The 53,735-nt window shown below is 60.0% G+C and carries 51 protein-coding genes and 1 pseudogene (1 of these 52 only partly in view); 9 read left to right on the top strand and 43 right to left on the bottom strand.

Annotated elements, in window-relative coordinates; all coding sequences use genetic code 11:
* The 28 genes from nifB to AB9K37_RS05430 all read right to left on the bottom strand — a co-directional run.
* Window positions 1-1,324, bottom strand: the 5' portion of a protein-coding gene (gene nifB, locus AB9K37_RS05295) for a nitrogenase cofactor biosynthesis protein NifB (RefSeq protein WP_369835887.1). The gene continues 164 nt to the left of window position 1, outside the view; the window shows 1,324 of its 1,488 coding nt (coding positions 1-1,324); it begins with the start codon at window positions 1,322-1,324; the stop codon falls past the left edge of the window.
* Between the two features lie 206 nt (window positions 1,325-1,530).
* Entirely contained in the window at window positions 1,531-3,306 is a 1,776-nt protein-coding gene (gene nifA, locus AB9K37_RS05300; RefSeq protein WP_369835888.1) for a nif-specific transcriptional activator NifA, read from the bottom strand.
* A gap of 229 nt (window positions 3,307-3,535) precedes the next feature.
* Window positions 3,536-4,828, bottom strand: a complete 1,293-nt coding sequence (gene rpoN / locus AB9K37_RS05305; protein WP_369835889.1) for an RNA polymerase factor sigma-54 — start codon at window positions 4,826-4,828, stop codon at window positions 3,536-3,538.
* 93 nt (window positions 4,829-4,921) lie between these two features.
* Complete coding sequence (locus AB9K37_RS05310; protein WP_369835890.1) at window positions 4,922-5,620, bottom strand: ATP-binding cassette domain-containing protein; 699 nt, start codon at window positions 5,618-5,620, stop codon at window positions 4,922-4,924.
* Complete coding sequence (modB, locus tag AB9K37_RS05315) at window positions 5,617-6,312, bottom strand: molybdate ABC transporter permease subunit (protein ID WP_369835891.1); 696 nt, start codon at window positions 6,310-6,312, stop codon at window positions 5,617-5,619. The genes AB9K37_RS05310 and modB overlap by 4 nt, the downstream gene beginning before the upstream one ends.
* Window positions 6,312-7,061 carry a molybdate ABC transporter substrate-binding protein gene (modA, locus tag AB9K37_RS05320; protein WP_369835892.1) on the bottom strand — a complete coding sequence of 250 codons (750 nt, stop codon included), beginning with the start codon at window positions 7,059-7,061 and terminating at the stop codon, window positions 6,312-6,314. The genes modB and modA overlap by 1 nt, the downstream gene beginning before the upstream one ends.
* A complete protein-coding gene (gene nifW / locus AB9K37_RS05325; RefSeq protein WP_369835893.1) occupies window positions 7,058-7,405 on the bottom strand; it encodes a nitrogenase stabilizing/protective protein NifW in 348 nt (115 codons plus the stop codon). Before nifW ends, modA begins: the two co-directional genes overlap by 4 nt.
* Window positions 7,406-7,431: 26 nt before the next feature.
* Window positions 7,432-8,160 carry a serine O-acetyltransferase gene (gene cysE, locus AB9K37_RS05330; RefSeq protein WP_369835894.1) on the bottom strand — a complete coding sequence of 243 codons (729 nt, stop codon included), beginning with the start codon at window positions 8,158-8,160 and terminating at the stop codon, window positions 7,432-7,434.
* Complete coding sequence (gene nifV, locus AB9K37_RS05335; RefSeq protein WP_369835895.1) at window positions 8,157-9,338, bottom strand: homocitrate synthase; 1,182 nt, start codon at window positions 9,336-9,338, stop codon at window positions 8,157-8,159. Before nifV ends, cysE begins: the two co-directional genes overlap by 4 nt.
* 10 nt (window positions 9,339-9,348) lie before the next feature.
* Complete coding sequence (gene nifS, locus AB9K37_RS05340) at window positions 9,349-10,551, bottom strand: cysteine desulfurase NifS (protein ID WP_369835896.1); 1,203 nt, start codon at window positions 10,549-10,551, stop codon at window positions 9,349-9,351.
* A 13-nt stretch (window positions 10,552-10,564) separates the two neighbouring features.
* On the bottom strand, window positions 10,565-11,590 hold the full coding sequence (gene nifU / locus AB9K37_RS05345) for a Fe-S cluster assembly protein NifU (RefSeq protein ID WP_369835897.1): 1,026 nt from the start codon (window positions 11,588-11,590) through the stop codon (window positions 10,565-10,567).
* Between the two features lie 15 nt (window positions 11,591-11,605).
* A complete protein-coding gene (locus AB9K37_RS05350; protein ID WP_369835898.1) occupies window positions 11,606-11,926 on the bottom strand; it encodes an iron-sulfur cluster assembly accessory protein in 321 nt (106 codons plus the stop codon).
* Window positions 11,927-12,088: 162 nt separating this feature from the next.
* Complete coding sequence (locus AB9K37_RS05355; RefSeq protein ID WP_369835899.1) at window positions 12,089-12,538, bottom strand: hypothetical protein; 450 nt, start codon at window positions 12,536-12,538, stop codon at window positions 12,089-12,091.
* Window positions 12,525-13,076 carry a nitrogen fixation protein NifQ gene (locus AB9K37_RS05360; protein WP_369835900.1) on the bottom strand — a complete coding sequence of 184 codons (552 nt, stop codon included), beginning with the start codon at window positions 13,074-13,076 and terminating at the stop codon, window positions 12,525-12,527. The genes AB9K37_RS05355 and AB9K37_RS05360 overlap by 14 nt, the downstream gene beginning before the upstream one ends.
* Window positions 13,060-13,365, bottom strand: coding sequence for a ferredoxin III, nif-specific (gene fdxB / locus AB9K37_RS05365; protein WP_369835901.1), 306 nt, complete (start codon window positions 13,363-13,365; stop codon window positions 13,060-13,062). The genes AB9K37_RS05360 and fdxB overlap by 17 nt, the downstream gene beginning before the upstream one ends.
* Before the next feature lie 4 nt (window positions 13,366-13,369).
* A complete protein-coding gene (locus AB9K37_RS05370; protein WP_369835902.1) occupies window positions 13,370-13,579 on the bottom strand; it encodes a CCE_0567 family metalloprotein in 210 nt (69 codons plus the stop codon).
* A 147-nt stretch (window positions 13,580-13,726) separates the two neighbouring features.
* Window positions 13,727-14,200 (bottom strand): NifX-associated nitrogen fixation protein, encoded by a 474-nt coding sequence (locus AB9K37_RS05375; RefSeq protein WP_369835903.1) that lies wholly within the window; start codon window positions 14,198-14,200, stop codon window positions 13,727-13,729.
* On the bottom strand, window positions 14,200-14,682 hold the full coding sequence (nifX, locus tag AB9K37_RS05380) for a nitrogen fixation protein NifX (RefSeq protein WP_369835904.1): 483 nt from the start codon (window positions 14,680-14,682) through the stop codon (window positions 14,200-14,202). The genes AB9K37_RS05375 and nifX overlap by 1 nt, the downstream gene beginning before the upstream one ends.
* Entirely contained in the window at window positions 14,657-16,042 is a 1,386-nt protein-coding gene (gene nifN / locus AB9K37_RS05385; RefSeq protein ID WP_369835905.1) for a nitrogenase iron-molybdenum cofactor biosynthesis protein NifN, read from the bottom strand. Before nifN ends, nifX begins: the two co-directional genes overlap by 26 nt.
* Window position 16,043: 1 nt before the next feature.
* Window positions 16,044-17,603 (bottom strand): nitrogenase iron-molybdenum cofactor biosynthesis protein NifE, encoded by a 1,560-nt coding sequence (gene nifE / locus AB9K37_RS05390; RefSeq protein WP_369835906.1) that lies wholly within the window; start codon window positions 17,601-17,603, stop codon window positions 16,044-16,046.
* A 93-nt stretch (window positions 17,604-17,696) separates the two neighbouring features.
* Window positions 17,697-18,851: an NnrS family protein gene (locus AB9K37_RS05395; protein WP_369835907.1), complete on the bottom strand. Its 1,155-nt coding sequence runs from the start codon at window positions 18,849-18,851 to the stop codon at window positions 17,697-17,699.
* Window positions 18,852-18,958: 107 nt separating this feature from the next.
* The gene (nifK, locus tag AB9K37_RS05400; RefSeq protein ID WP_369835908.1) at window positions 18,959-20,497 is read right to left on the bottom strand and encodes a nitrogenase molybdenum-iron protein subunit beta; all 1,539 of its coding nucleotides are present in this window, start codon (window positions 20,495-20,497) and stop codon (window positions 18,959-18,961) included.
* Between the two features lie 131 nt (window positions 20,498-20,628).
* Window positions 20,629-22,134 carry a nitrogenase molybdenum-iron protein alpha chain gene (nifD, locus tag AB9K37_RS05405; protein WP_369835909.1) on the bottom strand — a complete coding sequence of 502 codons (1,506 nt, stop codon included), beginning with the start codon at window positions 22,132-22,134 and terminating at the stop codon, window positions 20,629-20,631.
* A 78-nt stretch (window positions 22,135-22,212) separates the two neighbouring features.
* Window positions 22,213-23,100, bottom strand: a complete 888-nt coding sequence (nifH, locus tag AB9K37_RS05410) for a nitrogenase iron protein (protein WP_369835910.1) — start codon at window positions 23,098-23,100, stop codon at window positions 22,213-22,215.
* A 274-nt stretch (window positions 23,101-23,374) separates the two neighbouring features.
* Window positions 23,375-24,466, bottom strand: coding sequence for an FAD:protein FMN transferase (locus AB9K37_RS05415; RefSeq protein ID WP_369835911.1), 1,092 nt, complete (start codon window positions 24,464-24,466; stop codon window positions 23,375-23,377).
* Complete coding sequence (locus AB9K37_RS05420) at window positions 24,463-24,942, bottom strand: SoxR reducing system RseC family protein (RefSeq protein ID WP_369835912.1); 480 nt, start codon at window positions 24,940-24,942, stop codon at window positions 24,463-24,465. Before AB9K37_RS05420 ends, AB9K37_RS05415 begins: the two co-directional genes overlap by 4 nt.
* Window positions 24,943-24,946: 4 nt before the next feature.
* Window positions 24,947-25,144 carry a 4Fe-4S binding protein gene (locus tag AB9K37_RS05425; RefSeq protein WP_369835913.1) on the bottom strand — a complete coding sequence of 66 codons (198 nt, stop codon included), beginning with the start codon at window positions 25,142-25,144 and terminating at the stop codon, window positions 24,947-24,949.
* A gap of 60 nt (window positions 25,145-25,204) precedes the next feature.
* The gene (locus tag AB9K37_RS05430; protein ID WP_369835914.1) at window positions 25,205-25,549 is read right to left on the bottom strand and encodes a 2Fe-2S iron-sulfur cluster-binding protein; all 345 of its coding nucleotides are present in this window, start codon (window positions 25,547-25,549) and stop codon (window positions 25,205-25,207) included.
* 282 nt (window positions 25,550-25,831) lie between these two features.
* Here AB9K37_RS05430 and rsxA point away from each other — a divergent pair, with 282 nt between their 5' ends.
* Genes rsxA through AB9K37_RS05470 form a run of 8 tightly spaced genes read left to right on the top strand, consistent with a single transcriptional unit; the run spans window position 25,832 to window position 32,200 of the window.
* Window positions 25,832-26,413 (top strand): electron transport complex subunit RsxA, encoded by a 582-nt coding sequence (gene rsxA, locus AB9K37_RS05435; RefSeq protein ID WP_369835915.1) that lies wholly within the window; start codon window positions 25,832-25,834, stop codon window positions 26,411-26,413.
* Between the two features lie 16 nt (window positions 26,414-26,429).
* On the top strand, window positions 26,430-26,990 hold the full coding sequence (locus AB9K37_RS05440; RefSeq protein ID WP_369835916.1) for an RnfABCDGE type electron transport complex subunit B: 561 nt from the start codon (window positions 26,430-26,432) through the stop codon (window positions 26,988-26,990).
* The gene (gene rsxC, locus AB9K37_RS05445) at window positions 26,987-28,504 is read left to right on the top strand and encodes an electron transport complex subunit RsxC (RefSeq protein ID WP_369835917.1); all 1,518 of its coding nucleotides are present in this window, start codon (window positions 26,987-26,989) and stop codon (window positions 28,502-28,504) included. The genes AB9K37_RS05440 and rsxC overlap by 4 nt, the downstream gene beginning before the upstream one ends.
* Window positions 28,501-29,571, top strand: coding sequence for an RnfABCDGE type electron transport complex subunit D (locus AB9K37_RS05450; RefSeq protein ID WP_369835918.1), 1,071 nt, complete (start codon window positions 28,501-28,503; stop codon window positions 29,569-29,571). The genes rsxC and AB9K37_RS05450 overlap by 4 nt, the downstream gene beginning before the upstream one ends.
* A complete protein-coding gene (rsxG, locus tag AB9K37_RS05455; RefSeq protein WP_369835919.1) occupies window positions 29,568-30,215 on the top strand; it encodes an electron transport complex subunit RsxG in 648 nt (215 codons plus the stop codon). Before AB9K37_RS05450 ends, rsxG begins: the two co-directional genes overlap by 4 nt.
* Complete coding sequence (locus AB9K37_RS05460; RefSeq protein WP_369835920.1) at window positions 30,212-30,937, top strand: electron transport complex subunit E; 726 nt, start codon at window positions 30,212-30,214, stop codon at window positions 30,935-30,937. Before rsxG ends, AB9K37_RS05460 begins: the two co-directional genes overlap by 4 nt.
* Window positions 30,934-31,191 carry an RnfH family protein gene (locus tag AB9K37_RS05465; protein ID WP_369835921.1) on the top strand — a complete coding sequence of 86 codons (258 nt, stop codon included), beginning with the start codon at window positions 30,934-30,936 and terminating at the stop codon, window positions 31,189-31,191. Before AB9K37_RS05460 ends, AB9K37_RS05465 begins: the two co-directional genes overlap by 4 nt.
* Window positions 31,192-31,219: 28 nt before the next feature.
* Entirely contained in the window at window positions 31,220-32,200 is a 981-nt protein-coding gene (locus AB9K37_RS05470) for an FAD-dependent oxidoreductase (protein ID WP_369835922.1), read from the top strand.
* A gap of 85 nt (window positions 32,201-32,285) precedes the next feature.
* Here the strand turns inward: AB9K37_RS05470 and AB9K37_RS05475 are convergent, their stop codons facing one another.
* The 6 genes from AB9K37_RS05475 to AB9K37_RS05500 form a co-directional block, all read right to left on the bottom strand.
* A complete protein-coding gene (locus AB9K37_RS05475; protein ID WP_369835923.1) occupies window positions 32,286-33,284 on the bottom strand; it encodes an aldo/keto reductase in 999 nt (332 codons plus the stop codon).
* 70 nt (window positions 33,285-33,354) lie between these two features.
* On the bottom strand, window positions 33,355-34,566 hold the full coding sequence (locus AB9K37_RS05480) for an MFS transporter (RefSeq protein WP_369835924.1): 1,212 nt from the start codon (window positions 34,564-34,566) through the stop codon (window positions 33,355-33,357).
* A gap of 64 nt (window positions 34,567-34,630) precedes the next feature.
* A complete protein-coding gene (locus AB9K37_RS05485) occupies window positions 34,631-35,425 on the bottom strand; it encodes a hypothetical protein (protein WP_369835925.1) in 795 nt (264 codons plus the stop codon).
* A 151-nt stretch (window positions 35,426-35,576) separates the two neighbouring features.
* Entirely contained in the window at window positions 35,577-36,947 is a 1,371-nt protein-coding gene (locus AB9K37_RS05490; RefSeq protein ID WP_369835926.1) for an aspartate aminotransferase family protein, read from the bottom strand.
* A 13-nt stretch (window positions 36,948-36,960) separates the two neighbouring features.
* Complete coding sequence (locus AB9K37_RS05495) at window positions 36,961-38,418, bottom strand: NAD-dependent succinate-semialdehyde dehydrogenase (protein ID WP_369835927.1); 1,458 nt, start codon at window positions 38,416-38,418, stop codon at window positions 36,961-36,963.
* Between the two features lie 115 nt (window positions 38,419-38,533).
* Entirely contained in the window at window positions 38,534-39,016 is a 483-nt protein-coding gene (locus AB9K37_RS05500; protein WP_369835928.1) for an Lrp/AsnC family transcriptional regulator, read from the bottom strand.
* A 287-nt stretch (window positions 39,017-39,303) separates the two neighbouring features.
* On the opposite strand from AB9K37_RS05500, the gene doeA reads away from it, so the two are divergent.
* The gene (doeA, locus tag AB9K37_RS05505) at window positions 39,304-40,500 is read left to right on the top strand and encodes an ectoine hydrolase DoeA (protein ID WP_369835929.1); all 1,197 of its coding nucleotides are present in this window, start codon (window positions 39,304-39,306) and stop codon (window positions 40,498-40,500) included.
* A gap of 27 nt (window positions 40,501-40,527) precedes the next feature.
* Here doeA and AB9K37_RS05510 read toward each other — a convergent pair whose 3' ends face one another.
* From AB9K37_RS05510 to AB9K37_RS05550, 9 genes and pseudogenes are all read right to left on the bottom strand, one after another.
* Window positions 40,528-41,637, bottom strand: a complete 1,110-nt coding sequence (locus AB9K37_RS05510; RefSeq protein ID WP_369835930.1) for a serine protease — start codon at window positions 41,635-41,637, stop codon at window positions 40,528-40,530.
* On the bottom strand, window positions 41,634-43,814 hold the full coding sequence (locus tag AB9K37_RS05515) for a S8 family serine peptidase (RefSeq protein WP_369835931.1): 2,181 nt from the start codon (window positions 43,812-43,814) through the stop codon (window positions 41,634-41,636). Before AB9K37_RS05515 ends, AB9K37_RS05510 begins: the two co-directional genes overlap by 4 nt.
* Before the next feature lie 26 nt (window positions 43,815-43,840).
* A complete protein-coding gene (locus tag AB9K37_RS05520; RefSeq protein ID WP_369835932.1) occupies window positions 43,841-45,061 on the bottom strand; it encodes a pre-peptidase C-terminal domain-containing protein in 1,221 nt (406 codons plus the stop codon).
* A 30-nt stretch (window positions 45,062-45,091) separates the two neighbouring features.
* Window positions 45,092-46,756, bottom strand: coding sequence for an amidohydrolase family protein (locus tag AB9K37_RS05525; RefSeq protein WP_369835933.1), 1,665 nt, complete (start codon window positions 46,754-46,756; stop codon window positions 45,092-45,094).
* Between the two features lie 69 nt (window positions 46,757-46,825).
* On the bottom strand, window positions 46,826-48,631 hold the full coding sequence (locus AB9K37_RS05530) for a heme peroxidase family protein (protein WP_369835934.1): 1,806 nt from the start codon (window positions 48,629-48,631) through the stop codon (window positions 46,826-46,828).
* A gap of 379 nt (window positions 48,632-49,010) precedes the next feature.
* Window positions 49,011-50,297: an amidohydrolase family protein gene (locus AB9K37_RS05535; protein WP_369835935.1), complete on the bottom strand. Its 1,287-nt coding sequence runs from the start codon at window positions 50,295-50,297 to the stop codon at window positions 49,011-49,013.
* The gene (locus AB9K37_RS05540; RefSeq protein WP_369835936.1) at window positions 50,297-51,241 is read right to left on the bottom strand and encodes an ABC transporter permease; all 945 of its coding nucleotides are present in this window, start codon (window positions 51,239-51,241) and stop codon (window positions 50,297-50,299) included. Before AB9K37_RS05540 ends, AB9K37_RS05535 begins: the two co-directional genes overlap by 1 nt.
* Entirely contained in the window at window positions 51,241-52,290 is a 1,050-nt protein-coding gene (locus tag AB9K37_RS05545; protein WP_369835937.1) for an ABC transporter permease, read from the bottom strand. Before AB9K37_RS05545 ends, AB9K37_RS05540 begins: the two co-directional genes overlap by 1 nt.
* Window positions 52,280-53,596, bottom strand: a pseudogene (locus AB9K37_RS05550) (ABC transporter ATP-binding protein); the annotation flags it as partial. The gene AB9K37_RS05545 and the pseudogene AB9K37_RS05550, both read right to left, overlap by 11 nt.
* Window positions 53,597-53,735 lie beyond the last annotated feature (139 nt).

The following is a 53,735-nucleotide window of genomic DNA, read 5'->3' on the forward strand; positions in this document are numbered from 1 at the left end:
CGATCCCCTCGAGGGTTTTGATCACCAGTTCCAGCTTGTCTTCTTCGCCATAGCCGCCCACGCAATAATTGTCACAACGGCGGTGGGTAACAAAGCGGACGCCCTCTGCGTCGACCTCGAAAATCTGGAACTCGGTCGCATGGCCGAAGTGTTGGTTTATACGACCGCCTCCTTTGGTGGCCACAGCGACCAAAAGCGCCTCTGCTTCGTCCGCCACAGCAGCATCGGTTTCCGCCTTGGCCACGGCGGCGGCGTTCCGGCGGTCTTCGCGTTCTTTGGCAACCCATTCGCGATAGGTCTCGCGCTTTTCGGGATCGTAGGTGACCTCATCGGGGACCAGATCCATTGTGAATTCCTGACCCCGATCCTCGCCCAAGAGACCAACCGCATCCGCACGGCATTGGCGGCAATGCTTCATCAGGTTTGCGCCGCCCGCACAGGCATCCTGCAATTTCTTCAGTTCCGCAGCGGTCGGGCCGCGCTGGCCCTCAAGGCCAAAGACCGTCCCGTGCTCGGGCGCGGAAATCAGCGGCATGATGTTGTGCAAGAAGGCCCCGCGCTTCTTCACCTCTTTATTCACCTCGAGCAGGTGTTCGTCGTTGATCCCGGGGATCATGACAGAGTTGACCTTCACTAGGATGCCCCGCTCGTGCAGCATATCCAGCGATTGCATCTGGCGCTCGTGCAGGATCTGGCTGGCCTCTAGGCCCATGCGGCGTTTGTGTTCGTAGAAAATCCAAGGATAGATCTTTGTGCCGACCTCGGGGTCGATCATGTTGATCGTCAGGGTCACGTGGTCGATGTTCATATCCAGCAGGTCATCAACATGATCGGGCAGCGCCAGACCGTTGGTCGACAGGCACAGCTTGATATCGGGCAACGTTTCCGCCACGCGCTGAAAGGTCTCTTTGGTCTTGCGCCAATCATAAGCGCTATCCCCCGGCCCCGCGATCCCCAACACCGACAGTTGCGGAATCTCGTTGGCCACCGCAATGACTTTACGCGCGGCCTGCTCGGGGTTCAGGCGCTCTGAAACCACACCGGGACGGCTTTCGTTCGCGCAGTCGTATTTGCGGTTACAGTAGTTGCACTGGATGTTGCAGGCGGGCGCAACGGCTACGTGCATCCGAGCGAAATAATGGTGGGCCTCTTCGGAGTAACATGGGTGGTCTTTCACCTTTGCCCACGTCGCCGGATCCATGTCTTCGGGCGCATCGGACGATCCACAACTGGACGAAGAACACCCTTCGGACTCGAGTGCCTTGGTCAGGCTGTCCTTTGATCCGACCGAAAGGCCGTTAAGTGAAATCACATTGGCGGTCATGGCGTTTCCTCGCTGTTGCGTCACTGGTCCTGTCTGTCTGAATGGATACAGCAACGAAGAGGCCAAGCAGCTAAGCCCATGAATTCTCTTCTTTTGTCGTGTTCTTTGTCCGGTGTGTGACAATGCATCTGCAGCATAGGGACAAAAGCAAACGCGCGGGACCACAGGGCCGCCGCGCGTTTAGGTCTGGGGTCGTCTCTCTGGCTTTAGATTTTACGGACCTCAACATCGTACTTCTGCAAAGCATAGGCGATCTGGCGGGGTGTCATCCCCAGTAGCCGTGCGGCCTTGGCCTTGACCCAGCCTGCCTCTTCCATGGCGGCAATCAGCTCCTCGCGTTCAGTATTGGCGGTTTTTTTACGTACGAGGCCGCTGGTCTCGCGCTCTGGCGCGTCTTCTACCTCGGGCTCATCGTCTATGGGCTGGCGCCGAACACTGGGGGTCAGAACGCGGCCGACCGCGAGCCCACCAATGGGCGAGGCTCCCTCCTGCAAACGCCAGAGTTCAGCGGAAAGGCACGATCCCATATTACAAGCCAATTCGCGCCCCAGAACCACCGCACCATCGGACAGTGCCGCCGCACGGTTCACACAGTTTTCAAGCTCTCGCACATTGCCCGGAAACTTGCATTTGCAAATCGTTTCAAAGGCATTCGGGGCAAAGCGAACTTCGGTCCCATTCGTTTGGTTGAACCGATCCAGAAACAGTTGCGCCAAGGGGCGGATGTCCGAGGGACGTTCTCTGAGCGGCGGCAGTACAATCGGGACCACGCAGATACGGAAGTAAAGATCGGCGCGGAACAGCCCCCGCGCGACGGCATCCTCCAAATCACGGTTCGTGGCGGCGACAATGCGGGTATCAACCTTGATGGTTTTGGTGCCGCCGACCCGCTCGAACTCGCCCTCCTGCAAAACGCGCAGGAGTTTGGTCTGAAAGGTCGGGCTGATCTCGCCGATCTCGTCCAGAAACAGCGTACCCCCATCCGCCAACTCGAAACGCCCTTTTTTCAGAGTGTTGGCACCGGTAAAGGCACCCTTCTCGTGGCCAAAAAGTTCCGACTCCAGCAGGGTTTCCGACAAAGCTGCGCAGTTTACGCGAACAAATGGGCCTTTGCTGCGGTTGGACTGGCTGTGCACGGCGCGGGCGAATAGTTCTTTGCCTGTCCCGCTTTCACCGCGCAGCAGCACTGGCGTACGGGTTGCGGCCACGCGTTTCACCTGCGCGATCACATCGGCAATGGCGGGACTGTCGCCGACAATCCCTTCGACTTTTACGCGCACCGGCTTGTCCCCGCGCTGCTCGCTCATGCTCTGCAACAAGCGACGGGTGTCGGCTTGGGCGCGCTCACGATCCCTGGCAATCACACGGCGAAAGCGCAAGGCTTGTTCCAGAAGCGACGCAACCATGGTTAGCACACGCACATCTAGATCCGATTGCCCTGCCCGTGGACTGTCATGGCTGCGAAATGCTGCCAGTACCCCCAGAACAAAGTGGCTCTGATCGGGATCGCGCAGGGGCACGGCAATCATGGTCTGTCCAGTTCCGCGCAATCGGGGCGGCACGGCATCGGCACCGAACTCTTCTTCCAGATCAAAGGACACCAGCGGCACCCCTGACTTGAACATCAGCCGCGCGACTTTGGTTGGAAAAACCTCTGATGGCTCAGTCCCGACAGTCATCGGAAACGTGGTGGCGGCGATGACATAAGGATTTGTTTCCCGTGGCGCTTTTTCACCATCGGACCTTCGCTCGGATAAAAGAGCCAGAACACCGTGTTTCAGGTCCAGAAATGATGACAGAACATTCAAAATTTCCGGCACGACCTCGATCGGATCGGGGGCCGTGGCAAAGGTCTTGGCTATCGCATAGATCGCATCCAGCGCCATGCTATTCGTGGCACTGCGCGCGATATCTGCTGGCTTTGAGGCGCCGTCACCGGTCAATGGGACGGCGTCTTCGGGCTTGCTGTGCAAATCAATCATCCTCGAAGCGTCCTATCTGGCAGCTCCTCCCATTGAATTACGACGTCCGTAGCCTTCCTCCAAAGGCCGCCACGAGGGCAGACATCGCAAATCCAGATTAGCAGAGGCCCATTCCAAGAAGGGACGTTGTTGCGTAAAAACCCCAATTTTTATTGGACGAAACCGAGATCGCCCGTTCGCTGTGCAGTCCGCACACAGGGAAACGACATTCTTGTTGGGTGGGGCGGTTTCAGGCCTCGGCAGCGATGGCTTTGCGGCGTCGGTCGTAAGACGACCCGAGTCCCAAAGCGACTCGGTATTTGGCGACAGTGCGACGTGCGATCCGAAGACCGGACTCGCGGGCCAGCCTCACGATCTGGTCGTCGCTCAGCGGATTTGAGCGGTCCTCTGCCCCGATCACCTCTTGGACAAAATTGAGCGCACGGTCGCGCGACACAGCGGCTCCGCCTCCCGTTGCTTTGACAGCACGTGCAAAGAAGGCGCGTAACGGCAGCGCGCGCGTGGGCGTCTGGATCATCCGGCCCGACAGTGCTCTGCTGACGGTCGAGGCATGAAGGCCAACCTCGGCCGCAACATCCTCTAGGCTGAGCGGCTCCAGATAGGCAGAACCTCCGTCCAGAAAGGCGCCTTGCCGCGCCACCAAAACAGCGGCAGAGCGCAGCAATGTATCCCCCCGCCGCTCCAACGCCTGCGCCAGTTCGCGCGCTTCGTTCAATGCTCTACGACGATCGGCGGCGGCATCCTCGTCCAATGTGCCGTCTTCCGTGCGTTCATCCCGAATCGTGATCGTGGCAGAGGTCGCTCGGTTTAACTCGACCACCCACCCTTGGTCCGTCTTGGTGGCAATCAGATCTGGGGGAAAGACGGGCGTGGGGGTGTGGTCAAACGCCATGCCTGGTTTTGGTGAAAACGCCCGCAGTTGCGCCACAATTTCTGGTAGGTCATGAAGGTCGCAATCGCACAGATCGGCCAGTTCGGCGTGGCGATTCTGGGTAAGCAGGTCCAGATTGTCGATCAGCGTCTCCAGTTCCCACGTCAGCACATCGGCTTCGCGGGCCTGAATCCGCATACAATCTGCCAGATCGCGGGCAAACAGTCCCGCAGGTTCAAAGTCCTGCAAAACCTTCAGGATGCTTTCTGCCCGCACCAAGGGGACCCCAGCCTGCAAAGCGACAGTTTCAACGGTTTGTCCCAGCCAACCTGACGGCTCCAGCGCTTCGGCAAAGCGTAGGGCGATCATGTGGTCTGCTGGCGCAGAGAAGGCCTGCTCGATCTGGTCAGCGACATGCGACATCAAACTCGGGCGCTCCGAGGCGACACTCGCGAGGGCGTCAAAATCTTCGGCCCCACGCGCGGCCAGCGCACTGGGAGGAGCATATTCGACATAGGGGTTGGCCTGCGCCCGCTCGGCCAGATAGTCGGACAAGTCGCTTGAGGACATGCCCAGAATGGCCAATGACTGCAGCATCTGCCGACCCATCTGCATCGTCTGGCGTTGCGAGAGCGTCTGAGCAAATTCCATGAGTCCTACCCTATCATGCGGCCTTGTTTTCTTGGGCATCCTGCGGGTCGGCCGCTGCAAAGATTTCGCAGGATGCTAGGAAATCCAGCAAATTTAGATAGCGCAGGTCACCTTGCCGACTGCGGCCAGCGCCGGTCCAACGCCATACGCTTCGCCTTCGGTGACGGACCGCACCTGTCCGTCCTGAAGGGTCACGACCTGATGGCACAGGCGACGGATCTCTTCGGGAGCGTGGCTGATATAGATCATCGGGATCTGCGTCTGACGCTGGACCCGCGCGATCAAATCCAGAGTCCGTGCCTTTAGAGCGGGGTCGAGCGCCGAGACGGGTTCGTCCAGCAGCAAAAGTTCAGGTTCCGCCATCAGGGATCGTGCAATAGCGACGCGCTGGCGTTCGCCGCCCGACAAACGCAGCGGGCGTGCATTCAGTAGATGGTCCAAATCAAGCGCTTCGATAACCTCGTGCCAGAAAGCCGTCCCTCGGTTCTGAGAGCCATAGGCCAGATTGCGTTCAACCGACATGTGCGGAAACAAGAGGCCATCCTGAAACACCACCCCGATCCGGCGCTGTGCAGGCGGCACGTTCAGCCCAAGCGTGCTGTTAAACAAGGGACGGCCCGACAGGGTAATGCAGCCCTGTCGTGGCTTCAGGTGCCCCGCAAGGCAAGAGAACAACGTCGATTTCCCCGATCCCGAACGCCCGATCAGCCCCGTGATCCCGGCCGCAGGGAGCGACAGGTTCACGTTCAGATGGAAGTGCCCTTGGCGGTGGTTCAAGCGTAGATCAATCATGTGGGCACCTCTTGCAGGTTGGTGCGGCGTGCAATGGCTTCGGACGCGAGCAGTGCGCCACCTGCTAAAACGAGCGATAGGATGCACAGGCGCAAGGCCGCTGCGTCCCCGCCGGGGCTTTGGGTCACAGTGAACAGGGCCAAGGGTAGTGTCTGCGTTTTGCCGGGAATGTTGCCCGCCAACGTGATGGTCGCGCCGAACTCTCCAACCGCGCGAGCAAATGCCAAGGTCAGCCCCGTCAGAATACCCGGCGCCATGAGCGGCAGAGTCACGGTGATGAACACCCGCACTTCTGATGCACCTAAGCTGCGTGCTGCGCGAGCCAGCCGAGGATCTATTGCTTCGGCGGACTGGCGGATCGCCCGAACCATAAGGGGAAAGCCAACCACTGCACATGCAACCACCACAGCGCCTTCGCTGAACGCAATGCGGAGCCCAAGCAGTTCATAGAGTGGCCCACCGATCAGCCCTTTTCGCCCGAGCAGCAAGAGCAGTAGATATCCCAGCACCACGGGCGGCAGCACCAAAGGCAAATGGACAAAAGCATTCAGAAGTCCATGACCAGGGAAGCGTTTCACCCCCAGCACCCAACCGAGCCCAATCGCAAAGGGTAAGGCCCAAAGCACAGCAAGGGACGACGCCCGCAAAGACAATATAAGTGCCGACATTTCGGTGGGGCTAAGGGCGAACATCACATGCCCTCCGGTCCGGTCACAAAACCATAGTCAGCCAGGACGTCCTGCCCCTCGGGCGACATGAGATAGGCTGTCAGGGTTTTGGCCCCGACTGCGTCTTCGCCTTGGGCAACTGGTGCGATCAGATAGCGGATGGGCGGGTGGCTGTCCTTTGGCAAGCGTGCGACAATGGTGACCCCATCGTCCAAAGCAGTATCACTGGAATAGACGAGCCCATAGGCGGCTTCTTCGGTTGAGACTGCCGTCAAGGTCGCCAAGGTGTTGCGAACAGGAACGAACCCGTCTTGGATACCCTCCCATACTCCAAGGGCCTGAAGAGAAGCTCTGCCATAGGCCCCAACGGGGGCGCTTTCAGGGTCGGCCATCACGAAATTCTCGCCTCCCAGCGCTGCGGGCAATTCGGCAGGTGCGATGGGGGCCGCCCCTTTTGGCCCGATGAGGACCAGCGCGTTCGACATTAATTCCAGCACTGCGTCTTCTTGCACGAGCCCTGCGTCCGTCAAGTAGGCCATCCATTTTGGGTTTGCCGAGATGAACAAATCAGCCGGTGCGCCCTGTTCAATCTGGCGGGCCAACCCACCCGAGGCGCCGTAGCTGGTGACCGCTGCAATGCCCGACTGGCTGATCGCCGCGTCCACCGCCCCGCTGGTGGAGGCCGCCGCCAGAAGCGTCGGCTCTGCCATAGCCGGAGCCGTGAGCAATGAGCAGATCGCGACCGCGACGCGCAGCATCACCCAGCGCATCATTCAGCCGCCAGTTTCAGGGTATCGATGCCAACGAATTTCGCCTTCAGTTTGGCTTCTTCGTCTTTGAAAACCTTGAAAACTTTTTCTTTCAGCGGGGTGCTCGCGACGAAATCGCCATAGGCTTTGGCCAAAAGCGCCCGCGCCTCTAGGAACAGGGCATCTTCGTTTTTGCCTGCCGCATCCAGATCGCGCAGGTATGTGCCAAACCGCTTCATGATGTGCAAGCGGGAGACGTTGACGATATCCTGCTCGAAAGGCAGCAGCAGGTAGGTAAAGATATCTTCAGCCGAAGACAGTTTGCCGATGTGGTCCAAAACGCCGTTCTCTTCGAAATCCTTGGGCATGGTCTTAACTCCTGTTGCGTGTGAAATCAGTGAGGCCGTCGATCCTGATGGACCGAGCAGCCGTCGGGCTTGGTGGTGGGGGCGCTGCGGTCCAGCGCCGCGCCAGTCCGGTCGCGGGCGGCCAGTCGCGCCTCGAGAAAAGCAATACGGTCCGTCATCTGTGCCAAAGCACGGCCCACGGGATCGGGGATCAAATGATGGTTCAAATCGACCCTATAGGTCTGGTTTAGCGGGCGGTCGGTTTGCACGATCCGCGCAGGGATGCCGACGACTGTGGTTTCGGCGGGAACCTCCTCGACCACGACCGAGTTTGCACCGACGCGGGCCCCTGCCCTCACGGTGATCGGCCCCAGAATTTTCGCGCCAGCGCCGACCATCACCCCGTCTTCTAGCGTTGGGTGACGCTTGCCCGGCGACCAAGACACCCCACCAAGGGTGACGCCGTGATAGAGCGTTACATCGCGACCCACTTCGGCGGTTTCACCAATCACCACACCAGCGCCGTGGTCGATAAAGAAACCAGCGGCGATTTTTGCCCCCGGATGGATGTCGATCCCCGTCGCCGCACGGGCCAGATAAGACAGCAGCCGCGCAGCGAACTTCCAGTTGGCTTTCCAAAGCCTGTGGGCAATCCGGTGGGCCACAATCGCGTGCAGGCCCGGATAGGTCAGCGCGGTTTCGATCCGTCCTCGAGCCGCTGGGTCGCGGTCTCTGATGGCAGCAAAATCACTCGCAACGAGCCGGCGAAAGGTCATACCCGTTGCTCCTCTGGGCTATTGGCCAGCACGCGGGTGAGACGGGCAACCATACGTGCCAGATCTTCTGGTGTGGCGCTCCGTTTCACTTTGATTGCGTGACGGCGGAGCAAGGGGCGCAGTCGTTCGACGATATCGTCTGTGGCGGGCAGACCTGCGGCTTCCAGAGCAGCGCGCAGACCCGCAACGCCTGAGTGCTTGCCGACCACGATCTGGCGTTCCCGTCCGAACCGCGCCGGAGCGCAGCGGGGATCTTCGTAGGTCTCCACGCATTTCAGGATCGCATCGACGTGGATGCCGGCTTCATGCGCAAACACCATTTCGCCAGTGATCGGTTTGGCGGGCGGCAAGGCGCGGCCCGACGCCATCGCGACCGTCAAGGACAACGCTGGCAAGGCACACAGGTTGATCCCCGTGGCAATTCCGTTGGCTTCGAGAGCAGCAGCAACCTCTTCGAGGGCTGCGTTCCCGGCCCGTTCCCCAAGCCCGTTGACGGTGACAGACAGGTGGGTCGCCCCCGCATGAGCAGCCATCATTGTATTGGCCGAAGCCATCCCGAAATCATTGTGGGCGTGAAATTCGATGGGCAGAGGGATGCGCGCGGTTAGGTCCGCAACCAGACGATAGGCCGCCATCGGGTCCAGAATACCCAAAGTATCAGCCAGCCGGAACCGGATCGCGCCCGCGGCAGCGGCCACTTCGGCCAGTCGGATCAGAAATTCGGGATCGGTGCGGCTGGCATCTTCGGCACCGATGGACACCTCAAGGCCGCGCTCGGTCGCACAATAGACCAGTGTGGCCGTCTCGGTCAGAATCCAATCGCGGTCGCGGCGCAATTTGCCTTCAAGCTGGCGGTCCGAGGTGGGCACAGCGAGGTGCACGCGGCGAACGCCGGTCTTCTGGGCCATGTCCAGATCGCTCAGGCGCAGGCGGCACCAGACCACGGGGGTTGCCCGCCGCAGTTCCGCGGCCAAGGCGCGGATTTCGGCCAGTTCCTCATAGCCCATGGCAGCCACACCAAGTTCAATCTCGGCCACACCCGCGTCGTCCAACGCACGAGCAATGGCCAGTTTCTCGGCCAGAGAAAAGGCCACACCCGCCGTTTGCTCGCCATCCCGCAGGGTGGTGTCGCACAAGGTCACCGGCAGTGGGGTCTGGATCGGAGCAAACAGCGTCATGGCACTCTCCTTAGGCGTAAGCGGGGGTGAAGCCGCCGGGCTGTGCGCCCTCTTCGGACCAGAACGGGGACATCTGTCGCAGGCTGGCGATAATGTCAGGGACAACGTCCAGCACCCGGTCAATATCGGCTTCGGTCGTCTCACCGCTGAGCGAGAAGCGGATAGCGCCGTGGGCCGCGGTAAAGGGAATATCCATCGCCCGCAGCACGTGGCTGGGCTCCAGCGACCCCGAAGTACAGGCCGACCCCGATGAAGCCGCGATCCCTGCTTGATTGAGCTTGAGCAGGATTGCTTCGCCCTCGATGTACTCAAAAGCTATGGTCGAGGTGTTTGGCAGACGGTCCAGCGGATCACCCGTCACAAAGCAGTGGCCGACGGTTTCCAACAGGCCCTGTTCCAGCTTGTCACGCAGAGCGATCATGCGGGCGGTGTCTTCGGCCATCGAGCCCAAGGCCATCTGAGCTGCGACGCCCAAGCCGATGATTGCAGGCGCATTTTCAGTGCCAGCGCGACGACCGCGCTCTTGGTGGCCACCCCGCAGGAGCGGGCGGAACCGTGTGCCTTTGCGCAGATAGAGCGCGCCCAAGCCTTTGGGCCCGTGGAACTTGTGCGAGGACAGGGACAGCATGTCGATGTCGGTATTTTTCAGGTCGATGGGCAGCTTACCAACCGCCTGAACCGCGTCCGTGTGGAACAGCGCGCCAACCTCGTGGGCCAGCTCAGCCAGACCGTCCACGGGGAACACCGTTCCAGTCTCGTTATTGGCCCACATAAAGCTGACAAGTGCGACCTTTTCCGACAGCGCGGCACGATAGGCGTCGATGTCCAGACGGCCTTGCTTGTCCACTGGGATGCGGTGCACGACCACGCCCTCGTGCTTTTCCAGCCAATCGCAGAGCGACAGGATCGCGGGGTGCTCGACCATCGAGGTGATGATCTCGTTCCGGCCCTGCATCACCTGCAAAGCCGAGCGGATCGCGGTGTTGTTCGACTCCGTCCCGCCCGAGGTAAAGATAATCTCGTGGTCGAACTCCGCGCCGATCAGAGCCTGAAGGGATTTGCGGGCCTTGCGCAGGGCACCGCCGACTTCGGCGCCAAAGGCATGGATCGATGAGGCATTGCCGAACTGCTCAGTGAAATAGGGCAGCATGGCGTCCACAACTTCGGGATAGACGCGTGTGGTGGCGTTATTGTCCAGATAGACAGGGGTCATCGCAGGCGTCTCCTCAGGTTTTGGCGACGGGCATCACACGCACCATGCGGCCCAGAGCTTCGGTGATCTTCTTTTGCAGGCCGCCAAGGGTGTGGCTGGCCAGCTGGCAACCCGAGCACGCGCCGGACAGGTGAACCAGAACGAGGCTGCCTTCCATGTCGACTAGTTCCACATCACCGCCATCGGCGTTGAAGACGGGGCGCATTTCCTCGATGATTTTCGAAACGACAATCGCCTCTTTGGCGGGGCTGTATTGGGTGGGCGCTTCGGCGACCTCCACTGGGGCGGGGGCCGGAGCAGGTGCAGGTGCGGGCATCGCGATCTGAACGGGTGTTGGCGCGGCCGGAGCAGCAGCCGGTGCGGGCTTCAGATCAGGAATGACAAAGCCGGTGGCCTTTTGTTTGACCGGCTTGGGGGCTGCACCGAATACATAGGCCTCGTCTGCTGCGATCAGCCCTTCGGTGACCATGGCCGCATTTGTGTCAGCCAACAACTCTTCCAGCGGCTCGCGGCAGGAGTTACAGCCGCCGCCCGCCTTGGTGTAAAATGTCACCATCTCTAGCGTGGTCAGCTTGTTGGTGCGGATGGCGCGTTCGATCATACCCGCGTCGACGCCAAAGCACTTGCAGATCAATGCGCCCTCTTCGTGGTCATCGTCTTCCAGCGTTTCACCGGTATAGGCGGCGACGGCTGCGGTCAGCGCCTCTTGGCCCATTACAGAGCAATGCATCTTTTCGGGGGGCAGTCCGTCAAGGAAGTCGGCTATGTCCTGATTGGTCAGCTTGCGGGCTTCGTCGATGGACTTGCCAATGATCAGCTCGGTCAGCGCCGAGGACGATGCAATCGCAGAGCCACAGCCGAAAGTCTGAAACTTGGCATCTTCGATGATGTTCGTCTCGGGGTTCACCTTCAACATCAATTTCAGGGCGTCCCCGCAGGACAAGGAGCCGACCTCACCCACAGCGTTGGCATCGACCAGCGCGCCCGCATTGCGGGGATTGAAGAAGTATTCTTTGACTTTGTCACTATATTCCCACATCGGGCGCGCCTCCTCTTAGCAGAACGATTTGCCGCAGCCACAAGAGCTGGAGGCGTTGGGGTTTTCGAACACGAAACCGGACCCTTCGAGGCCAGAGACAAAGTCAATGGTCGTGCCCGACAGATGGGACTGGCTTTCGGGGTCGATCAGGATGGTGACTTCGCCCGCCTGAACAATGGCGTCATCGGGCTGCTGCTCCAGCTCCAGAGCCATGCCGTATTTCAGGCCGGCACAGCCGCCGCCTTGCACCATGACACGCAGACCGGCCACGGGCTGTCCTGCACCGTCGATGGCGGTTTTGATTGCGCTGCGGGCGGGTTCGGTAATCTCGATCATAGCACGCTCCTGTTGGATAAAGGGATTTGCCATAGGTCCAGCAAGGAAGGGGCCAAGCGTCAGGGGCACGCAATTTCAATGCCTTATCCAGAAACCGACAAATGTCAGGAACGACAATGACGGGTTTGCGACACTTCTTTTCTTTGAGGGGGTCTTGGCCGATTAGTCTTCGTCCGCCGCGTCCAGATGCGACAGCAGCCAAGCTCCGCCAAATCGGTCGGTAGGGTCGAGCGTCGCAGCGTGGGTCAGGTAGGCCTCGGCCAAGGGGCGATCCCCGAGCCGAGCGGCGCAATAGCCCAAAGCCACCAGCGCCTGCATATAATGGCCCGGCGCAAACTCCATGGCCGAAAAATCCGCATCCCCTGCCCTGACCTCGCGCCAATCTGCCGCGATATTCAAGCGGCGGGCAGCGTGGGTCAGGACGTGGGCGGCTTGATCCTGCGCAGAAGCGTAATCGTGGGTGTAGAAGTAGAACCGATAAGCGGCGAGCCGCACATCCGGGTCATCGGGCGCAATTTCCAGCGCACGGGCGATGGCGGCTGCGCTTTCCAGTGGCCGGGTGCGGGCAGCCTCGGCACCGCTGAGCAAGGTTTGGAAATCAGTCGGGGGCAAAACAGTCGGCTCGTTCCGGACAATCGTCACAGGTTGGCGACAGACACAAGCTGAAGGCCGCGTCCGAGCAGATCTGGCGATAAAAGAACTTTTTCCAGCGCATATTGGCGTGGTTCGCAGCGGCCAAGCCTGGCAGATGGCGACGGATCATGGCGCTCAGGTAGGCACGGTTGGGCAGGCCCAGATCCTCCCACAGGTGGCGGGTCTCCATGGCGCGGCGCGCGATGATGGCCGCAAGCCAACGCGCTTCGGGGGTGCCCGCCTCGGACTTCCACAAGATAAGGGTCGCAATGGCCTGCTGGTCCGAAGGGCGCTCTGGAGCGGGCAGATGCAGATCGGGCAACAGGGCATTGGGCAGCCACTTATCCCGTAGAGCGGTCAGTTCCGCTCCAGACAGCCCTAGACGGTGTGTCAACGGCCCCTGCCCGGCCCTCCGCTCGGCCATGGCGTGTTCAAGGATATACATGATGTCCGCCCCGAATAGCGCAGTTCCGGCCAAAGCCGGAAGCGCGACAGGCTGATCAGTCCACGGCCGCATGGGTCTGGCAATCCGAGGGGCAGACACGGGCACACGCGCCGCAACCAATGCAATTCTCGGGGTGGATCATCGACATAACGCTTTTGATGATCTCGTCCTCGACATCGTCGTATTCGTCAGTGCCGGGGCGGACCATTTCTCCATCCTCGGTCAGACCATGCAGGGTCATCACATCGCGACCGCAAACCTTGAAGCACCGGCCGCAACCAATGCACTTGTCGGGGTCGATATTGGTCAGGAACTCGGGGACGTATTCCGCCCCCCCACGGGTATAAGCAACCATCGGCATCGGATCAGGCCTCCGCCGCAGCTTTTTTGGCCGCCTTGAGGGCGCGGCGCGCCTCGGTCAGTTCCTTGAACACCGCAAAAGTGTGCTCGGCCACTTCGGGGATTTTCTCCCAATCGGTGGGCAGCTCTTCGGACAGGTCATGTAGGGCCATTTTGGCTTCGGTAGAGCGCATGGACAGCTTCTTGACCTTGGTTTGTAACTCTTCAATGCTCATGACGGCTTCCTTTTTGCGGGTTTCTGTGAGGCCGAGCGCAGCCAGCGAGACATGGGCGTCCGCCCCGCAGAGGGCTTGAGCACCAAGGGTGGCCGCGGCGCGCGGGGCGTTTTGGGGGTGGGCAGCGGGACAATCTGGATCATGGCCTCAGCCCCGCGCTGCTTCTGGATAGGTGTCGATGGTGTCGACGGCGCTGGTGACCATCTTGTCGCCGGCTTCGGCCAGCTTGGCCCAGGTTTCGAAACCGAAACGGTGGATGTCGCGCAGGTGTTTCGACACCACCACCAACTTGCCCGCGATCAGGACGATCCGGCCAAAGCCCTCGTGGCTCATTTTCTGCATCTGGCTGGCCATGCAACCGCTCCGCTTTTCAATGAGCAGGCCGACAGCATCATAGAACTTGCCAACGCGCCACATCACATCGGGATCGGGGTCGCCGATGATCGGGATTTCACGGCGCTCGTCTTTGGTCAGGATGAACTCTGCCATGGTGTCGGCGTCGGTCTTGTCATCCCATTGGCCATAGCTGTCCTCTGCGCGGATCACGGCCGCGAGTTGCTTGAGGAAGTCACTGTCGACCATTTCGCCCCCACGGGGCGACTCCAGTGTCTCTGCAGTCATTATACCGTTTCCTCTTCTTCGAAATCTTCCATGAAATCAGGCTTCTGGTAGGTGCCTAGGATTTTACGCAGGAACGGCGGAGGGGTGCCGTTCAGCATCTCCTGAACTTGCGCCAGAACATCGGTGATTGGCTCCGCGTCCTTGCGTTTGATCGGATGGATGCCAGCCTTGACGACCTTGGCTGCTGACGGCCCGCCAATCGCCAGCGCAAAGAGCAGTGCACAGCCCTCGAGCGCTTCGACCTTGGGGGTGATTTTGTCGTCCTGATCGTCGTGCTTGCCCTTTTGGGCTGTGACGTTCCCGAATTCGTGGACGAACAAGAAGCGCGATCCGGTCTTCCAGACCTCGAAAACCGCAAATTTCTTGGCCGACCCGAAATGGGCATTCAGGTTTTCCATATCATTGGTCGCGATGGCCACACGCAGCGGCGTCTCGCCGGGTGCGGGACCATCGGTATCAACAAGACGCAATGTGCGGGACATGTTCGAACTCCTCTGCGATGGAAGCGGCGCCAAATTCCTCGGGGCGCGCACGATGATGGATGGATTGGACGGTGTTCGCGATTTCGTAGAGAAATGCGCGGCTGCCGCGATACCCGACGCGGCAGGCATCCTGCGCGCCGATGCGATCAAAAACAGGAAAGCCCACGCGGACCAAAGGCACGTGCAGGCGGTGCTCTGCGTGGCGACCATGGGAGTGGGTCAGCAATATCTGCGCGCCGTTCTCCTTGGCGCTGCGCTCGAAATCCCCCAGATCGCCAAGGATCACCTCGTCCGCTGCAATCCTTTCGATCACAGGGGAATGCTGGGTGGTGGTGACGGCGGTGACGATCTCTGCCCCCATCGAGGTCAGGGCATTCGACAGGGAAAACAGAAGATCGGGGTCGGCGCCAATGGCCACTTTCAGCCCGCCGGTGTGGAAATGGGCGTCGAGCGCCGCGTCGATCAGGCGCGAACGATCCCGCTTGATCGAGGGCGGCGGATCTTGCACCCCCGACAGCCCCATCAGCGTGCGGACAAAGGCATCGACCGGCTTCAGCCCTGTCACGGATTGGAACACGCGGTACGGTACCATGGCGCGGTCCTCGATCAGTTTGGCCGCTTTGCGCATCTGTTCCCCAATGGCGAGGGTAAATGCACTGCGGGCCACATCGGGAATGCGCGCAACCGGTGTGCCCCCCTGAGAGGTGCCGGACCAGTCGTCGCTGACATGCCCGTCCAGCGAAGTCGAGATATCGGGCAGCACCAGCGGCTCTAGTCCAAAGGCGCGCACCATGCGAACCAGTTCCTCGATTTCGGCGGGGGTCAGGTGGCTGCCGCACAGCAATGTCACTTGCCGCAGATCGGGGTCACGTTCGGTTGAGGGCGGCACCATAGCGTCAATGATCGCCTCGACTGCTTTGGCCCAACCGTCTTGCAGGCCGCCGTCGAAATCGGGGGTCGAGGCATATACGATCTGCGTATCGGCAAAATCGGTGCGGCGACTGATAATCTCTTTCAGCTCTCCGGGGACATCCTCGCCACGGGTTTCCGTCAAAGCGGTCGAGGCGATGCCGATGAACGCGGGGTTCGACTTTTTCCGCAGGTTTTCAATCGCTTCTTCGATCTGATCCGCGCCGCCAAGGATGGTGGACACCTCGTTCATCGCGGTGGTCTGTAGGGGCACGGCCTCTTTGAAATGGCGGACCAGATGCACCATGGCAAACGCGGTGCAGCCTTGGGAACCGTGGAACAGGGGCACGGACCGCTCTACGCCCAGATAGGCCAGTGCCGCACCCAAAGGAGCAGAGCTTTTCAGCGGGTTGGTGGACAGGGCGCGTTTGGGATGAACCAGCTTTGCCATCTCAGCAATCCTCGAAATCGGTGGCGGAAGAGACAAAGGCAGTGACCGGCGCAGGCACACTGGACGCGGGCGGCATGGGCGGCACAAGGCTGACCGGGCGCCCCACCCCCGCTGGCACACCGGTGACGGGACAAGTGCCGGTGATCGCAGGCAAAACGCGGCTCTCCGTTAGGGGTGTGTCCCACGGCGCAGGCTCGCGCAACTCTGACCACATGGGATTGTTCACGGCGCGGTCGATGGCGCGCACCATATCCACCATTCCCATATAACCGGCGTAGGGTTCATGCTTTTCCTGATTCACATCGACCCACGGCATCTTGGCCTTGAGCGCAACGAACTGACTGCGGCCGCCAGACATCAGCACATCGGCGCCTGCGTCCTTGAGCATTCGGTACATGTCCTTGGGCGCCATGTTTTCGAACATGTGCTTGTCGTCGCCCATGATCTTAACCACGCGACCTTTGTCATCGTCAGTGGCCTTGCGGACCGAGGTTCCGATGACCTCCATCCCCAACTCTTGCAGGGCAGACACTACGGACCAAGACTTGTGACCGCCCGTGTAGAGCAATACGCGCTTGCCTGCGACGCGGGGGCGATAGGCCTCCAGCTGTTTCCAGACGCGGGTTTCCTCTTCGGCGATCACCTGTTCACAACGGTCCAAAAGGTCCGCTTCGGCTCCTTGTTCGACCAGCATGGCGCACATGGTTCGCAACGCCTGAGATGTGTCAGAGATGCCGTAGAACGAGCCCTCGAAATAGGGAATGCCGTAGCGCTCGTCCAATTTGCGGGCCAAGTTGATCAGCGCTTTGGAGCAGACCAGCATCGTCACTTTGGCGCGGTGGGCCATGGCGACCTGACGGTAGCGGGCATCGCCGGTGATCGAGCCCAAAACGCGGATACCGAGCTTGTCGAACATGGGTTTGACCTGCCAAAGCTCTCCAGACAGGTTGTAGTCGCCGATGATGTTGACGTCATACGGGGTGCATTCCTCTGGCTCGATCGAGCCGATGACGCCGTCCAAGAGCGCCTCGCCCGCCAGCTTGTTTCCAAGGTTTTTGGATCCCACATAGCCGGGCGCGTTCACAGGCACGCATGGCGTGCCGAATTTCTGGGTGGCCGCTTTGCAAACCGCGTTGATATCGTCGCCGATCAGAGCGGGGACACAGGTTGCGTACACAAAGACGGCAGGGGGATTATGGGCTTCGATCACTTCTTTGATCGCGCGGAACAGCTTCTTTTCGCCATAGCCCATGACGATGTCGAGTTCGCTCAGGTCGGTGGTAAAGCCAGTGCGATAAAGTTCGGAGCCAGAGGATGCTGCGCCGCGGTTGTCCCAACCGTTGCCTTCGCAGGCCAATGGGGCGTGAACCAGATGCGCGACGTCGACGATGGGCTGAAGCGCGATTTTCGCCCCGTCAAAGGCGCAGCCCCCTGCGGCGGCGCCGGGAGTCAGGGGTTTGGCGCATCCCTTTTTACGCTGTCGTTCGGACTTCTCGGCATTGGTCCCGCAGCCGGGTTCGTTAAAGACATCCTGTATTTTGCTCTTCAGTGCATCACTCATGTCGCGTCCCCTTCCTGTTCACCAAGGGTTCAGCAACGAAGGGGCCAAGAGCAAAAGCCGTTCAAAATCAGCTTCTTGCTCTCCCACCCTTTGTCACTTTGTCTGAGAGGCGACAATGCGCGCACCAATGTGACGGGGACCAAACAACAGAACAAAACCGGCAAAACCTATGATCCACGCAATGCCCGCCAGCACTTGGAACGCAGAGGTGGCGGCGACAAAAGAGGATATAGGACGCAAGAGGGCGGCGAGCGCGACCGCCAGATACAGAGCCGCAGTCCCTGCCCCGACCGACAATACCCCCCCGCTATGGCCAAGGGTGGCCCGCGTCATAACCCCAAGCGTCATCAGCCCGAGCCCCCCGATCGTCCATAGGTGCAAGGCCGCGCTCTGGGGCGCGTTGACCAAGATCGCAAAACCGACCCCCAAAGCACCAAGGGGTATGAACAGGTAAGACAGATGCAAAACCCATATCAGAGGTTCTGAAAGAGTATGCTGTCCACCCCAACGCAAGAGCCGCCACAAATGCGCCAGACCCGCCGCAATCAGCAGGATGCCAACCCACGGGCTGTCGGGCAGCGCGGCCCAGATGAGAAGCACCAAAAGAAACCCACCATTCATCGCCATGGCGAGTGCTGCGGGTTCTTCCAAGATCTGGGGTTTGTGATTTTTCTTAAGCCAATTCCGGGTGAAGTTCGGGACAATCCGCCCGCCGACCACGGTGGTCACAATCAGCGCGCCGACCAGCCCGAGCCGCAAGCCTTGGCCTTGGGCATCGCCTTGGTCGACGTGGAATAGAATATCTCCGAATACGAGCAGCGCAACGGCACCCAGCACCGACAGATTGCGCCAGTTCCGGCCCGCCACGATTTGGCGCCCTGTCTGAAAAGCCAGAGCCAAGGGCATTGCCAAATCCAGCAGAGCCACAAGCCCGGCCGGCCACACACCTGACAGCAGCATCGCACAGCGCCCGATCACCCAGAGCAGCGCCAGCCCGCCGAGCCTGCGCCCTCGCAAGGGCGTCTGACCAGTCCAACTGGGAGCTGCGGTAAGCAAAAAACCAGCCAATGCGGCAAACAGATACCCGAAAACCATTTCATGCGCGTGCCAAGACAAGGCATCCAGCCACTCCGGTAGAACGGGCCACCCGAGCAAAGTTCCGATCCACAAAGCCATCGCCACCACAGCCCATAGGCCCGCGGCGAGAAAAAAAGGGCGAAAACCCAGTGTGAGAAAAGGACCGGACATTTTGCAAACTCCTGCGGGCAAATAAAAAAGGTGGCCGGCGCCTTGCGAGCACCAGCCACAGCCTTCAGCCCTTCTCCGCATGGGAGAAGGGACCGAGTTCTGAATAATCAGCGGGTCAGATCAAAGCTGTAATCTGTCTCGCCGGGGATGATGGTGTCGTCATCAAGCTTGTCGAAGATGGTATCCAGCAGTTTGACCAGAACCGTCAGCGCCCCCTGATAGCCCCAGGTGGGGAAGCGGTGGTGATGGTGGCGGTCAAAAATCGGGAACATCAGGCGGATCAGTGGGGTGCCTGTGTCACGTTCCAGATACTTGCCATAGCTGTTGCCGATCAGCAGATCGCAAGGCTCTGTCGACAGCAGCGAACGCATGTGCCACAGATCTTTGCCAGCCCAGACCTGACCTTGTTTGCCGAATGGAGAGGACGCCAGCAGCTCTTCCATTTTCGCGGCCCATTTCTTGGTGCCATTGGTCGCGAGGCAGTGGACAGGCTCGCCTCCGAGTTCCATGACAAAGCGCGCCATGCCATAGACAAAGTCAGGATCGCCGTAGATCGCAAAGGTTTTGCCATGCAGCCAAGCTTGGCTGTCAGCAATCGCGTCCACAAGACGGCCACGCTCTTTGCGCAGGCTGTCCGGGATTTCCTTGCCGGTGATCTCGCTGACGGTCATCAGGAACTCGTCGGTGCCCTGAATGCCCATGGGGTAGTGCAACGCGGCGGTTTCCTGACCCGTGCCCTCGACATATTCCAGTGTCTTGGGCGTGCAGTATTCCTGCATCGAAATGGTCGCCTTGGCGTTCAATGCGGTCTTCACGTCTTCCAGCTTGGTGCCGCCATCGTACATGCGGAATTCGCCGTCCGAGGGGGTGTCGTAGACATCAGACACATCCGACAAGAAGGTGTATTCCACGCCCATCGCGTCCAGCATGTTCTTTACTTCGCGGTTGTTGGCGACTGCGAAACCATCAAAGCCGGGAACGATGTTGATACTCTCGGTTTCGGTGCGTTCTTTGCCATCCCAGAAGTGCTGAAGGATGCCTTTTTGAGCGTTGTCGTAGCCGTCCACGTGGCTGCCGACAAAGGCAGGAGTGTGGGCGAAAGGCACATCGAAATCTTCGGGGACCGAGCCCTTTTGCTTGGCCTGCTGGATGAACGAGTTCAGGTCGTCGCCGATCACTTCGGCCATGCAGGTTGTCGACACTGCGATCATCTTGGGATCATAGAGCGCTTTGGTGTTGGCCAGACCGTCAACCATGTTGACCAGACCGCCGAACACAGCTGCGTCTTCGGTCATCGACGACGATACGCATGACGAAGGCTCTTTGAAGTGGCGCGACAGGTGCGAGCGGTAGTAGGCAACGCAGCCTTGCGACCCGTGAACAAAGGGCATGGTGGCCTCATAACCCTGTGCGGCGAAAACAGCACCCAGAGGCTGGCACGCTTTGGCCGGGTTCACGGTCAGCGATTTGCGGGCCAGGTTCTTTTCGCGGTATTCCCACGACTTGGTCCAGTCGCCGATCTCTTGCACCATCTCGTCGGGATGGCCGCATTCGAATTTGACTTTCTTGTTCTCCAGCATTTCCTTGTATTCGGGTTGCTGGAACAGCGGTGCGTGATCGAGCACCTTATCTGCCGATTGGGGCATGTCTAACTTCCTTCTGTTGGCCGTCCACATTCCGAGACGCGCCGGTTGAGAGGGGAAAAGACGCGCGGATCAAAGGGAGCGTTTTGCCCGCGCGGGTTTTGGGAACGGAGCGGACCCCGTCCCCGGGTGCCTTATTCGGCAGCAATCGCTTTGGGTTTTTCCCACGGCGCGTCGTACATGTTCCAGACGGGGCTGTTGATCGCCAGATCCATGTCACGGGCAAAGATCGCAAAGCCATCATAGCCGTGGTACGGGCCCGAGTAGTCCCAGCTGTGCATCTGGCGGAAGGGGATACCCATCTTCTGGACCGGGTACTTTTCCTTGATGCCAGAACCGACCAGATCGGGGCGGATCTTTTCGATGAACTTCTCCAGCTCGTAGCCGGTCACGTCATCATAGATCAGCGTGCCTTCTTTGACGTAGTGACCGGTGCGCTTGTAGTCGTCGTTGTGCGCGAACTCGTAGCCCGTGCCAGCGATGACCATGCCCAGATCGTCATAGGCAGTGACCACGTGGCGGGGGCGAAGGCCACCCACATAGAGCATCACCGATTTGCCTTCGAGGCGGGGCATGTACTTGGCTTTGACCGCGTCGACCATGGGCTGGTACTTGGCGATGACCTTCTCGGCGTTTTCCTGAATGGTCTCGTCAAAGTTCTTGGCGATGGCGCGCAGGCTTGCCGCGATCTGGGTTGGGCCAAAGAAGTTGTACTCCATCCAGCCGATGCCGTATTTTTCTTCCATGTAGCGGCAGATGTAGTTCATCGACCGGTAGCAGTGGATCAGGTTCAAGCGGGCTTTGGGAGCACGCTCAATTTCCGCAAGGGTTGCGTCACCGGACCAGTTACCGACCACGTTCAGACCCATTTCTTCCAGCAAGATACGGCTGGCCCATGCGTCACCACCGATATTGTAGTCACCGATAACGTTCACATCGTAGGGGCCTGCCTCATAGCCTGCGCCAGCACCTTCGCCCTTTTCAAAAACCCAGTCGCGGACTGCGTCGTTGGCGATGTGGTGACCCAGCGACTGGGAAACACCGCGGAAACCTTCACAGCGCACGGGCACCATGGTTTTGCCGGTTTCCTTGTTCTTTTCTCTGGCAACGGCTTCGATATCGTCACCGATCAGACCAATCGGGCATTCCGACTGGATGGTAACGCCGTTGGCCAAAGGGAACAGTTCGTTGATCTCGTCGATCGTGCCACCCAGTTTTTTGTCGCCACCGAACACGATGTCCTTTTCCTGGAAATCGGTGGTGAACTGCATGGTGACAAAGCTGTCTACGCCGGTTTTACCGATGTAGTAGTTGCGGCGCTGGGACCAGCTGTACTGACCGCAGCCCACGGGACCGTGGCTGATATGGACCATGTCCTTGACCGGGCCCCAAACAACCCCTTTCGACCCTGCGTAGGCGCAACCACGGATCGTCATAACGCCGGGGATCGACTTGATGTTCGATTTCTGCGTGTCGCACTTCGACGCAATCCCCGTGGTGGGATCGGGCTCTTCATCTGTTGCCTTGGACACGGTCAGGTGCTTGGCGCGACGTTTCTTGGCTTTCGCAGGGTAGGCCTCGAGAACTTCCTCAATGAGGCTCTCGTACTCGTCAGGCCCGCTGGTGTGATCTTTGGCCATCCTTTTGGCTCCTCTCACAGAATGTCGGGGTTGGGCGGGCGCATGGTTGCGCCCACCAGCGGTTCAATAGTGGGGCGCTCAGCTCGCCAATTCGGCGTCGGAGGCCGCGATCAGTGCTTCGCGCTCTTCCTCGGACTGCATGATGCCGAATTCCATCAGCATCTCTTCCAACTCTTCCATGGTGATCGGGGTGGGGATGACGCCCTTGCCCGAGTTGGCATGGATTTTCTTGGCCAATTCGCGGTACTCGTTGGCCTGCGCGCTTTCGGGCGCATACTGCAGGACGGTCTGACGGCGCAGTTCCGCGTGCTGCACGATGTTGTCGCGGGGCACAAAGTGGATCAGCTGCGAACCCAGTTTCTCGGCCATGGCGGTTGCCAGTTCGAGTTCTTTGTCGGTCTGACGTTCGTTGCAGATCAGGCCACCCAGACGCACACCGCCCGAGTTGGCGTACTTCAGAATGCCTTTGGCGATGTTGTTGGCCGCATAGAGCGCCATCATTTCCCCGGACATAACGATGTAGATTTCTTGTGCTTTGTTCTCGCGGATGGGCATCGCAAAACCGCCGCAAACAACGTCGCCAAGAACGTCGTAGGACACGTAGTCCACATCATCGTAGGCGCCGTTTTCCTCGAGGAAGTTGATGGCGGTGATCACGCCGCGGCCTGCACAGCCAACTCCCGGCTCGGGGCCACCGGATTCAACGCATTTGATGTCCTGGTAGCCAACCTTGAGAACGTCTTCGAGTTCCAGGTCTTCTACCGAGCCCATTTCCGCTGCCATGTGCAGAACGGTGTCCTGGGCTTTGGAGTTAAGGATCAGACGGGTGGAGTCCGCTTTGGGGTCGCAGCCGACGATCAGGATTTTTTGGCCCAGTTCAACAAGAGCCGCGAGGGTGTTCTGAGAGGTGGTGGACTTGCCGATCCCCCCCTTGCCGTAAAAGGCGATCTGACGAAGTTCGCTCATATCGAATTCCTTCAATTTGTGTTCACTCAGGGGTGAGACGGTGCGCGACCGCGCTCAGCCCCTATTCAGCAGAGAAAGGGCCAAGCCCCAGAACCGCTCCACCTAGTTTTATTTCAATGGGTTACGCTGTTTCCCGCTTTGGTCGAAATACGACAAAACCTGTGTCGGGCGTTTCGGGCACCCGCTGTCTGGCGGCAGTCTGGCGGCGCATCAGCCATAAAAAAGGCCCCACCGAGCATCGGCAGGGCCAGTGGGGACCAACTTGGAGAGAGTGTCAGTCGTTCATGCAACCCAGAGCGCGTGCTTTGGGCAAGGGGACAATGTCCAGTGGCGCCGGGAACTCATCATCTACAGGCTCAAGCCGCGCCGCCATCTTGGGGCTGACCAACATTCGACCTGCATCGGTGATCATCAGGACAGACTCGACGCCCATATCCGCCGCCACTTGCGGCCACAGGTCAGCTCCCGCCACACTCAGCGCGGTCGCCGCAGCATCCGCCAGCGCACCGTCGCGCCCTAAGACCGAGACCGATACAATCTCTTGCACCGGCCACCCGCTGCGTGGATCGATAATATGGGAAAAGCGCTGCCCGTCCTGCTCGAAATACCGTTCGTAGTTTCCAGAGGTATAGAGCACCTCCCCTGCCCCGAGCTGGATCGACGCCACAGCCCCCCAGACAAAGGGATCACGGATCGCCACGCGCCAAGGCCGGTCATTATGCGTGCCGATGACTTTTACATCCCCGCCCGCATTCAGCACGGCGTTTTCGATCCCGCGAGCCTGCATCATCTGTGCAGCCAGATCAAGCGCTGCCCCTTTGGCATAGCCCCCCAGATCAAGCTGTACAGCCGCGTTCTGCGACCACGCCTCGCCGTCATCAAATTCCAGTTCTGCGATTGATGGGTGCTTTGCGACAATTTGTGCGATTTGCGCCGGATCGGGTGCCGCGCCAGTCGGCGTGTCCCCGTGAAACCCCCACAACCCGATCACTGCACCAATGGCTGGCTCGAACAGTCCACCGCTGAGGCAGGCCAGGTGCTGGCCCTCTTGCAATACCTCGGACAAGTCTTTTGGGATCGCCGCTGCCTGACCTTCTGCAATCGCACTATTCAGACCGACCAAAGCCCCGCCATCCCATGCATGCCAGTCACGATGCACGGATTGGAACAAGTGTCCGATCTCCGCCATTGCGGCACGCGACGCAGACTTGGGCGCGCCTTCGATTGTGATCTCGACGAGCGTGCCAAAGACATAGAGTGTTGTGCGCTCTGGCTGGGGAGCTTCGGCTGCGCGCAGAACGCCAAAGCAGGCCGCAGCCAAAGCCGAGCCTGCCAACACTGCCTTCCATGTCAGTGAACGGGTCAAGGCGTGGCACCTGTGGGTCGTTCAACCGCAATAATTTGCAGGTCATGGACCCCGTTTGAACGCTTTTCGGCCAGATAAAGCGGAATGAGCGCCAGCCCAATCACAGGCAGCACAAGGCTAACCAATAGAAATTCCGGTGCTCCGATGTGGTCCAGAATACCAATCACCCCTGCACTGGCCAGAGGCGGCAGAAAGTAGGCGAGCAATGCCAGCCCAGCGAACCGCCCGGCAGGCATGGCGACAGTGACCTCGTCCCCCACGCGCAACGCGCCTTGGTCAGGGACGGTCACACGCAAAGGCGCTGCGGCTTTGCCTAGCGCGGCGGTCCCGCATCCCGCCTTGGCTGCGCAAGAAGCACAACCAGACATACGCGGCGCAACCAGTTCCGCGCCCGCGCCAGAGATGCGATCGACCCGCATCGTTTGCGTCAGAAACCGCGCCCCGAGATCAGAGGAAGTAGAAAACGCCGCGCCCATCGGATCATTCCGCCGGAATGATGCAGCCGTCTTCCATGCAGACATTCAGACATTGGGGCATGTCATGATCAGGTTCGCACTCGGTACAAGTCGCGGCATTGATAAAGAACACGCCTTTTTTCGGAACGATCGCGCCGGTGGGGCAGACGGGTTCGCAGTCACCGCAAGAGGTGCAGAGGTCGGCGATAATTTGCATTGCCATGATAATGGTCCTTTCTGGTTCTGAAATGGCCCGCCTGCGCGGACTGGGTGAGTAGAGAGTTCAGGCGGGACGGACCTTGACCGTGCCGCCCATGACTTTCGCCTGACAGGCAAGCCGATCCGCATGACCGGCCAGATTTTCCCGCAGGACGCGCAGTTCCAGCATGTCGGGGTCCGAGAGGAACTCCATCCCCTCGACCACACGCACCAGACAGCTGCCGCATTCGCCTTCGCGGCAGCCATAGGTGACCCCCGCGCCAAGTTTTTCCGATACCTCGATGATCCGCGTGCCCGCTTTGACAGTGACGCTCAGCCCAACATCGACAAAGACAACGCGCCCCGTGGGTACGGTCGGCGCATCTGTCGAGAGATCGGCGTCTTCGGGGGTAACATTGTCTAGGGACATCTCGGGCTCCTGCGGACAAAGGGCGGATCGGACGCGCGGGTGTGCGCTTTGCTCTATCCCCAGCAACAAAGGGACCAAGCCCGATTTCCCCAGCTTTCCTGCGCATTCGGGTGTCCGCCACCAATGGAGCGGCCCGTGTCCGACAATTTGTCCAAAAGCCGACAGCCCGCCTCACCCCTGCTCGCATTCACAAGGACATAGACCCCGCATGGCCGCTTGGCCCCTTCGTTGCTGTCAGGTTTGACAGGGGCGATCCCCCGCGAAAGATCAGGAGCCCGCACTATGGAAACCATCTTTGTCACCTTGCTCGGCACTGCGCTGGTCAACAATGTGGTTCTGGTGAAATTCCTTGGCCTATGCCCATTCATGGGCGTGTCGAAACGGATCGACGCGGCCATCGGCATGGGCATGGCGACCACCTTTGTGCTGACGCTGGCCTCGGCCGCGAGCTGGCTGGTGACCGAACTCATCCTGACCCCGCTATCGCTGGGGTTTCTACAAATCCTCAGCTTTATCCTTGTGATCGCGGCAATCGTACAATTCACCGAGACGGTAATGCGCAAGGTCGCTCCCAGCCTCTATCGCGCTTTGGGTATTTACCTGCCGCTGATCACCACGAACTGCGCCGTTCTAGGTGTCGCGCTCTTGAACATCCAAGAGGGTCACAACTTCGCACAGAGCCTGCTTTACGGGTTCGGCTCTGCGCTGGGGTTTAGCCTCGTGCTCGTTCTCTTTGCGGGGATGCGGGAAAAGCTAGTGCAGCTGGCCGTACCCGCCCCGTTCGCTGGCGTCCCGATCGCTTTCATTTCCGCCGGTTTGCTGTCCATGGCGTTCATGGGCTTTGCCGGTCTTGTTCCGAACTGACCACAGGAGTTGCCCGATGTTCACTGCCGCTGCATCCATGTCGGCCCTCGGACTGGGGCTGGGATTGTTGCTGGGAACGGCCGCCCGCCGCTTCCACGTCGAAATCCCGCCCATCGTTGACGAAATCTCGGAGTGCCTACCGGGCACGAACTGCGGTCAGTGTGGCTTTGCGGGCTGCACTTCGGCGGCCGAGGCAATCGCGGACGGCTCTGCGCCGGTGACTCTGTGCCCCCCGGGCGGGCGCGATGTTGCCCTGCAACTGGCGGAAATAACCGGCACTGACGCAGACCTGTCCACCGAGGGCGAAGAAGCCATCCCCCTCATCGCCTTTATCTTTGAAGATCACTGCACCGGCTGCACCAAATGCTTCAAACGCTGCCCCACGGACGCGATCATCGGCGCGGCCAAACAAATCCACACAGTCGTCAGCGATGCCTGCATCGGCTGCGATGCCTGTGTCGAAGTCTGCCCGACCGAAGCAATCGTCCTGCGCGAGAAATCCAAAACCTTGCGCAGTTGGTATTGGGATCGCCCTGACAGCGCAGGCACCCCCGTCTTGCAAGGAGACGCGCAATGAACCTGTCCTCGATTGCGGCCTTCCTCAATCCGGTGAACCTTTTTTCCATCCGCGGCGGCATCCACCCCGAGACGCGCAAGTTCCTGACCGCAGACTGTCCGATCGAGGAAATGCCCCTGCCCAAACTCCTGCGCATCCCGCTTCAGCAGCATATCGGGGCCGAGGCCGCAGCGCTGGTCAAACGGGGCGACCGCGTACTCAAAGGACAACTGATCGGCAAAGCGCGCGGTCCGGTATCGGCCAACATTCACAGCCCGACTTCTGGCACTGTGGTCGCTGTCGGTGAATTCGCAGCCCCCCACCCTTCGGGCTTGCCCGTACCCACAGTGACCATCCGCACCGACGGGCTGGATGAGTGGGGGCCGCGTCTGCCGCGCCTGCGGCCTGAGATGGCTAGCCCTGAAGAAATTGCCGCCCAAGTGGCCGAAGCGGGCATTGTCGGCATGGGCGGCGCGACCTTCCCTTCGGCGATCAAGCTAAACCTGCGGGACCGTTACCCCCTGACGACGCTGATCATCAACGCCGCCGAATGCGAGCCCTACCTGACCTGCGATGACCGCCTGATCCGCGAACACGCCGAGGAAGTGGCCGATGGCGCCGCGATTATCGCCAAAGCACTTGGGGTCGAAGAGATCATCTTTGCGATCGAGAGCAATAAGCCCCAAGCCGCCGCTGCGATCACCCCCTTCAACCACCCGCTTGGTATGCGACTGCAGGTCAAGGTGGTCCCGACCCAGTACCCCATGGGCTCCGAAAAGCACTTGGTCCAGATGGTGACAGGCAAGGAAACCCCTGCCCGCACCCTGACCGCAGAGCTTGGCGTCGTGGTCCACAACGCCGCCACCGCATATGCCGTTCATCTGGCCGTGCGTTATGGGGAGCCTCTGATCTCGCGCCATATGACCGTTTCGGGCCGCGCGATCAGCCGCCCCGCCAACCTGCGCGTCCGCATCGGGACGCCAGTTCTGGACATTATCAACCACTGCGGCGGCCTAACCGAAGACCCCGAACGCCTGCTGCTTGGTGGGCCAATGATGGGCCAGCCGATCGCCACCCAACGTGTGCCGATTGTCAAAGGCACAAACGGTATCCTCGCCCTCAGCGCGTCCGAGGCCCGCAAAGAAGAGATGTTGCCCTGCATCCGCTGCGGCACCTGTGTGCAGGCCTGTCCTTGCGGGCTGACCCCATTCGAGATGAACGCCCGCATTCAGTCTGGTGATCTGGACGGCGCTGCCCGCGTCGGTCTGATGGACTGCGTGAATTGCGGCTGCTGCTCTTATGTCTGCCCGTCGAACATCCCGCTGGTCCAAGGGTTCGCCTTTGCCCGTGGCAAGTTGGCAGAAAAACAAAGCCGCAAGCACCAGCAAGAAGAAACAAAGCGCCTCGCTGCGGCGCGCACCGCCCGAGAAGAGGCGATTGCCGCGAAGAAGCGCGCCGCCATGGCAAAGCGCAAAGCCGAGATGGCCGCGAAAAAGGCAGCCGAAGCTGCCGCAGCGCAGGAGGCCACGAAATGACCGCCCCGACAGTCGCCAGTGGACCCCATACCCACGCCGTGTTCAATGTGACCCGCACGATGTTCGCGGTGATGATCTGCCTGACGCCTGCGACGGTGTTCGGCTTTGCCCAGTTCGGGTTGCCCTCTGTTCTCTTGTTTGTTGTGACGGTTCTGTCCGCTTTGGTGTTCGAGATTGCCTGTCTGGCAGTCACGGGCAAACCCGTAAAGCGGTTCGCGATGGATGGATCCGCCCTGTTGACGGGCTGGCTCTTGGCGATGACCCTGCCCCCTTGGGCCCCGTGGTGGGTTGGTGTAACCGGATCAGGGATCGCGATCGTGATCGCCAAACATGCGTTCGGCGGGCTTGGGCAAAACTTGTTCAACCCCGCGATGGTGGCCCGCGCAATGTTGCTCGTGGCCGTGCCGGTGCCATTGACCAGCTGGGTCGCCCCAGTCGGACTGACGGGCGGCCCTGATCTGATGGCCTCGGTCGCGATCACCTTTGGCGGCGCGCCGATCTATGACGCAGTCAGCAGCGCTTCGGTCCTGAGCACCCTGAAAAGCGGCCTCGATGCTGGCACCCCGATGCTCGACATCCTGCACCAATCCGACAGCATTCGCAGCCAGTTCGTCGGCGTCATGGCCGGCAGTCTGGGGGAGACCAGCGCGATGCTCCTGTTGTTGGGGGGTGTCTGCCTGATCCTCTTGCGGATCATCACCCTCGCTATTCCCCTGTCGATGATGGGAACCCTGTTCGGACTGGCAGCACTGGCACACGTGATCGCGCCCGATCGGTTCCCACCGCCGCTCTTTCATGTGGTGAGCGGCTCGGCCATGCTTTGCGCATTCTTCATCGCGACGGACTATGTGACCTCTCCCGTCACCTCGAAGGGCCGCGTGATCTACGGCGCGGGCATCGGCGCCCTGATCTTTGTGATCCGCAGTTGGGGGTCCTTCCCCGAAGGCGTGGCCTTTGCGGTTCTGCTCATGAACGCCGCCACACCGCTGATCGACGAATACGTGCGGCCCCGCATCTTTGGCCGAACCCGTGCAGGCAAGCCGCTGGAATTGGGAGAAAAGCCATGACCCATTGCGGCACCCCTACCCCCACTGGCAAACCCCAGAACCCACCAATCAAGCATGGGCTTATCCTTGCCGCGTTTGCCTTGGGGACCGCAGTCATCCTGTCCGCCTCGGCTGATCTGACACGTCAGGCCATCGCTGACCGCGCGACCGAGGATCTCTATGCCTCGCTCGCCCAAGTGATTTCCGAAGACAGCCACGACAACGATCTGACCGCCGATCTGATGACGGTCGAGGACAGCGTCGAAGGCAGCGTACCCGTTTACATCGCTGCCCAAGGGACCGAGGTCACTGGCGTCGCCTTTGTCCTGTCCGGTTTCGGCTATGGCGGGGAAATTCGTGTGCTGACGGGCATAGACGCGAGCGGCACCCTGACCGGCGTGCGTGTCCTGTCCCACGCTGAAACCCCCGGCCTTGGGGACAAGATCGAAACGGCCAAGAGCCCTTGGATTGAAAATTTCACAGGCCATTCCCTGACCGACCCCGGCCCCGAGGGCTGGAAAGTCCAGAAGGACGGCGGCGTTTTCGACCAGTTTTCTGGCGCAACGATCACCCCCCGCGCGGTCGTCGGCACGGTCCAACGCGCCCTCGCGCTGTTTGACCGAAACCGAAACACCCTGCTTGCCCCAAAGGAGACCCGCTCGTGACCGATTACACCAAGATCATCAAAGACGGACTCTGGCAAAATAACGTCGTGTTTGGCCAGCTTCTGGCCCTGTGTCCATTGCTGGCTGTGACCGGCACGGCGACGAACGGACTTGGCATGGGACTGGCGACAACCGTCGTTCTGGTGGCGTCGAACCTTGCCGTGTCCCTGCTGCGCAAGACGATCACGCCTGAAATCCGCATTCCCGTCTTTGTTCTGATCATTGCCTGCATCGTGACCGTTGTCGACATGGCCTTGAACGCTTGGCTCCATGATCTGCACAAGGTTCTGGGCCTATTTATCCCGCTGATCGTCACCAATTGCGCTATCCTCGGACGGGCCGAGGCGTTTGCCTCCAAAAATGGCCCCGTTGTCTCTGCGCTGGACGGGCTGATGATGGGCGTCGGGTTTACCGCTGCGCTCACCCTACTGGGAGCGCTGCGCGAAATCTTTGGCTCTGGCACTCTATTTGCCAACGCGGCGCTCCTACTTGGACCCCAAATGGGCTTCCTCGAGGTGACGATTTTCCCCGAGTACCAAGGGTTTTTGCTGCTGATCCTGCCCCCAGGCGGCTTTATCGCGCTGGGGGCTTTGCTCGCGCTCAAGGCCGCATTTGACCAGCGCAAAGCCGCGCCTGCCAGCGGTGCCACTCCGCGCGAAGGGCGGATTTTTACCGCGGTTGGTGCCCTACCCCAGCCCGCTGAAAGCGGAGAGACCTCATGAATGTCGGTGTCGCTTTTGCCAAGGCCGGATCACAGGTCTGGATGACCATCGACGTCCCAGAGGGCGCGACCGTCGCCGAAGTGATCCAGTTGTCCGGCTTACTAGACCGCTTTCCCGAGATCGACCTATCGGTGAACAAAGTGGGGATCTTTGGCGCGATGGCCAAGCTCGATAAACCCGTCAATGCCGGGGACCGCGTAGAGATTTACCGCCCAATCCATCCCGAAGCCGAACTGCTTGAAAAGAAGAAATAACGCAGTCTTCCTGTCCGGAGTATTCCCAATGACCCGACTGACCAGACGCCACTTCACCCGCACATTGCTTGCCGGAGCGGCCGCAGGCTTTGCCGGTTTCGGCACCGAGTTCGCGGCCCGCGCAGCGCCCATCGCCGTCATCGGCGGCGGCCCTGCTGGAGCAACGGCCGCCCTAAAGTTGAAACGCGCCCGTCCCGATCTGCGCGTTACCCTGATTGAGCGAAATCCGAGCGGGCTGCGGCGCTCGGCACAAAATGGCCCCTTTGCAAAACCCAGCGCTGGCCCTGCATGGGACGCACTCTCCGCCGCCGGGGTCGAAATCGTGTTGGACGAAGTGACCGGCATTGATTGGACAGCCGCCCGCATCGACCTGTTTCGCGGCCAGCGGCTGGCCTATGATCGTGTCGTGTTGGCCCCCGGTACACGAAACCGTCCCGAACCTATTCAAGGCTACGGCGCCCGAGGCCGGCACTTCTGGCCAGCGGCTTGGGGCAGCGCCCGCGAAGCGCAGCGGCTGACCGCGATGATCAAGGCGATGCCCGAAGCGGGGCATCTGGTCCTGCGATTGCCAGCAGAGTTGAGCCATCCGCAGGTCGCGCAAGAGCGGGTCTCGACCTTGGCCCGCTTGCTTGCAGTTTGGAAACCGGAGGCACGGATGACTGTTCTGAGCTCTACCGATTCCACAGGGTTTGATATCCCGGAGCTTGGCGCAGAGGTGACATGGCAAAGCGCCAACGTCATCTCTGTCGACGTTGACGCAGGTATCATCGAGACCGACCTCGGCCGAATTACCGCGGATGTGGTGAACTTTGTCACGCCCCAGATGGCGGGCGCCATCGCGGGTGATGCTGGATTGGTGGACAGCACGGGCTGGTGCCCGGCTTCGGACGCGGGACTATCCTTGATCCGGCCCGAAGCGATCGTTCTTGGTGATGCGCGCGCCGGAGCCAAGCGGACCGTGCCTGCGGCCATTGAAGACGCGCGGCGGCTTGGTTCGGTTCGGATCTAGAGGTTTCTGGGCTCAGACCATGTGGCTTGTGTTGCGCTATGAGTATTTTTCGCAAAAAGAAGCCACGAGGCCAGAGCGATGACGACTAGCAGTAGCGCTCGGGCCCGAGGTTTTGCGCTTCGGAGTATCGGTCGCCGGCGGCCCATCCCACGGGCAAGACCTCTTCGATGCGGGCGAAATCGCTGTCAGTCAGTGTCAGGTGCGCCCCTTCGACCAATTGGCGCAGATGGGTGGTCGAACGCGTCCCCGGAATGGAGAGGACCTGCGGGCCTTGGGCCAGCACCCAGCCGTTCGCAAGACCTGCGGTACTGACCCCCATCTCTGCCGCGAGTTTGGCAAAGGCCTTGGCGCGTTCGAGATTGCGGGTCAGATTTGTGCCCGTGAAGCGCGGGTTCACCCCAAGGAATGGATTGCCCGCAGCGCGTTCGGCGTCTGGTGGCGTGTCGGTCAAAAGCCCCCGCCCGACTGGGGAAAACGCCACCATCGAGGTGCCTAGGCGCGCGCATTCCTGATTCATGCCCATTTCCGGAAGCCGCGTGGACAGGGAATATTCGTTCTGCACGGCATCGACAGGATGAATTTCGGACGCATCCCGCAACGAATAGGGCGCGATTTCAGAAAAGCCGAAGCCGCCGATCTTGCCTTCTTGTTTCAGAGCAACGAGGGTTCCGGTCACCTCTTCGATCGGGATGCTGTGCTGGCGGCGGTGGACATAAAAGAGATCAACATGCTCAAGGCCTAGCCGCTTCAGGCTCCCCTCGAGCTGGGAGCGTAGGTGCTGCGCTGAGTTGTCAAAGCACCGCGCGCCGGTCTCTGGATCGCTGGTGATGCCCGCTTTGGTCGCAATCACAAACGGGCTCTCGCCGCCATGGGCCCTTAGGAATTCGCCGATCACTGTTTCAGACCGGCCCATCCCGTAGATGTTCGAGGTATCGATGTGGTTGATCCCCAATTCCAGCGCCAGTTCCATAACCTCGAAGGATTCTGCCTGATCGGTCGGACCATAGAAATCGGAAAAGCTCATGCCTCCTAAACCGATAGAAGACACCAATTTACCCGTGTGACCTAAGGCGCGCTGTTCCATGAAGACCTCCGTTCCATTATTTCGGGTATCGAACACCGGAACGCTGCTCGAGGCAAAGGCAAAACGGCCCTCATCGCAGCGGAATAACGGGGATGCGCGGCGCTGATGCTGCATGTTCCGACAGGACGAGTGCGACCGCCCCTGCGATCAAAAGCCCAAGCGCCAAGGGCATCACAGTGTCTGTCCCCATTACAGCAATCCCGAGCGCAAAGAGCGTCGCCACCAAGCTTGAAATCGAGGCAACCACCGAGGACGCAATGCCCGCCATCTGGCCCAAATCCTCAAGCGCCATAGCATTCAGGTTGCCGAACAAGATACCGATCGAGAAAAACGCGCCAACGCTCAGGGAAATAAAGATCACTATATGCGGGGCGCCCCCAGTGACCAGCCCAGCCAAAGTGAGAGCGCAGCCGGTCAGACATAACCCCCAGAAGCCCGCCCGCGCCAAAGAGGTGCTGCCAAAGCGGACTACGGCCCGTCCGTTCAGAAACGACGCCAGCCCGATGCCACCAGCAAGAAGTGCGAAAATGTAGGGCAAGCCGGTGGTGATCTCATAGACCGACGCCAGAACTTGAGCCGAGAGGCTCAGGTAGGTCAGCTGTGCCCCGAATACCAAACCTGTGGCGACGATCAGCAGTACGACACGCCGGTTCGACAGAATACGTGAAATGTTCCCGAAAATGCGCCTGCCCGAAAAAGGAATGCGCCTGTCCAGAGGCAGCGTTTCCGGCTGTTTCCAGAGCAACCACGCCGACAACCCAGCCGCGGCAACAAGATAGGCGTAAAAGATCGCGGGCCAGCCCCCAAGGATCATCAGCCCCTGCCCAAACATGGGCGCGATCATCGGTACAAGGATGAATAGTGAAAATAGGAATGACATCACGCGGGCCATAGCATCGCCTGCGAACTGGTCCCGGATCATGGCACGGGTCGCGATCTTTGGCCCGGCAACGCCGATCCCCTGTACGATACGGCCCGCCACCAGCATCTCTATTGACGGGGCCAAAAGGCAAATCACTGTCCCCGCTACATAGATCATTAATCCCAAAAGAAGGGCTCTTTTCCGGCCAATAGCGTCTGATATCGGTCCAACAAACAGCTCTCCGATTACCATGCCCGCGATAAACAGCGAGATCAGGTGATGCGGGGCAAAATGCTGCGACGATGGCACACGCGCCCCGATCACCAGAAGCGCCGGCATCAACGCATCAATGCTGAATGCCGTAAGAGATGTGAGTAGCGCATAGAAAACTACGCGCGATAGGCCGATGTGAGTGTCCATAAGGTGTCTTAGACCACAGGCTATGATTGAACCAAAGCACTACCCCATGAACCCTTTGCCAAGTCTACTCTTGGGGCGTTGCAGGCATTTCGGGCATCGCCTCTTGTACCAGTGTCGGCTCAGCAGGGAGCAGCCCATCGACGGTATCCGGTGTCTCTGCCTTTGGCCGCGCGACTACAAATCCCAGATCACCGATCCGCGTGTCGCGGCCAAAATCTTTGTACCGCAATTGGCCGTTCACAACATAGAGGCGCGACGCACGATACGAGGTCCATGCCATGGGATCTCCATGGGTGTTCCATTCTTTGGCAATCTTCAGCAGGTGTGTTTCTTGGAGTTCGAGGTCTTTTGCCGTGATCGACGGGTCAAGCTGATCCGCGGGGAAGGTCAGATCCACCAGGCGCAGAAAGTCCGGATCGGCATTGTCACCGAGGTTTTGCAGAATGGGCAGGACCTCTTTGGGGTCGGTTTTCCGATCATCAACCGCGTAATAGCAATAGCCCTCGTAGAGCAAACCGCCACCGCCGACGACAGCCGCCCCAATGAGCGTCGCAGGGGCAGTCAGAACCGCTGCGACAGAGCCGACGCTGCCAAGAAGGCCAGTGGTGCCCGTCGCCGCAGCGCCAGCGCTGGCCGCGCCCGCAGCAGAGACAGAGCCGCCTGTGACGACTTGGGTCAAAGTGTAGAACCCAGCGGCTTTGGCTGCGCTTCCGGCGGTTTGGATGGCGGCGCCCGAATGCTCTTTGGCCGCAGCCGCCCCGGCGCCCATCAAAGCACTGGGCCGGTAATTACAGAGTTCCGCCGCCGCGCAGGTTCCAAAACCTGCAAGGGTAAGCCCCGCGAAAAAGGCGATCTTCATGGGTCTCTCTGAACCTCGTTTGCCAATAGACTCGGAGCCAGCGTGTACACTGCCCGATCTTCTCATTCAGAGAGGGAAATGACGGGACAGTCCAATCACGGCCCCGTCATCCAATATTTGCGGCCCCGCAGGCGGAGCCCTATCCAAGGTCTTAGCCCAGAACCTGCGCTACAGCCTTGGCAGTTTTCTCGGCCACTTCGTCTGCCTCGGCCTGTGTCAGGCAGAAGGGCGGCGCAAAGCCAAGGATATCGCCCTGCGGCATCGCGCGGCCGATCACGCCCTGCTCTAGCAAGGCCGCCGCAACGCTCGGCCCGACCTTCTCGGACGCATCAAAGAAGGTGCGGCTGTCGCGGTCTGCCACAAACTCGATCGCGGCCATCATGCCCTCGCCGCGAATTTCGCCGACATTTGCGTGCTCGGACAGAGCATTCCGCAGAGCCGCCTGGAAGTAAGCGCCATTCTCGCCTGCCGCCTGAACAAGGTTCAGCTCGTCGATCAGCTTCAGGTTGGCAACGCCTGCCGCCGCGCCAATGGGGTGCGCCGAGTAGGTCCAGCCGTGGCCAATGGGGCCGTTTTCGTCGGTGCCCTGCTCCAGCACTTTCCACATCTTGTCGCTGACGATCGAACCGGACAGCGGCGCATAGGCCGAGGTCAGACCCTTGGCGATGGTGATCAGGTCAGGCTTCAGATCGTAGTGAAGCGAGCCGAACATGCTGCCCAAGCGGCCGAAACCGGTGACAACCTCATCTGCGATCAGCAGGATGTCATGCTTTTGCAGGATCGGCTGGATCGCCTCCCAATAGCCTGCGGGCGGGGGCACAATGCCGCCGGTGCCCAGAACAGGCTCACCGATAAAGGCAGCGATGGTGTCCGCGCCCTCGCGCTCAATCAGCGCCTCCAGTTCGGCAGCGCAATGGGCCACGAACTGCTCTTCGGTCATCGAGACATCGTTGCGGCGATAGTAATACGGCGCCTCGGTGTGAATGACTTGGGTCAGCGGCAGGTCGAATTTCTTGTGGAACAGTTCCAGACCCGTCAGCGAGCCGGTCATCAGGCCCGACCCGTGGTAGCCGCGCCAGCGCGAGATGATCTTCTTCTTCTCGGGGCGGCCAAGGATATTGTTGTAGTACCAGACCAGTTTGATGTTGGTTTCGTTCGCATCAGAGCCGGACATACCGAAGTAAACCTTGGACATGTGGTCAGGCGCGCGGTCCAGAACCATTTTCGCCAGTGTGATGCTGGCTTCGGTGCCGTGGCCCACATACGAGTGGTAATAGGCCAGTTCACGCGCCTGATCGGCAATCGCATCAGCGATATCCGTGCGACCATAGCCCACGTTCACGCAATATAGGCCAGCGAACGCGTCCAGCAGTTTGGTGCCGTCACGGTCCTCGATATGGCATCCGGTTGCGGTTTTGATCACGCGCTGGGGCGCCTCGCCTCGGGCAAATTGGGCCAGATGGGTCGAGGGATGGAAGAAGTTTTCGCGATCCCACTGTTCGAGCATATCGTTTCTTAGCATAGGTCCTCTCCTGTCAGCCCCAATCGCGGCAGACGTATTTAATGTCAGTGAATGCTTCGAGGCCTTGGCGCGCACCTTCGCGCCCCAGACCGGATTGTTTGACCCCGCCAAAGGGAATCGGCGCGCCCGTTACCTTGGTCCGGTTGACCGCCACCATGCCGAATTGCAGGGCGCGGGTCAGGCGGTAGATGCGGCGCGGATCCAGACTGTGCACATAAGCGACCAGCCCGTATTCCGTGGCATTGGCGCGCTGGATCACCTCTTCTTCGGTGTCAAAGGCGGTGATTGGCGCGACGGGGCCAAAGTTCTCTTGGCTCATGATCGCGGCGGTGTCGGGCACATCGGCCAGCACCGTCGGCTGGAAAAACAGCGGGCCAAGGCTTTCGTCCACAGCGCCGCCGGTCAGCACTTTGGCGCCGTTGGCAAGTGCATCGGTGACTTGCTCGACCTGCTTCTGGATCGCCTTTTCGTTGATCAACGGTCCGATATCGGGGTCGTTCTGGCCGCTGCCCATGCTCAGCGCTTGGACCGCTTGGGTAAAGCGTGCACAAAACTCGGCGTAAACCTCGCGCTGCACGTAAATGCGGTTTGCCCCTAGGCAATCCTGCCCCGAAGTCGCGAACTTGGCTTTGACAGCTTCGGTGACTGCGCGGTCCAGATCAGCGTCGTCAAAGACAATGAACGGCGCGTGGCCGCCCAATTCCAGCACCAGACGTTTCACCGTATCTGCGGACTGGCGATAGAGCAGTTTGCCCACTTCGGTTGACCCAGTGAAAGACAGCGCCCGCACCCGCGCATCGGCAGTCCACTCGCCCACGATGGTGGCAGCATCGCCCACCACAGTGCTCATCACTCCCTCGGGGAAGCCTGCGCGGCGCGCCAATTCGGCCAGCGCCAGCGCCGACAGCGGCGTTTCGGCAGAAGGGTGGATGATGACCGTGCAGCCGGCTGCCAGCGCAGCAGCAGCCTTGCGGGTGATCATCGCACTCGGGAAGTTCCAAGGAGTGATCAGTGCAGCCACGCCTACGGGTTCGCGCCACAACTCCATCTCTGCGTCGGGCAGATGGCTGGTGACGCCCTCTATATTCGGGCGCAAGGCCTCTTCGGCATAGAACCGGACAAAGCTGGCGGCGTAGTCAATCTCGCCCCTCGCTTCGCTGATCGGCTTGCCCTGTTCGGCGACCATGATCTGGGCCAGATCCTCTTTGGCATCTAGGATCAGGTCGTGCCAACGGTGCAGCAGTGTAGCGCGATCTTGCGGCAGCATGCCCGCCCAATCGCCAAAAGCCTCATCGGCAGCCTCTACGGCAGCGCGGGCACCGGTGGCGTCGCTTAGAGCGACCTGCGCCACCAGATCTCCGGTGGCGGGGTCGCGGACGGCCAGCCGCCCCTGCCCTGCGAAATCTCCGTTCCCGCGCAGGAGGGCCGCGTCAGTAATCCATGGCGTCAAACGCTTCGACATCTCGGTCATGGCTGTGGTCTCCTTTCACCACGACCTTAGACCGCCCCAGAGAGAGGTTTTCGCTGTTCTGAGTAAAAACGGCAGAGAGGTTCTCTTTTCCCGCGGCCTTGGCCAGAGGAAATCTCTAGTCCCCGCGCAAGAGTCCCATAGCTGGCGGATCCGCTTTGATGGGCTTGGTTACGATATAGCTGTAGTAGCGGCGCACGCCCGCGCGGCTTTCCAGCAGACCGTCCATAAGCTCTTGGAAAGTGGCGACATCTGTCGTGACCAGCTGCATCAGATAGTCATAGCCGCCACCGATCGCCCAACAGCCCGTCACTGTGTCCATCCGGCCCACAGTGCGTTCGAACAGTTGAAAACTCTCTGCCTTGTGGCTTTCAAGCTCGACCGTGACAAAGACCTGCACGTGGGGCCCCAACGCCTCTAGGTCGATTTCGGCGCGGTAGCCGCGGATCAAGCCCGCCTTTTCCAGACGCTTCATCCGTTCCCAGCATGGCGTCGGCGACAGGTTCACCCGCGCCGCCAATTCGGTTTTGGCGATCCGGCCCTCTCGGCTGAGGGTGGCTAGAATGGCGATATCTCGGTCATCAAGGCGGGTGCGGTCCATGCACAGGTTGTTCCGCGAGGCGCAAGGATTTGTCAATCCAAGACATAATCTGTCCTTCCGTATCAGGTAACAGCGAAATTTCATCGCACCCACTTGCCGAGCGTTCATGAGATTGACAGGATCGCCCTATCGCATGACCGGCGGGCCGATTTGGTCCCGACCGAGACCAAGCCCGACCGCCTGACCCGATCAGGCAAGGCCACCTTGGGACACCTCTGGCGCGATGCCCCGCCCTGTCTTTGGCCCCGCCAATGTGCAGGTCGGCACGACTTGAACGAAAGGCCTACATGAACAAACTGCAACGAACACCAGAGCGGTACACCACCGAAGAGTACCGCGCGCGGCTGGTCAAAATCCGCGCCAAGATGGAAAAGCAAGGGCTCGATATGCTGATTATCAGCGACCCTTCGAACATGTCTTGGGTGTCTGGCTATGGGGGCTGGTCCTTCTATGTGCACCAGTGCGTTGTGATCGGGCCCACGGGTGATCCGGTCTGGTTTGGCCGCTCTCAGGACGCCCAAGGCGCCTATCGCACGGTTTGGGTCGGCCGCGACAACGTCATCGGCTATCCAGACCATTACGTGCAGTCGACGGAAATCCACCCAATGGAATACCTGTGCGACCGCCTGACCGATATGGGCTGGGATAAAGGCACCATCGGCGTCGAGATGGACAACTACTGGTTCTCGGCCCGCGCCTTCGAGCGTCTGCAAAACGGCCTGCCCAACGCGAAATTCAAGGACTCGACCGGCTTCATCAACTGGGAGCGCGCGGTCAAATCCGAGAAAGAGCTGGAATACATGCGCCAAGCCGCCCGCATCGTCGAGCGGATGCACCATCGCATCGCCGACAAGATTGAGGTCGGCGTGCGCAAGTGCGATCTGGTGGCGGAAATCTATGACGCAGGCCTGCGCTACGACGAATGGTACGGCCATGGCGGTGACTATCCCGCAATTGTGCCGCTGCTTCCCTCTGGCCCTGACGCCGCCGCCCCGCACCTGACGTGGGATGACCTGCCGATGAAAGAGAACGAAGGCACGTTCTTTGAAATCGCGGGCTGCTATCAGCGCTACCACGTGCCCCTGTCGCGGACGATCTTCCTGGGCAAACCGCCGCAAGAGATCATCGAAGCAGAAAAAGCCGTACTCGAGGGCATGGACGCGGGCCTTGAGGCCGCGCGGGCAGGCAACACCTGTCACGACGTGGCAGATGCGTTCTTCAAGTCATTGGAAAAGCGTGGAATTGTCAAAGACAACCGCTGTGGCTACTCTATCGGCCTGAGCTACCCGCCGGATTGGGGCGAGCGCACCATGTCCCTGCGCCGCGGCGACATGACCGAGTTGCAGCCTGGGATGACTTTCCATTTCATGACGGGCCTTTGGATGGAGACTTGGGGCTACGAGACCACAGAGTCCATCGCCATCACCGACGGCGCGCCCGAAGTCTTTTGTGATCTGCCGCGCAAAATGCTGGTCAAAAACTGATCTCTCTTGGGGTAGCGGGCACGCCCGCTACTCTCCTTTGTCCTCCGCAGCTGTATTCAGCCAGTCAGCGATCAGATCAAGGTGAACGGCCCGATTGCTGTCCCAAGCATCGCCGTCTTGAAATCCGAAATGATGCAGCCCCACCAGCCGCCCCTGCCTGTCAAAGACCGGTGCACCGGACGACCCGCCAGAGGTGTCGCAAGTGTGGGTGAAATCTGTCGCCTCCCCCCGTCCTGCCACGCGAAGCTCGCCCGCCGTGCAGTCAAGCATCGAGATTTGCTTGGGCTGCGAGCCGGAGTGCTGCACAACAACCATCGGCATTTCCGGCACGGTCTCCATAGGAAGGATTTCAACCAGTCCGTAGGCGTCGTCCATGGGCCGATCCAGCGTCACGACACTGACATCTAGGGCGGGGTTCATCCGCAACAAATCTACCCCTGCGCAGGTGGCTTGAGCCCCGATCCCAAGCCGCCCGGTCTGATCATATTCGTAGCCAAACACCGCCGTCATGCTCGCACAGGTTTCTTGATCACGAATGCAGTGCTCGTTGGTCATGAGCTGATCCGACCCGATCAAGAAGCCAGAACAGGTCCGTGCAAACCCGCCCTCTACAAACGAAAGCAGCGCGACGGGAGGGCCCAGAGCCTGAAATTCCTCAGGCACCTCTGGGTTGTTGATCGGAGTCAGCTGGTTTTCCCCATAGGTCGAATACCGCGCGATCTTGGTGCTTTGGATAGCAATGCTCTCGATTACCAGTGCGGCGGTATCAGGAAGCCTGCTGTCTGAAACCAGTGCGAGCCGCGCCCGACCAAATGGCAGTAGCGGTGTCCATTGACCCGCCTCGGGGATCGCCGCCAAGCCGACTTCAAGGCTTTGATCCATCGCGCCGAAAATGACCAATCGGGCATCGTCCGGGAAAGACGCCCCTTCGGTGCGCAGCAGCAGCCGGATGTAGTCCGCCCCTGCCAGACTAATCTCGTCCGACCAGACCGCGCCGCGATCGCCCAACCATTGGCTTTTGTCGATCCAGATTTTCCGCTCTTCGATCTGCCCATCGACAAACGCCTCGAGCACCGGCACATCCTGAGCGGTTGCCGAACCTGCACCGCACAACAATAGGGCCCAGAGCCGTCTCATTCGTCGAACAGCGGGCTGGTATAATCGCGAATATCGCGAAATTCGAAGGTCACTTCTTCTGAGCGGTCCTGCGCGTCCCGCGTCAGGACTGTGATTTCAGCCGAGAGCGTTCGTACGAGGCAAGATGGGTCGCGTTCAAGCGCTCCGTAGCGTCCGCCCAACGCGCCGCCGGTGTGCTTGAAGATAAAGTGGCGTTTCTTTGCATCGTTCCAGCCCAACCTGCGGACGTTGTACCAGTTCTGGTAGCCTTGATCGGCGTGTGGACTTTTGCAGACAAAGCCTGCGGGTGCCTCAATCACTTGCCCCGTGATTGTCCGCCCGTCAAAAAGTTCAAACTGAGCCTCGTGAAGGTGGATCGCCCGCGAAACATTGAGCCGCCCGTCCCGCAGTGCCCCCGCCAACTGGGGAAAGAAGTCTGCCGTGTAGCTGAGCCTGTCCTTTACGATCTTCGGAGAAAGCTGCCCCCCGCCCTCGCCAAGTTCGTCGCCATAAATAAATTCGCCAGATGCGAAGATCAACGAGGCCACAGCCGACACTTGCGGCGCGGCAAAAGAGGTGCCCTTTTGCACTGCGAACCGGTTTCCTGTCACAGTCGTCAAAATGTTCACCGCAGGTGCACCGATATCAAAACGCGGACTACGGTTGGACCCAGCAGTCTGACTGCTCCAGACGTTCTGGCCATCCAATCCCACCACGGTGATCACGTTGTCCAGATCATTCATACAGGCGGGCAGGATTGGGCAGTTCTCTTTTGTCATCTCGCGGTTCTCATTCCCCGCGGCGGCAACGATCAACATACGGCTGCCGTGAATGGCCAAAGCTGCTCTGACTTCTTCGCGACCCGTGAATTTTGGCTGCATCCCGAAGCTCAGGTTCGCGACCCGCGCGTCCTTTGGGATGCCGATCAAAAGTTGCTCTATCAGAGCGAAAATACCTTGGTCCGCTGGTACATTCCGGTCCAGCCCCAACATCCAGAGCCGCGCATTTGGATTGATCCCAAGTGTCCCGAGTTGGTTGGCTGGCGCCGCAATCACCCCCGCAACGGCCGCCGCATGATCCGCATCCGACAATGCCGCAGGATCAAGCTGGTCGCAGGTTTCATCAGGGCCCATTTCGGCGCGGGGGATAACATCCCCGTCCGGCTTCAAAAGATCTGGCAGATCGCAATGTCCCATCGACAATGGCGCGTCGATCACCACGACATCCACCGGACGCTGGAAGCTGTGCCCCAGATCTTTGCGTTTGGCGAAGGGGTGATGAATGACTTCGAACATGTCAATCTGCTCTTCCATCAAGGGCTCGTCCCCAGACCATTTCAGGTCTACAGAGCCTAAGGGGCGCAGGTTATTGCGCACCCCTTGCAGGGTTAAATCCGCGGGCGACTGCTTTAGCAGATTGGAGTTCCAGCTCGGCGAAAAGTTGGACGCAGGCGCAAAGGTTTTCTCTGTGGTCTGCGCTGCGCTGGCCTCTGCGACTGGCGCATCCTGCTCTTCGCGCAGGTTCATCAAACTGCTCAGAAGCTCCGAGGACTCGTCCGGCTGGAGCCATAAATTCGTCTCGTATTGCTGACGGGGAATGGTGATCGTTGCCCCTGCATTTACGGACTTCAGAAGACGCGGGTTAAAAGTTGCGACGAGCTCTTTGCAACTCATCTTCCATGCTGAACAATCAAGGCCGGGTTCGGGCGAGTAGCTACTCACGCTCCACCCCTCCGGGGCCGGAACACGGACCAATGTGGTGACAGGTCGAAAGGAATAGTCCGGGATTTTCACCACATCATCTGCACTCAGCCGCCAGTTTCCACGACTTGGTGCAAACCCGCCCACATGCTCCACAGCGTTGGACAGCTGCTTGTCTGATACCGGTGTGCGCGTCCTACGGCAAAGCCCCGGATTGATGTCGCACATCATCGCATCAAGGGATTCAGGAAAGTGCGCCCCGTGCATCACACCTTGGTTTCTCAGCAGAACTTCGACAAACGGAGGGGCGCCGATGACCTCTTCGCGCAGGGTCAGATTTCCTGAATTATACAGCGTCAGAAAGAGCTGCTCGATCTCGATCGCCAGCGCGGCATCATTGTTTGCTCGTGACCGCCAGACCACTGCGGTCTCTGGCACCATCGCCGGTGCAGCGCCCGCCAGTCCGAGGAAAAGAGCGAGCGCGGATTTCAAGCCCATGACATGTCCTTTCTCTGCTGGTTCGTTCAGGGACGCGGTGTGTCGATAACGACATTGAACGTCGCGGCCTCGTAGCCATGCACCGCGACCGAAACGAGTGTTTTGCCCTTTGGCACGTCAAATGCGCAGACCTCGTCCGCGCCCGCATTGTAGGGACGGCAATCGTAGCTAGAGACCAACGCAGCCCCATCGAACTTTACGTAGAGATCCGGATCACCAGTTCCGGTCATTTCCGCCCGAAAGGGCTCTCCTTCCATCACGGGCCCCTGCCAGACCATCTGCAAAGCGCCTTGGGCAAGGTCAAACGGTCCAAACTCCTGCAAGCTCGCGACTTGATCGGGCGGTGAGCAGACCGCTGCGTCGATCTGGAAGCCATCGGCCGGCCCAAAAAGGCAGGCGACCCCGTTCTTGTCCTGATCTGTCAGGGTCAGAGACCAATCCCCAAGCCCGTTGCACTGCGGGTAATGCATTACCGAGAACGCATCATAGTCCGTCACGCCACGCCAATCGCTGTCCTCGAAACATGCCCCTGCATCAGGGCGGGTGTGTTCGTGACGCCCGCCAAGCACATGCCCCAGTTCGTGGCGCAGAACGCCGCGCAGGGTCAGGTTGTCATTGGGATCGAGCGCAAAGGACGATGGATCAATCACTACGCTACGATCACTGCGGGGATCGTTCGGGAAAAAGGCTGCGGCCAGAAATTCCCCGCCCGCATCGACCGGCCTGACATCGAACAGAACGTTGCTATTGGTTTGCGTGCAATTGCCGTCTTCTTCGGGCAAGTAGATAAAATCCAGATCGGCCACAGCCTCCCACGAGGCAGCCGCAGCAAGCATGTCTCCGACAACCAGCGGATGGCGCGGCCCAAAGTCATCGCTGACGCAAAAGGTCAGGGCTTTCCGCGTATTGGCATCCCAGATCTGATCAAGGCCGCCGACATTCAGAACCGTGAATTCCGGCACGGCACCTTCGGAGGCTTGCGGCAAAGTGCGGACGTTCTGCATCCAGAACTCGCGCAATAGCTTCTCGTTGCGTATGGGCGTGTCCCCGTTGACATAGAACTTTCCCGTTTCGGGCAGGTACAGGGTCTGGTCCCGAAAGCTCTCGAAATTCATCGTTGCGCGTGACGTACGCGCAGCGTCTGCTAGGGCCGCCAGTGCCTCTTGCCCTTCTTCGGGGCTCAGGGATTGTGCGCCGGCCGGTCCGGCAAGAGTGGCCAAAAGAAGTACAGTCCCATGGGTTTTCATGTCTCTCGTCCTCTTGCTGGCTGGTGTGGGTCAGGTGAAGACCGACTGGTACACAGGGTGATCGGCATAAGCCTTTTGCAGCCTGTCGCGGGGCGGCCCTGAATGATCAAGCCCGAGGTATCGCGCCGCATTCCCCCCCATGACACGCTGTATCTGCGTGTCTGTCAGAGAGAGTTGCTCGAGAACGCCAAGAACCTTGGCAAGGTATTCGGGATGCGAGGGTTCTTTGCCGATCATGGACCAATCAGATCCGTACATCATCCGGTTCACCATCTCTGGATGGCGCTCCAGCAGATCAGAGGTCAGCGTCAACACGCGCTCTTGCGAGGCCGCATCCCCTTCGGTCACTTCATTCCAATAGCCCAAATCAAAATAGACATTGGGAAATTCCTCGACCATCTCGACCAGGGTCTCTTCCCAGTTCCCGCCAGAAGTGAACGCACGGGTGGTATCTGTCTCGTCAAAGCCGCCGAAATGGGCAAGGTTCAGGCGCAGATCGGTGAAGCGCTGATCTCGCATTAAAACTTGCCAGCCAGCCGGATCGGCAAAGCGCCCCGTGTCCGGGCCAGCGGCAATCGAATTGGTGGCGTGGGCTTTGATCGCGACCTCGTTCTCGACACACCAGCCAAACAGATCGTCCAGCTCGCGGTCCAACGCCGCGCCACCTTTGACAGGCTTGCGCGGCACCCAACTTAGATCGCTGTCATTGCCGACGGGCCGAAACCCCATCGGTGGATAGAGTTTCACCCCCAGAAAACCACGTTCCAGCACAGCGTGTTTGACATTGCGCAGCGGATCGATCTCGGGGTCGTCCTCGCGTTCGAGCGCAGCCCGCAACGGGCAGAACGGAGCAAAGGGCAGGATCAGCGCCTCTTCATAGACCTGCGTAATCCGAGCGACCACTTCGATCTGGTCTTCGATCGGGGTCACACTCTCTTCGGTAAAAAACCAAGCTCCGAAATCCACGAGCGACGGAGAGAAAATCCTGATCCCCCCTTCTTGGCCGTACAGTCGGTCCAACTCGGCCAGAATATCGAGACGACTGCGCGTGAGCAGACCCGCCCAACGTATGGTTTGCATGAGCGACGAGCGGTGGACATATTCTCTTTCTTGGCCTCTGCTCAGCGACTTTGCCTCTGTGTTCGTCTCTTTCGCATAGATGCGAGAGGCCAGAAGCGTGGTTTGCGCTCGCTGGGTCTGAAGCCCTTTTCGCGTGGGCGTCGCGCCGACCTCGGCGGCGATCCTGTCCAAAATAGCTTCTTCGGCAAATTGTGATGTCCGCAGCCCAGCTGTCGCCTGCCCCGTTGAACGCGAGAAGCGTTCCAAAGCCTCTGCGACCTTGGCCTCGTCCTGCGCCTCCACTGCATCACGGGACATAGGCGCCCTGCCCTTTTCTAGCGCGGCCAACTCTTCGGCGGCTGTCGGGGTTTTGGCCAAAAGGATCGCCTTGAGCAGTTTCAAAAATGCATCCGACCGCATCTGTGGGTCCACGGCCGCATGGGCATCCCGAAGCTGGGTCTGCTGCAAGAAACCGACGATGGGCACATCGCGGCCGTTAAAGAAATGCGTGTGGATGTCGATGGCTGTGCGCGAGACCTCGGGCTGGAAGAAACGCCTCCATTGACCGCAACCAGACAGAGCTATTGCTGAAATCGACCCCATGAGTGTGGTCAGAAAAGTGCGTCGTGTGACCATCTGATCTCCTTCGGGTCAGGTGAATAAGGGAGGCCGGCACCGATGGCGGACGGTACCGGCCCACGGCGGTCAACCCTCTAGAACCAAAGCGAATTTCATCCACTTTTCCAAAGAGTCGACCGGCGTTCCGTCAGGCATACGCAACGGGCTGTGCGCAGGCTCGAATTCAGTAGAGAGGGCAGAGTCAGGATCGGATAGCAGCGTGCCAACAAATGTGCTCGCGACAATCCAGCTGCCGACCTCGCCCAAGTGATCGCCGCCCGCGGCTTCGGCCTCTGCCAGCAGGTAAAACCAGAGCGGCGTGCGTTCGTGCAGCTTGGCCTGACTGCACCGCATGAATTCCGAGAGATCCGGCTTACTGTCTAAAATTGCGCTCACATCGCTGATCGGGTCAGAGGTAACTGCGCCAATAGACTTGAGATGCGCGTGCAGCGCCTGCCCCGTGGGCAAACGCAAGCTAAGTCCCCGCCGCAAGTTGCGTTTGGCCAGATGCTTGAACAGGGCTTTTACGTCCGCATTCGTCTCTTCGTTGGCCTCGTTCGACATGCTGCCCAAGGGCGGCGCGATCATCGTGTCAATCCGGCGTGCGACCCGCGCGGGGCCACCGTCCGACGCATCCCCGTCCGCAGTCAGGAACCGGGTCCAGTCGATGATCCAGTTGTCCGGCAGAGTCGGTGCGCCTGCGAATCCGCCACCGGCCGTAAACAAGAACATCAACTGGAAAGGCGCCGTACCACTAGGTCGTCCGAAGATCCGGTTGTAATCGTAGATATCCCGCACCATCGAATGGCCGAACCGATAGGCCGCGACCGAAAATTCCAACGGGATCGCATCCCCCAATGTTTTCTCGGTTTGACGTGCCTCAGTGCCGTAGTAGTCGCGCCGGAATTCAAAGAAATGCTTGGCTTTATCCGCAAGCACACGCTGCAGAACTGTCTCGTCGCACATCCCTTTGAGGTAGCCGTTCACGATAAGCCATTGATAGTGCAGCTTGGTCAGGGCCTGCGCCGAATGGAAATCCGCAATCCAGCCTGTGTCATTGGCCTCCAGAAAGTCGACGGTACGATTGTGGAACCGCAAAAAGCTGACATGGAACTGCGCCACAATGAGGTTTTCATCATTGCGCATGTCGCCAATCAAAGCGCGCCGGTCCAGAGTCTCTTCGAACTTCTCGCGCCCCTCAGCGCCTAGGCGCGATTCAATGATCGACAGAAAGGCCTCTTTTACCTCTGGCTCGACCTGACCAAAGCGCGGCAGATCGCGCACCGCGTCTAGACCATCGGGCCGTTGCGCACCACCATCCACCAGGGTACAGGTCCCCACCCGCATTTTGGCAGGGATCGCGGGATGGCGCATACCAGAGATGACTTTGGCAACATTTGCTTTGGTTTCTTCATCAGCCGCATTCTCTAGGCCAATCGGGAAGCCACCATAAACGCTATCCAGATCGAAGCGCGGACTCCGCGCGTTCTTGAGGTCATTTTCGATCTCTTCCGATGTTTTGATCGGCTCAGGCGCGTCGATCTTGGAGATCTCGGTCTCGCGGTCTGTTCGTGCGGTCAGTTCGTGATCCAGAAACTGCCCCCAGTAGGTCATCACGGCGGGCATGCCGGAGTCCGGTTGCGGCAGTCCCGACCCCTCAGCATGTTCGAGGACCATCTTGTCGCCAAGCATGTCCAACTCTGCCAAAGCATCGTTTGCAATAAAATCTTCGGGAGATGCGGATGTGTAAGGGAAAATGAACCCGAAATCCGCGGCCTCGTCGACGGCGACATCGCCTGTGTCTGGGACTAGGGCGTCTCGCCTCAGTGCCGTTTTCGTTTTGGTCGTTTGCTGTCGATCATTCCCGCTGTGGGACTGGAAAAATAGCGCCATAGCTCTACTCCTGGCTGCAACAAAACTACACTTTCAAAGGAATTTAGGAAATTTATAGCACGCGCGATCACACCAATACACAACCACAACGAAACTAAATTCACAAGAAAGCGCATTAAAAACTTGAGCTTTTGGATTTACTTTGGCTTCTCAACCAGTTAACGCACGCAACTTTTTGAAGAAATCTACCCGATTATATGCCGGGGCGTTGCATACCTGCGGTCACCGCGCGGTTGTGCCCTGCGCGCACGTCCTATCGGGCGACGAAGTGCATCGGGACATGTCTTGGCGTCGGGGCGCCAAAAGAATCAAATTCTATTGGCTCTGCGCTAATGCGCAGTCCTTGAGTTTGCTCAATTTGATAGTTTTAGGGCGCCTTTCACCCGGTCGATCGCATGGGCGCACGCCGGCGCACACTGTCGGGTCGCCCCGAAAGGCTTAGCGCTGAGTCGCCTCTGGCGCAGCGAGAAATCACCTTTCCTTTGGACACCACAGCCAACCGCGCAGGTCGCAAGCGCAGCGCATCCACAGGCCCCGCCGCATCCAGCACCACCAGCGAAGCCAGCGCGCCCTTGCGCAGACCGAAATCAGAGAGCCCCATGATCTGCGCATTCGTTTCGGTAACCATGGTAAAGCAGCGCGCCATTTCGGCCGGATGGGTCATCTGCGCTACGTGCATTCCCATGAAGGCCACATCCAGCATGTCCGCTGTTCCCAGCGAATACCAAGGGTCCAGAACGCAGTCCTGCCCCCATCCCACGGTGATCCCTGCGGCCTGCATCTCCTTGACCCGCGTCAGGCCACGGCGTTTGGGGTAGCTGTCATGGCGCCCTTGCAGCACGATGTTGATCAAAGGGTTCGGGATCGCCGCAATCTCTGCCTCCGCAATCAACGGCAGCAGTTTCGACACATAGTAGTTGTCCATCGAATGCATCGAAGTCAGGTGCGATCCGGCCACCCGGCCCTGCAGGCCCAGTCTCTGGGTTTCATAGGCCAATGTCTCGATATGGCGGCTGAGCGGGTCATCGGTTTCGTCGCAATGGATATCCACGCGCAAGCCTCGATCCGCTGCGATCTGGCACAGGTCGATTAAGCTGTCCGCCCCCGCCTGCATCGTCCGCTCGAAATGGGGGATGCCGCCGACAATCTCGATCCCCATATCCAGCGCGCGGATCAGGTTCTCGCGCCCATTCGGCGCGCGGTATAGGCCATCCTGCGGAAAGGCGACCAGTTGCAGATCAATGTAATCTTTGACCTTTTCGCGCACTTCCAACATGGCGGTGGCCGTGTTCAGGTGATCCGCCGTCGTATCCACATGGCTGCGAATGGCAAGCAGCCCCATCGAGGCCGCCCAATCGCAGTAGGTCAGCGCGCGCTCGACCATTTCGTCCACCGTCGCGATGTCCCGCAACTCGCCCCACAGAGAAATCCCCTCTAGCAGTGTGCCAGAGGCGTTCACCCGCGGCAGTCCATAGCTGAGCGTTGCGTCCAGATGGAAATGCGGATCGCAGAACGGCGGGGAAACCAGATCACCGGTGGCATCAATGACCTCGGCGGCTTCGCCCTCGATCACAGGGGCGATATCGGCAATCCGGTCGCCCTTGATCGCAATATCCATGACAGAGCCGTCGGGCAGCGTGCCGCCCTTGACCAAAAGATCGAACATCATCGTGTTCCTTTATTGAATGGGACCATCAAGGCCGCGGGCACCTGTGCGCTGCGCGACATCAGAACCAGCGCCAGAATGGACAGCACATAGGGCATCATCAAGAAGATCTGATAGGGAATAACTGTCCCCAATCCAGTTTGCTGCACGCGGATTTGCAGCGCGTCAAAGGCGGCAAAAAGGATCGCACCCAGCAGCGCCTTGCCCGGTCGCCATGCCCCGAACACCACCAGCGCGATACAGATCCAGCCGCGCCCGCCGACCATATCGAAAAAGAAGCTGTCGAATGCGGACATGGTCAGGAACGCCCCGCCGACGGCCATCAAGCCACTGCCGACGATCACCGCGCCCATGCGGATGGCGGTGACGGACAGACCTTGGGCCGCGACGGCAGATGGATTCTCGCCTGCGGCGCGCACAGCCAGCCCAAGGGGCGTGCGGAACAGCACAAAAGCCGTCAGGGCCGCCGCAACAAACGCCGCATAGGTCAATGGCGTCTGGGAAAAGAGCGCAGGCCCCACCAGCGGAATTTCCGACAAGAGCGGGATTTCGAACGGCTGGAACGCCTCGATTTTCGGGGGAGACGAGACTTCGGGCAGAACTACGCGGTAGGTGTAGAATGTGACCGACGTTGCCAAGAGCGTGATCCCCACGCCGACCACGTGTTGGGACAGCCCGAACGGCACGGACAGCACCGAATGCAGCAGGCCGAACGCCATCCCAACGAACATCGCGACCGCAACCCCGCCCCACAGGGGCAGACCAGCCCAAACCGAAATCCATCCGGCAAAGGCACCCGCGACCATGATCCCCTCGATCCCGAGGTTCAGCACACCTGCCCGCTCGCAAATCAGCTCGCCGATGGTGGCAAAGATCAGCGGGCTGGCGATACGGATCGCCGCCGCCCAAAAGGACGCCGAGAGCAGGATATCAAGCAGCTCCATTAGTCCCTCCTGACGCGGAATTTGGTGAACAGGATCGCCAGAACCATGAGCAGCAGCGCCGAGGCCAGCATGATGTCCGCCAGATAGGTCGGCACACCGATAGCGCGGCTCATGCTGTCTGCACCGACGAAAATGATCGCCACGAACAGCGCCGCCGCCACGACCCCGAGCGGATTCAGCAGCGCCAGCATCGCGACCACGATGCCGGTGTATCCAAAGCCCGGAGACAGATCGAGCGTCAGCGATCCTTTGAGGCCAGCGACTTCGGAAAAGCCCCCCAACGCTGCCAGACCGCCAGACAGCAGCGCCGTTTTCAGGATGACTTTGGTGACCGGAATGCCCGCAAAGCGCGCCGCTTCGGGGTTCTGGCCGACAGCGCGCATCTCGAACCCGAGTGTCGTTTTTCGGTCAATCACCCAGACCGCCACCGCGCAGATCAAAGCCAGCGCAAACCCCCAGTGAAGGCGCAGGCCCTCGACGATACGGGGCAAACGGGCCTCGGGGATCAGTCGGGCGGATTTGGGCCAGCCCATGCCCATCGGGTCCTTCAGCGGACCTTCGAGCAGGTAGGAGACAAACAGCAGAAAGATGAAGTTGAAGAGCAGTGTGGTGACGACTTCGTCCACGCCGAAACGGGTTTTCAGCATAGCCGGGATCAGCAGCACGATGGCGCCCGCAAACGCCGCGCCAATCGCCAGTGTCGGCAACAGGACGGGCGCAGGCCATGCCAAGGCGCCTGTCCCCAAAACCACGGTGATCACTGCCCCCGCATAAAGCTGCGCCTCGGCCCCGATGTTCCACAGTTTGGCGCGGAAGGCGACCGCCACGGCGAGGCCAGTGAAAATCAGCGGCGTCGCACGGTTCAGGGTTTCAAGCAGCGCAAATTTAGAGCCCAAAGCCCCTTTGAAAATCAGGCCGAAGACCGCAAACGGGTTGCCACCGGCGATTTGCGCTAATAGCGCGGCGATAACAAAAGACGCCACGATGGCCAGCATTGGCGGAACGATCCGGCGGCTGACGCTCGGCTGAGAAATCGCTTCAAGACGCATGGGCAAACCTTTGTCCTGCCATCCATTTCCCCAGTTCGGCAACCGTCAGGGCGCCGGGTGGGAACGCAGGGCTCAGCCGCCCTTCGGAGATCACATGGATTTTGTCCGACAGCTTCATGATCTCGTCCAGATCTTCGGAGATCAGTAGGATGGCTGATCCGCTTTCGCGCGCAGCGGCGAGCCGCGCATGGACATAGTTCACCGCCCCGATATCGAGGCCTCGCACAGGCTGGTTCGCCACGATGATCTGCGGGTTTTCCTCTAGCACGCGGCCAAGGATCAGCTTCTGCATGTTGCCCCCAGACAAGAGCCGGATGCGCGTATCAGGGCCCGGACAGCGGACGTCGTAGGTCTGGATCAAGTGTTCAGTGTGGCGACGCGCTTTGGCCCAGTCCATCCATCCGGCGCGGGCGAAATCAGTCTGGTAGGTCTCTAGGATCGCGTTCTCGGTCAGGTCAAAATCAGCGATTGTGCCGGTCTTGTGCCGATCTTCGGGGATACGGCCGACACCGTGGGCGATGGCCGTACGCGCGTCCCATTGCGCAGGTGTTTGGCCTGCGATCTGCATCTCGCCCGACTGCAAGCTCAGGACTCCACTGATCAGGTCCGACAAAGCCCCCTGCCCGTTGCCAGACACACCAGCAATGCCGGTGATCTGCCCTGCATTCAGCGACAAGTTCACCTCCTGCAAGACCCCGGCAGAGGCTTTGGACAATGTGAGCAGCGCGGGGCCGGCGGGCATGGCGGGCACATCTGGCGCGCGCACCTCGCCGCCGACCATGATGCTGGCCAGTTCTTCGGCGCTGGTATCGCCAATCCCGCGCTCGGCCACCAGACGCCCGTGGCGCAGGACCAAGACACGGTGGGTAATCGCCATGACCTCGTGCAGCTTGTGAGAGATAAAGACGATGGACAGCCCCATGCTGATTGCCTCTCGCAGGGTCGCGAACAGGGCGTCGGTTTCTTGGGGCGTCAGAACGGCGGTCGGCTCGTCTAGGATCAGCACCTTTGCCTCGCGGTAGAGAGCCTTGAGGATTTCGACCCTCTGCCGTTCACCAACGGTCAGCGCACCGACGCGGGCGTCGGGATCTACCGTCAGATGAAATCGCGCGGACAGATCGCGGATTTTGTCTTTGACCCGCGCGGGACGCAGGCTGAATGTCCCCAGTCCTTGCGTGCCAAGGGCAATGTTCTCCCAAACGGTCAGATTATCGGCCAGCGTGAAGTGTTGGTGCACCATCCCCACGCCTGCATCTAGGGCCGCACGCGGAGCGCCTGCGGGCAAAGGTTTCCCAAACGCCTCGACCTGTCAACGGCGGAGTAAAATTCGGCCATTGTGGCGGAGCAAAAGTCGGCCAGTTTGGGGCGAGCGCCTTGGAGCGTGCGGCCCTCATATAGCAAGCCCGGTCCAAGGCGCATTGGCCGTCAGGCCAATTCTGTGAGGT

The organism is Donghicola sp. XS_ASV15 (genome assembly GCF_041224595.1).
Taxonomy (GTDB): domain Bacteria; phylum Pseudomonadota; class Alphaproteobacteria; order Rhodobacterales; family Rhodobacteraceae; genus Donghicola.

Coding starts and splice junctions, on each gene's coding strand:
- nifA (WP_369835888.1), bottom strand. CDS start 3,306: ATGATTGATTTGCACAGCAAGCCCGAAGACGCCGTCCCATTGACCGGT.
- rpoN (WP_369835889.1), bottom strand. CDS start 4,828: ATGGAATTTGCTCAGACGCTCTCGCAACGCCAGACGATGCAGATGGGT.
- AB9K37_RS05310 (WP_369835890.1), bottom strand. CDS start 5,620: ATGATTGATCTACGCTTGAACCACCGCCAAGGGCACTTCCATCTGAAC.
- modB (WP_369835891.1), bottom strand. CDS start 6,312: ATGTTCGCCCTTAGCCCCACCGAAATGTCGGCACTTATATTGTCTTTG.
- modA (WP_369835892.1), bottom strand. CDS start 7,061: ATGATGCGCTGGGTGATGCTGCGCGTCGCGGTCGCGATCTGCTCATTG.
- nifW (WP_369835893.1), bottom strand. CDS start 7,405: ATGCCCAAGGATTTCGAAGAGAACGGCGTTTTGGACCACATCGGCAAA.
- cysE (WP_369835894.1), bottom strand. CDS start 8,160: ATGACCTTTCGCCGGCTCGTTGCGAGTGATTTTGCTGCCATCAGAGAC.
- nifV (WP_369835895.1), bottom strand. CDS start 9,338: ATGACGCTGTTTGCTCCGATCCAGACCCCACTGCCGGTGACCTTGTGC.
- nifS (WP_369835896.1), bottom strand. CDS start 10,551: ATGACCCCTGTCTATCTGGACAATAACGCCACCACACGCGTCTATCCC.
- nifU (WP_369835897.1), bottom strand. CDS start 11,590: ATGTGGGAATATAGTGACAAAGTCAAAGAATACTTCTTCAATCCCCGC.
- AB9K37_RS05350 (WP_369835898.1), bottom strand. CDS start 11,926: ATGATCGAGATTACCGAACCCGCCCGCAGCGCAATCAAAACCGCCATC.
- AB9K37_RS05360 (WP_369835900.1), bottom strand. CDS start 13,076: ATGCGGCCGTGGACTGATCAGCCTGTCGCGCTTCCGGCTTTGGCCGGA.
- fdxB (WP_369835901.1), bottom strand. CDS start 13,365: ATGCCGATGGTTGCTTATACCCGTGGGGGGGCGGAATACGTCCCCGAG.
- AB9K37_RS05370 (WP_369835902.1), bottom strand. CDS start 13,579: ATGAGCATTGAAGAGTTACAAACCAAGGTCAAGAAGCTGTCCATGCGC.
- AB9K37_RS05375 (WP_369835903.1), bottom strand. CDS start 14,200: ATGACTGCAGAGACACTGGAGTCGCCCCGTGGGGGCGAAATGGTCGAC.
- nifX (WP_369835904.1), bottom strand. CDS start 14,682: ATGTCCCGCACATTGCGTCTTGTTGATACCGATGGTCCCGCACCCGGC.
- nifN (WP_369835905.1), bottom strand. CDS start 16,042: ATGGCAAAGCTGGTTCATCCCAAACGCGCCCTGTCCACCAACCCGCTG.
- nifE (WP_369835906.1), bottom strand. CDS start 17,603: ATGAGTGATGCACTGAAGAGCAAAATACAGGATGTCTTTAACGAACCC.
- AB9K37_RS05395 (WP_369835907.1), bottom strand. CDS start 18,851: ATGTCCGGTCCTTTTCTCACACTGGGTTTTCGCCCTTTTTTTCTCGCC.
- nifK (WP_369835908.1), bottom strand. CDS start 20,497: ATGCCCCAATCGGCAGATAAGGTGCTCGATCACGCACCGCTGTTCCAG.
- nifD (WP_369835909.1), bottom strand. CDS start 22,134: ATGGCCAAAGATCACACCAGCGGGCCTGACGAGTACGAGAGCCTCATT.
- nifH (WP_369835910.1), bottom strand. CDS start 23,100: ATGAGCGAACTTCGTCAGATCGCCTTTTACGGCAAGGGGGGGATCGGC.
- AB9K37_RS05420 (WP_369835912.1), bottom strand. CDS start 24,942: ATGGGCGCGGCGTTTTCTACTTCCTCTGATCTCGGGGCGCGGTTTCTG.
- AB9K37_RS05425 (WP_369835913.1), bottom strand. CDS start 25,144: ATGGCAATGCAAATTATCGCCGACCTCTGCACCTCTTGCGGTGACTGC.
- AB9K37_RS05430 (WP_369835914.1), bottom strand. CDS start 25,549: ATGTCCCTAGACAATGTTACCCCCGAAGACGCCGATCTCTCGACAGAT.
- rsxA (WP_369835915.1), top strand. CDS start 25,832: ATGGAAACCATCTTTGTCACCTTGCTCGGCACTGCGCTGGTCAACAAT.
- AB9K37_RS05440 (WP_369835916.1), top strand. CDS start 26,430: ATGTTCACTGCCGCTGCATCCATGTCGGCCCTCGGACTGGGGCTGGGA.
- rsxC (WP_369835917.1), top strand. CDS start 26,987: ATGAACCTGTCCTCGATTGCGGCCTTCCTCAATCCGGTGAACCTTTTT.
- AB9K37_RS05450 (WP_369835918.1), top strand. CDS start 28,501: ATGACCGCCCCGACAGTCGCCAGTGGACCCCATACCCACGCCGTGTTC.
- rsxG (WP_369835919.1), top strand. CDS start 29,568: ATGACCCATTGCGGCACCCCTACCCCCACTGGCAAACCCCAGAACCCA.
- AB9K37_RS05465 (WP_369835921.1), top strand. CDS start 30,934: ATGAATGTCGGTGTCGCTTTTGCCAAGGCCGGATCACAGGTCTGGATG.
- AB9K37_RS05470 (WP_369835922.1), top strand. CDS start 31,220: ATGACCCGACTGACCAGACGCCACTTCACCCGCACATTGCTTGCCGGA.
- AB9K37_RS05475 (WP_369835923.1), bottom strand. CDS start 33,284: ATGGAACAGCGCGCCTTAGGTCACACGGGTAAATTGGTGTCTTCTATC.
- AB9K37_RS05480 (WP_369835924.1), bottom strand. CDS start 34,566: ATGGACACTCACATCGGCCTATCGCGCGTAGTTTTCTATGCGCTACTC.
- AB9K37_RS05485 (WP_369835925.1), bottom strand. CDS start 35,425: ATGAAGATCGCCTTTTTCGCGGGGCTTACCCTTGCAGGTTTTGGAACC.
- AB9K37_RS05490 (WP_369835926.1), bottom strand. CDS start 36,947: ATGCTAAGAAACGATATGCTCGAACAGTGGGATCGCGAAAACTTCTTC.
- AB9K37_RS05495 (WP_369835927.1), bottom strand. CDS start 38,418: ATGACCGAGATGTCGAAGCGTTTGACGCCATGGATTACTGACGCGGCC.
- AB9K37_RS05500 (WP_369835928.1), bottom strand. CDS start 39,016: ATGGACCGCACCCGCCTTGATGACCGAGATATCGCCATTCTAGCCACC.
- doeA (WP_369835929.1), top strand. CDS start 39,304: ATGAACAAACTGCAACGAACACCAGAGCGGTACACCACCGAAGAGTAC.
- AB9K37_RS05510 (WP_369835930.1), bottom strand. CDS start 41,637: ATGAGACGGCTCTGGGCCCTATTGTTGTGCGGTGCAGGTTCGGCAACC.
- AB9K37_RS05515 (WP_369835931.1), bottom strand. CDS start 43,814: ATGGGCTTGAAATCCGCGCTCGCTCTTTTCCTCGGACTGGCGGGCGCT.
- AB9K37_RS05520 (WP_369835932.1), bottom strand. CDS start 45,061: ATGAAAACCCATGGGACTGTACTTCTTTTGGCCACTCTTGCCGGACCG.
- AB9K37_RS05525 (WP_369835933.1), bottom strand. CDS start 46,756: ATGGTCACACGACGCACTTTTCTGACCACACTCATGGGGTCGATTTCA.
- AB9K37_RS05530 (WP_369835934.1), bottom strand. CDS start 48,631: ATGGCGCTATTTTTCCAGTCCCACAGCGGGAATGATCGACAGCAAACG.
- AB9K37_RS05535 (WP_369835935.1), bottom strand. CDS start 50,297: ATGTTCGATCTTTTGGTCAAGGGCGGCACGCTGCCCGACGGCTCTGTC.
- AB9K37_RS05540 (WP_369835936.1), bottom strand. CDS start 51,241: ATGGAGCTGCTTGATATCCTGCTCTCGGCGTCCTTTTGGGCGGCGGCG.
- AB9K37_RS05545 (WP_369835937.1), bottom strand. CDS start 52,290: ATGCGTCTTGAAGCGATTTCTCAGCCGAGCGTCAGCCGCCGGATCGTT.